General features: G+C 66.4%; 27 protein-coding genes and 1 pseudogene. 12 read left to right on the forward strand and 16 right to left on the reverse strand.

Annotated elements, in window-relative coordinates:
- Positions 1–399: 399 nt before the first annotated feature.
- The 3 genes from ACIQ7M_RS39820 to ACIQ7M_RS39830 form a co-directional block, all read right to left on the reverse strand.
- Positions 400–558 carry a hypothetical protein gene (locus ACIQ7M_RS39820; protein WP_403653720.1) on the reverse strand — a complete coding sequence of 53 codons (159 nt, stop codon included), beginning with the start codon at positions 556–558 and terminating at the stop codon, positions 400–402.
- 340 nt (positions 559–898) lie between these two features.
- Positions 899–1,138: a hypothetical protein gene (locus ACIQ7M_RS39825; protein WP_403653723.1), complete on the reverse strand. Its 240-nt coding sequence runs from the start codon at positions 1,136–1,138 to the stop codon at positions 899–901.
- 784 nt (positions 1,139–1,922) lie between these two features.
- Positions 1,923–2,645, reverse strand: a complete 723-nt coding sequence (locus ACIQ7M_RS39830) for a BTAD domain-containing putative transcriptional regulator (protein ID WP_403653726.1) — start codon at positions 2,643–2,645, stop codon at positions 1,923–1,925.
- A 252-nt stretch (positions 2,646–2,897) separates the two neighbouring features.
- Here ACIQ7M_RS39830 and ACIQ7M_RS39835 point away from each other — a divergent pair, with 252 nt between their 5' ends.
- Together ACIQ7M_RS39835 and ACIQ7M_RS39840 are read left to right on the forward strand one after the other, a co-directional pair.
- Complete coding sequence (locus tag ACIQ7M_RS39835) at positions 2,898–5,255, forward strand: S8 family serine peptidase (RefSeq protein ID WP_403653729.1); 2,358 nt, start codon at positions 2,898–2,900, stop codon at positions 5,253–5,255.
- A gap of 584 nt (positions 5,256–5,839) precedes the next feature.
- Positions 5,840–6,769 carry a peptidoglycan-binding protein gene (locus ACIQ7M_RS39840; RefSeq protein WP_403653732.1) on the forward strand — a complete coding sequence of 310 codons (930 nt, stop codon included), beginning with the start codon at positions 5,840–5,842 and terminating at the stop codon, positions 6,767–6,769.
- Between the two features lie 86 nt (positions 6,770–6,855).
- On the opposite strand, the gene ACIQ7M_RS39845 is transcribed toward ACIQ7M_RS39840, so the two are convergent.
- The 3 genes from ACIQ7M_RS39845 to ACIQ7M_RS39855 form a co-directional block, all read right to left on the reverse strand.
- Entirely contained in the window at positions 6,856–7,548 is a 693-nt protein-coding gene (locus tag ACIQ7M_RS39845) for a transposase (RefSeq protein ID WP_403653735.1), read from the reverse strand.
- A gap of 354 nt (positions 7,549–7,902) precedes the next feature.
- Positions 7,903–8,292, reverse strand: coding sequence for a CPCC family cysteine-rich protein (locus tag ACIQ7M_RS39850; RefSeq protein ID WP_403653738.1), 390 nt, complete (start codon positions 8,290–8,292; stop codon positions 7,903–7,905).
- A gap of 415 nt (positions 8,293–8,707) precedes the next feature.
- Positions 8,708–9,355 carry a hypothetical protein gene (locus tag ACIQ7M_RS39855; protein WP_403653741.1) on the reverse strand — a complete coding sequence of 216 codons (648 nt, stop codon included), beginning with the start codon at positions 9,353–9,355 and terminating at the stop codon, positions 8,708–8,710.
- Positions 9,356–11,210: 1,855 nt separating this feature from the next.
- Here ACIQ7M_RS39855 and ACIQ7M_RS39860 point away from each other — a divergent pair.
- The 5 genes from ACIQ7M_RS39860 (at position 11,211) to ACIQ7M_RS39880 (ending at position 23,057) form a co-directional block, all read left to right on the forward strand.
- Positions 11,211–13,928, forward strand: coding sequence for a LamG domain-containing protein (locus tag ACIQ7M_RS39860; protein WP_403653796.1), 2,718 nt, complete (start codon positions 11,211–11,213; stop codon positions 13,926–13,928).
- Positions 13,929–14,016: 88 nt separating this feature from the next.
- Positions 14,017–20,535: an RHS repeat-associated core domain-containing protein gene (locus ACIQ7M_RS39865; RefSeq protein WP_403653744.1), complete on the forward strand. Its 6,519-nt coding sequence runs from the start codon at positions 14,017–14,019 to the stop codon at positions 20,533–20,535.
- Between the two features lie 56 nt (positions 20,536–20,591).
- The gene (locus ACIQ7M_RS39870) at positions 20,592–21,035 is read left to right on the forward strand and encodes a hypothetical protein (RefSeq protein ID WP_403653747.1); all 444 of its coding nucleotides are present in this window, start codon (positions 20,592–20,594) and stop codon (positions 21,033–21,035) included.
- A 799-nt stretch (positions 21,036–21,834) separates the two neighbouring features.
- Entirely contained in the window at positions 21,835–22,041 is a 207-nt protein-coding gene (locus ACIQ7M_RS39875) for a hypothetical protein (RefSeq protein ID WP_403653750.1), read from the forward strand.
- Positions 22,042–22,100: 59 nt separating this feature from the next.
- Positions 22,101–23,057: a hypothetical protein gene (locus ACIQ7M_RS39880; RefSeq protein ID WP_403653753.1), complete on the forward strand. Its 957-nt coding sequence runs from the start codon at positions 22,101–22,103 to the stop codon at positions 23,055–23,057.
- A 172-nt stretch (positions 23,058–23,229) separates the two neighbouring features.
- On the opposite strand, the pseudogene ACIQ7M_RS39885 reads toward ACIQ7M_RS39880, so the two are convergent.
- From ACIQ7M_RS39885 to ACIQ7M_RS39900, 4 genes and pseudogenes are all read right to left on the reverse strand, one after another.
- Positions 23,230–23,434: pseudogene (locus tag ACIQ7M_RS39885) on the reverse strand (LexA family protein); the annotation flags it as partial.
- A 1,344-nt stretch (positions 23,435–24,778) separates the two neighbouring features.
- Positions 24,779–25,345, reverse strand: coding sequence for a hypothetical protein (locus ACIQ7M_RS39890; protein WP_403653756.1), 567 nt, complete (start codon positions 25,343–25,345; stop codon positions 24,779–24,781).
- 94 nt (positions 25,346–25,439) lie between these two features.
- Positions 25,440–33,206 carry a SpvB/TcaC N-terminal domain-containing protein gene (locus ACIQ7M_RS39895; protein WP_403653759.1) on the reverse strand — a complete coding sequence of 2,589 codons (7,767 nt, stop codon included), beginning with the start codon at positions 33,204–33,206 and terminating at the stop codon, positions 25,440–25,442.
- A 12-nt stretch (positions 33,207–33,218) separates the two neighbouring features.
- Positions 33,219–42,398 carry a neuraminidase-like domain-containing protein gene (locus ACIQ7M_RS39900; protein ID WP_403653762.1) on the reverse strand — a complete coding sequence of 3,060 codons (9,180 nt, stop codon included), beginning with the start codon at positions 42,396–42,398 and terminating at the stop codon, positions 33,219–33,221.
- Positions 42,399–43,710: 1,312 nt separating this feature from the next.
- Between ACIQ7M_RS39900 and ACIQ7M_RS39905 the strand changes: the two genes are divergently transcribed.
- The 4 genes from ACIQ7M_RS39905 (at position 43,711) to tpg (ending at position 48,044) form a co-directional block, all read left to right on the forward strand.
- Positions 43,711–43,866: a hypothetical protein gene (locus tag ACIQ7M_RS39905; protein WP_403653765.1), complete on the forward strand. Its 156-nt coding sequence runs from the start codon at positions 43,711–43,713 to the stop codon at positions 43,864–43,866.
- Between the two features lie 116 nt (positions 43,867–43,982).
- Positions 43,983–44,624, forward strand: coding sequence for a hypothetical protein (locus tag ACIQ7M_RS39910; RefSeq protein ID WP_403653799.1), 642 nt, complete (start codon positions 43,983–43,985; stop codon positions 44,622–44,624).
- 576 nt (positions 44,625–45,200) lie between these two features.
- Positions 45,201–47,471, forward strand: coding sequence for a telomere-associated protein Tap (gene tap / locus ACIQ7M_RS39915; RefSeq protein ID WP_403653768.1), 2,271 nt, complete (start codon positions 45,201–45,203; stop codon positions 47,469–47,471).
- Positions 47,472–47,486: 15 nt separating this feature from the next.
- A complete protein-coding gene (gene tpg, locus ACIQ7M_RS39920; RefSeq protein ID WP_403653771.1) occupies positions 47,487–48,044 on the forward strand; it encodes a telomere-protecting terminal protein Tpg in 558 nt (185 codons plus the stop codon).
- A 107-nt stretch (positions 48,045–48,151) separates the two neighbouring features.
- Here the strand turns inward: tpg and ACIQ7M_RS39925 are convergent, their stop codons facing one another.
- The 6 genes from ACIQ7M_RS39925 to ACIQ7M_RS39950 form a co-directional block, all read right to left on the reverse strand.
- Positions 48,152–48,697, reverse strand: coding sequence for a S1 RNA-binding domain-containing protein (locus ACIQ7M_RS39925; protein WP_403653774.1), 546 nt, complete (start codon positions 48,695–48,697; stop codon positions 48,152–48,154).
- Positions 48,698–48,989: 292 nt separating this feature from the next.
- Entirely contained in the window at positions 48,990–49,931 is a 942-nt protein-coding gene (locus ACIQ7M_RS39930; protein ID WP_403653777.1) for an RNA-binding protein, read from the reverse strand.
- A gap of 167 nt (positions 49,932–50,098) precedes the next feature.
- A complete protein-coding gene (locus ACIQ7M_RS39935) occupies positions 50,099–51,094 on the reverse strand; it encodes a nucleotidyl transferase AbiEii/AbiGii toxin family protein (protein ID WP_403653780.1) in 996 nt (331 codons plus the stop codon).
- Positions 51,091–51,714, reverse strand: a complete 624-nt coding sequence (locus ACIQ7M_RS39940) for a hypothetical protein (protein ID WP_403653783.1) — start codon at positions 51,712–51,714, stop codon at positions 51,091–51,093. Before ACIQ7M_RS39940 ends, ACIQ7M_RS39935 begins: the two co-directional genes overlap by 4 nt.
- A 27-nt stretch (positions 51,715–51,741) precedes the next feature.
- The gene (locus tag ACIQ7M_RS39945; RefSeq protein ID WP_403653786.1) at positions 51,742–54,381 is read right to left on the reverse strand and encodes a Helicase associated domain protein; all 2,640 of its coding nucleotides are present in this window, start codon (positions 54,379–54,381) and stop codon (positions 51,742–51,744) included.
- 20 nt (positions 54,382–54,401) lie between these two features.
- Entirely contained in the window at positions 54,402–54,962 is a 561-nt protein-coding gene (locus tag ACIQ7M_RS39950) for a hypothetical protein (protein ID WP_403653789.1), read from the reverse strand.
- A gap of 128 nt (positions 54,963–55,090) precedes the next feature.
- Between ACIQ7M_RS39950 and ACIQ7M_RS39955 the strand changes: the two genes are divergently transcribed.
- Positions 55,091–55,528: a hypothetical protein gene (locus ACIQ7M_RS39955; protein ID WP_403653793.1), complete on the forward strand. Its 438-nt coding sequence runs from the start codon at positions 55,091–55,093 to the stop codon at positions 55,526–55,528.
- Positions 55,529–55,837: the final 309 nt, after the last annotated feature.

Consider the following 55,837-nt stretch of genomic DNA (forward strand, 5'->3'; position numbering starts at 1 on the left):
AGCTCCCACAAACCGTCCGGCACCATCCGCTCAACAAGCGAAGCAGTCACCACCCCAGACTGCCGCAAGATCACGCCAAACGAAATGGCGTCTTAGGCGTGGTCCATCGCTATCCCCCGAACGATGGGCCACGCCTGCTGGGCGGCGAGGCAGAAGCCTGTTTTTCGGTGATCGCAGCATGTGGCAAGAACCTGCTGGCCGCGTACGCGACACGAGTGCCTCTGGTGAGGGTGTCGCTATCCGCCGGGCAGGTCCGCGCCGACGTTTCGTCGGGTGTCCCAGAGCGCGGATCACCACGATGGGCTCGGCTTTGGAGACCGTGAGCTACGGCCGTTGGGCCGCCGTTCTCGAGCCATGGTGCGGGTGTGCACGGTGGCGATTGCCGATCACATGGCTCGATCAGATGTGCAGGCCACCGTGGAGGGGACCCCAGTCAACGTCGATGTCGAGAAAGCGGGCAAGGTCGAAGAGGCCTGCGGGCTCGACGCCCACGATGGAGCTCGTGGTGCCCGGCGTACCTGCTGAGGAGCGGTAGATGGGCGGCGCTTGCGTCGGCATGGAAGGGCCCATGCGTTCTTCTTGTGGTCCTTGAACGCGGCGAGTGTCCATTGCGCTAACCTCTTTCCTTTCTGTGTCAGCCAATCCCAGCCCCTTCCAGGCCTGCTGTCGGGATGCCTCCTGTAGCAGTCGGACAGTGGGGTTGTAGGCCGTTGTCGGAGGTGCGATCGGCGCGGTCCTGGGCACGGGCTGAAGGTGGGAGGTGCCGCACTCCGAAAGGCTTCACAGAGGATGGCGAAATCCACCTTCATGGCCGGGAGCCCGCGATCTGGATGGTCTAGCGGGAGGCCGGGCGTACTCAGCACGGGGACGCGCTGTGAGCGTGTCGGCTCCCGAGTGGTCAGTAGACGATGTAGGGAGCGTTGAGTCCGCCGAAGGGGTTGTATGGGGAGTTGCCCATCCCTGTCCACACTTTGTTCCAGTCGAACGGCGGCGCGATGATGCTCGCTTCAACGCCAGCGGCAGCATTGGGGATGCTTGCGGCGGCTTCGGTTCGGTCGATGGGCGGTGTCTGCTGCGGCATGTTGGGTGCAGCGGTTGGGCGGGTTCGCGCCTTGGTGCAGGCGGTCGGTTGCTTCATGATCATGCTCCTTTACTTTGTCGTCCTGTGCGGTGAATGAAACAGGCGATGGTCGGCTGGAGCGGCAGGCTGCCGGGTCGGCGTCGCCGTGCCAGCGCCATCTGACGCGGGGTTCGTGTTTCTTCATGTCGTCGGCAGCGGGCATGGGCATTGCTCGTACAGCGGCTTCGCTCTGCCAAGCGAGAGCGTCGCTGGCTCACGGCCCACCACGGTGATTTTCTGGCGCGGCCGCACTGCCCTTGCCGCCGAATGAGTCTCTTGCTCCGGGGGCTGATCTTGTTCGGATGTCTGCTCAGGCTGGCAGGGTTCACGGTTGCGCGACGACAACCGCGGATGGTGCCGGCAGCCGCTTGGGCTGCCGGCACCTCGTTCCTCAGAGGCCGAGCCAGCCCAGAACGTCGCCGACGGCTCCAGATCCAGGAATCGCGTGCGACCAGTCGTCCACGAGCCCGCCGAGCCACGAACCGATACCGTCGGCCTGGACGCCAGCGCCACTGGCAGCACCAGCTGCTCCGACTGCGGAGCGGTAAACAGGCGGCGCTTGGAGGGGCATGGAAAGGCCGGTCGGCCTACGTTCCGCTTCCTGACCGAAACAAGTGTCCACCACACTCATCTCCCTTCTGGTCATCCCGCCGATAGACCATCGCGCGGGAGGCACCTGCATCCTCAAGAACAGCGAGGACTTTGCTGAGGTCATCAGCATTCTCCGGGACCGTTGTGGAGGTATCCCCTGCAGCGTTCGAAGAGCGTCATGGCAACGTCGCTGCAGCATCCTGACCAGGGGTTATGTGGACAGCAAGCCTTGTAGAAGGCTGGTCATTTGCGGTGAGGGGTTCACACGGAGTTCCTGCAAGAGGAAGTCGCAGTAGTGCTGGTAGCACCGTACGGCGCTCGCCACGTTGCCCTCCGCCAGATGAACTTCGATGACGATTCGGTGGGCAGTCTCGCGGATGGGGTCGATGGCAATGGCTGCAATGGCCGCCTGAAGGGCGGGAAGGTATCGCCCCGCTGCCAGCATGCGTTGTGCTACGCCCTCGAGGGCGTAGACGCGCAGTTGGTTCCAGCGTTCTCGGTCCAGCTCGAGCCATTCTTCGGTCCAGCCGGGGAGTAGTTCCCGCGTGAGGTCGTCGATGAGTGCTTCTGTGTCGCTGGGAGGGTCCAGGCCGTCGACGATTTTCCGTGCGTCTACGCCGACCGTATGTAGATCGACACGGACCAGAGGCGACAGCCTCAATCGTTGTCCAATGCAGTCGACAAGGGGAACGTAGCTGGCGCGTCGTCCCTGGCACAGGGCTGAGCGGAGATTGGCGGCGGCCCGGGGGCAGGGGTAGTCGGGCCACATCTGCTGTGCGACGGCGCCCCGATGGATTCCGCCGCTCTGCAACGCCAGGAACGCCAGCAAGCGCTGGACTCCGATAGGCATGTGCACCCTGTGACCAGAGCAGACGAGCCCGAAGTCGCCCAGCAGTTCAAGGGACGGTTCGTTCGCAGTTTCGTTCCGCAACACATTCTTACTGTGCAGGTGGCATGTGCCGGACGCATCCGGGTATAGCCGTCGTTCCGCTCCGCCCGAGGCCCGCGTCCCTGTCCTCACGTTCTCGAAGACGCCTCCCCGATCGTTGTCCGACCTGCGTCAAGAACGTGTGGTTCATGCCTGGACAACGATCGCGGAACGCCTCTTGCACTGCCGGGACAACGGATGCCGCACAGGGCTGGCGGATGCTCGAAGGCAGAGCAGGACGAGCATGTGGGAGTTGGGATGGAAGCCCGGTCCGTACTTCGAGGGGTGGAAGCCCCTCAAGAAGAGCTCCTTGGCAGCCCCGAGGTGTGTGTTGCCATCCTCGACGGGCCGGTGGACCTGTCCCACCCCTGCTTCGAGGGCGCCGACCTGACAAGAATCGACACACTCGTGACCCAAGCGCCGGGCCCTGGGCCGATGTCGCTGCACGGGACCCTCGTCACCAGCTTGGTCTTCGGGCAGCCCGGCAAGGGCATAACCGGCATCGCACCGCACTGCCGGGGGCTGCTGCTACCCGTATTCCGGGACGGAGACGAGGCGCGGGTCCCCCAAATGGATCTGGCCCGGGCCATCGAACGGGCCGTCCAGGAGGGTGCCCAGATCATCAACATCAGCGGCGGCGAGCGCGCACCAGACGGACAGGCTGATGAACTGCTGGGACGTGCCCTGCGGCTCTGCGAGGACCATGGAGTCCTCGTGATCGCGGCCGCCGGAAACGACGGCTGCGACTGCCTGCAAGTGCCCGCCGCGGTGCCCAGCGTGCTCGCCGTCGGTGCAACCGGGACAGACGGCACGCCCTTGCAGATCACCAACTGGGGAGCCGCCTACGCCACACACGGCGTCGTTGCCCCCGGCGAGTCCATCGAAGGCGCCGCACCGGGTGGCGGCCGGACAGCCGTCACCGGCAGCAGCTTCGCCGCACCCCTGGTGACCGGCGTGGCCGCACTCCTAGTCGATGCACAACTGCGAGCCGGGCGCCGTGCCGATCCGAAGACGGTCGGCGACGCCATCCTCACCAGCGCGTCCGAGGCCCTGTGCCAGCCCGCCGACGCGCCCGCATGTCGCCGCTACCTCGGCGGAAACCTGAACGCCGCACGCGCCTACGACTTGATCAGCGCGATAGGAGACACAGCCATGACGAACCTCGACGCAGCGACGCCTGACACGAGCCCGGTACCGCCGGGAACGGCCGAGACTGCAGGAAGCACTGCTGACACAGCGGGTGAAGTCGGCGCTCCGGTCTCACTCGGGGAGACCAAGAGCGCAGGCGATGGCGCGGCTGCACTTGACGCGGCATCTGGCGCGCGGCCACGGGCGGCTGCCGGTCAACCCGCGGCTGTGCGGCCGCCCGGTGAGCACGCCGCCGGTGCCCGGGCTGCCAGCGGAGACGACGTCCTGACAGCCTGCCCGGCCGGCGCAGCTGCCAGCACGCCTGGACCACCGATCGCGCCCGCGGCCGAAACATCCGCCGGAACCTGGCATGGGCAAGGTGCAGCAAGCCCCGGGGTACGCCCCTCGTGCGGTTGCGGCGGGAGCTCCCCCTCGGAATGCCAGTGCGGAACGAACGGCAGCAGCGCCCCACAGCGGCAGCTGATCTACGCCATCGGCACGCTCGGGTACGACTACCAAACCGAAGCAAGAAGAGACAGCTTCACCCAGCAGATGAAGAACCCCGTCTACCGGCAGGGCGACGCAGACATCGAATCGCCGGCCAACCCTCACGACGGACGCCAGCTCGCCGATTACCTCGCGGAGAACCCCTGGGCATCGGACAAGGTCGTCTGGACGTTGAATCTGGAGGAGGGCACGCCTGTCTACGCCCTGGTGGCCGAGACGCCGGTGGCCATGGACTGGAACGAGCGCATCGAGATCGACGTCGACGGCGAGAACCTCACCCGCGACCTCCGGGATCTCCTGAAGAACCTCGCTCACCCGCCGGTATCAGTCATCTACCGGCAATTCCGCGACATACTGCGGGGACAGCTGCTCAGCGAAAACGACCGCAACTATGTCTCCCGCGTCTCCATCCCCGGGTTCCTCACCGGACGAACCACCCGCCTCTTCACCGGGCAGGTCGTTCCCGAAGTCGAGGTCAAAAGCCGCGGCGTGTGCGCCTGGAACGAGGCCCTCCTCGTCGAGTCGATCCTGGAAGCGGTCAGCACAGCAGCCAACACAGCTCAGGAGAGTGCCCTCCCGGACGACGAGGTACGCGATCAGGTCAAGGCGTTCCTCTACAAGGTCTACTACCAGTTCCGCAACCTGGGACAGAGCTCGGCCGACCGTGCCCTGAACTTTGCCGGGACCAACGGCTTCCTGTTCGGGTCCACCATCAAGCAAGGCCTGCTGGCCCCGGGAGTCACCCACCGGGCCAGGCGGGCCGACGGCACCTTCGAGCAGCCGCGCCTGGGCGCCCTGGACACCATCCGCGTGACGAAGAGCCCCTACTGCCGTCCGGGATCGGACTGCCAAGACGTCCAGGTGAGCTTCTTCGACCCGGAAAACGACACGCGCGCCAAATACGTCTACCAGTTCACCATCGACGTCAGTGACGAACTCCCCGTCAGCCTGGCACCCGTCCACCAGTTCCTGGACCGCTAAGGAACCCATCGCACGAGGAGCACACGATGACCCACAAGACGGCGCAGCCAACCAGCACGCTGCCCATCCAATCCCGCCCCATCCAGCGTGACCAGCGATCGGAGGCGGCGACTCGCTCCCATGGGACCGGCGTCGAAGCCGCCAGAACGCGATGCGCTGACATGACCGGCCCTGCCCGGCAGCTTTGCTACCAGACCCTGTACGGCGTTTCCACGTGACGCGGTCGACTCTGCCCGCAGTGGCTGGTCCAGCAAGCCTGGCCCGTGGGCACGCTGAAAAGTCCATACGGCCATAGCGGCTCACCCCCACAGGAGCTCCCATGCGACTCGACCTTCCGGCTCAGACCAAGGCGGTTGATCGCCGCGATCCACAGGAGTCACCCCTCTACCCGGTGAAGAAGGTAGTGGTCGACGGCACCGTCACTGTGATCATGGCGAAGCCCGACCGAGGCTACGGACCCGAACCAGGAGACCCACCGACTCTGGTGAATCTGAGCCCCCGCGGCTGGTGCTGCCGGAGAGGCTCCGCCTGCACCTGGATCGGACGGATCTGACCCAAAGCCGCAACCGTCCTAAAGAGGAACCATGCACCAGAGCGTCTGGGATGCCTTCCTTCCCTTCAGCGCGCCGTTGGAAGGCCGCGTCCAGTTCATGTACCTGGACGTCAAGAGTCTTGTCTCGACCGGCGTCGGCAACCTCCTCGACGCCGACGATCCGCAGCAATTCGGCAGCAACCCCAAGCCGTTGCCAGACATCTACACACTCGACTGGTACGACAAGGGCACCCTGGAACCCGTCTCACGCGGCGAAATCCTCCAGGAGTTCAAGACTGTCAAATTCAGCAACACCTCTCACGCCACGATCGGTGCGAAAGAGGCCATCACACGGCTGCGCATCAGCAACGCGAGCATCGACGACCTGGTGCGAAGCAAGCTGTCGCAGTTCGAGCAATACCTTCTGGGTCGCACCGACTTCGAGGACCTGGAGGAGTGGCCGGCCGACGCGCAACTGGGCCTCTTCAGCATGGCCTGGGCGCTCGGGCCAGCCTTTGCGTTCCCAAAATTCCAGGCAGCAGCGCCACAGCAGGACTGGCTGACCATGGCACGGGAAAGCAAGATGACCGAGACGGGCAACCCGGGCGTGATCCCCAGAAACGTCAGAAACGGCCTGTTGTTCACCCTGGCCAGCTGGAACGCCGATCCGCCCGCAGGCGACCTGACACAACTCGTCTACAACGCAGGGCTGGCTCTTGATGCCAACGTGCGCTCCGGAAGTTTCCCGGTCCCGCTCAACCTGGCCGTCGGCCTTCAGGCAGCCTTGGAAACGCTTGGATTTGACCCGCACGGACTCGACGGAGTCTTCGGCAACAACACCCGCACCGCGCTGACCTCCTTCCAAAGCGAAATGGAGCTCAAGACCACGCCCACCGCCACCGACATAGGCCAGGTTCCCGAGGAGACCATCGATACTCTCGCCAATGAACTGCAAAGCCAGGGATTTCCGCACTATCCCTGATCTCCCGCCTGGCGTGGTCTTCGCCCGACCGGCCGCGTTGATCCATCCGCGGCACGAGCTGCTTCACTCCGTGTGGTGGCTGCTGCTTACCTCGAGATCGGGAGGGATGCGTATGCTTCAGTCGGTCCGCTTTGTGAGCTGCGCGCCTCTGGGATTGGTCCGGGCGGTGACTCGTGGCCGGAAGGAATTAACCTCGACCGGGTTCGCCAATGGGATGATCGACTTAGAGGTTGTCTCACGTGGTGAGTTTCGCGAGTTTCTTGTAGTAGGTGAGAGCTGCGGCGAGGCCCAGGAGGCGAGGAGGCGAGGAAGTGGCTGCCCTTGCGTTCATAGCGAACGGTGAGACGGCGGTAGCCGAACAGCCAGGCGATCGACCTTTCGATCTTCCAGCGGTGTCGGCCGAGCCGCTCGCCGGACTCGATGCCCGGGCGCGCGATGCGCGGGATGAGGCCTCGTGAGTGGAGCCAGGCAAGGTGGTCGGCGGAGTAGTTCGCCTTATCGGCGCGGACCTTGACCGGTCGCCGTCGTCGTGGCCCACGCCGGGAGCGTAGGGCGGGGAGGCCCAGAAGCAGCGGCTTGAACGCCTGGCTGTCATGCACGTTCGCACCAGACGCTGCGACGGCCAGCGGGATGCCCTGCGCTTCGGACAGCACATGCAGCTTGCTGCCCTTCTTGCCGCGATCGACCGGGTTCGGCCCGTGCCTTCGGCCACGGAGTGATCTGCGCCCACCGGCCGGGCGTGTAGCGGACGGTGTGCGCGCCAGGTGTCCCGTCCGCATAGGCAGACACGTTCGCCTCCCACCACCTGCCCAGCGCCTCTACCACGGTAGGAGGCAGCAGGCGCGCGGCCATCTCGCGGTCCACCGCATCCGCGCGAGCCTGGCGGTCCTGTCCGTCACCGTCGTTCACGAGTCGCTCCCCAGCTGACGCCGCCCCGGGCCGGGGGAGGATGCGGCGCTGTCCTTTGGCTCGGGATGCTGTGCTTCGCCCTCACCCGGAACGAGCTCGGCGGCTGCCTGCTCCAGTTCCTGGAGTCGCAGTTCGCCGCCCTCGATCAGGTACGTGTCGGGCAGGGGCCGTGCCGGCAGCCACGGTTCCCGGACCCGCTTTGACGAGCAAGCCACCTGATCGCTTCAGCTGTCGCGGCGCCAGAATCCGGTATCGCGATGGCGCCACCAGTACAGGACCGTGCAGTCCACGGGCCACGGGGCCTCCTGCCTGCTGCGAGGTTCGAAGTGGTCCCGGTCCCGGTCGATGGGCCGCCAATTCTGATCCAGCGGCTCGTCGTCCCGAGGCAGCCGGACCTTGGTCACGAATCGTTCCTCGGAGGCCCCGAACGCCTTGAAGTTTTTCTGTGCCTCGATCAACGACGGCCGATTCGCTCCGCCAGCCCAGTCGGGCCAGCGCAACTGCACGCGATCGTCCTCCCAGAAGCAAACCGAACAGATCTCAAAGGATCCGGGTGGCTCACCCAAAGTCAGATGGCCGCAGCACACGCAGGGGTAGTGGATCACGGCCGTCATCTTCCCCCACCACAGATTGACGCCCGAGCCACGAGCGTGAGCCCGGTCCCGTGGTGTCCTGGTCGGCACCCGCCTCCAGACAAGGGCAGACGCCGTGCAGCAGCACCCGTACGTCCTGCTCCACTCCATCGGCGGCGCACCGTACGCCGGCGGATGCTGTGCACCCCCAGACATCGCGTGACCGATGTGCGGCTGTCCGCCCACGGCGGGCGAGGACCTTGCCCCACCGTCCACCCCCTCGCCAGTGCCTGGATAGTCAAAGCTGTCAGGGCACCCGGGCGTGCCCCCGCGCCGCTTCCGAGAACCTCAGCGACGATCGGGCATGTCCAGAACGTGTTGCCGCATGTCCAGAACGTGTTGCCGGATCGCTGCGGTGCGGCCAGCGGTGGTGGGAGCAGCAGCCCGGCGTGCGACGTCAGTGGTTCTCCCAGTCCGGAGCGAAGAAGCGGGCTCCGCTGACGACGGTGTCTGCGGCCCTCGTTGCTCGCACGGACATGTTGAGTTCTTCCGGTCCCGGACCGCCGTCGCAGTGGACCAGCCATCCCAGGCCGCGCTTCTCGATGTTCCGGATCACCTCTGCGTCGACCTCGGAGAGTGTCCGGCCGATCAGCGGGATGCCGTCCCATCCGACCTGGGGTCCGGTGCGCCCGTGCACGGTCACGGCGGCCAGCGTGGGGAAGCCTTCCGGGTACCAGTAGTGGGCGCTCACCCCGGTTGTGTTGAACCGTTCCTCGCTCAGGTACCACTGCTGGGCCCCGTGGCCTGACCACTGGTGCCAACCCCGGCGGTTGGCCGGCGCTGCACCGTGCAACGCGGCGTGCACCTGGTGCGTGGTCATCCCGAACCGAAGCGGGCCGACCCGCTCCAGCGGTGTCCAGTCCCAGCGGAGCCGGTCCTGCGCCGAAGCCACCGGCCATGCCCCGGGGTTCGTCTCCGCGTCGCGGATGTCGTGCCATTCGATGACCGGCGCCGCCGCGTACGGGTCCTCGGCCAGTTCGGATCCGACCAGCAGGACATCGGTGATCACCGTGTCCCACCGCTCCGCGTACCCGTCGGGCGACAACCCCCAGTCCTACGCGGTACCCATGGACAGGCCCCAGGCCGCGACTTCCCGATCGCCGCTCCAGTTCACCCGGACCGAAACCCCCACCTGCCGGGCAAGCTCGTGGATGTCCGCGCGGGGCCTCGGAGGGAACCCGGGTTCCACCGACGGTGATCTCGGCGGTCACCCTTCGCAGACCCACTGGTACATGGTTCCCGATGGCTGCGCCGTGTGCTGGCCCCAGCCAAGTGCTACCGCTGGCGGGTGGGCGGGCGCTTGGTGAGCATGGCCGTGAGATGTCGGTTCGTATCGTCTGCTGGCTTGATCCTTTTTCGGCTCGTTCAACGAGCCGTTCAAAGGCCTCGGCATCTCGTCCGACGGCAGTTACGTCAGGTGATCATGACGCCGTGAAGGGCTATCGGCTGTGGCTGATTCCTGACGTGTCTGCGGTGCGTGGCTGGGCGCCACATCCCTTTACTCGAAGTTCTTCTGGTGTCCAGCGAGGGGCTACTACTTCGGGCGGCTTCGATGCAGTCCTGGCTTGATCTATTCGGCAGTGTCTCTGGTTGAACACGGGGCGTACTGGCTGTGTCCGTCTTGATGGTGTGTCACGCATCGGAAATCGGTGGACATTTGCGCTGGTCAAAGGGCTATTCTCGACCGGATCTGTGGTCGAGCTCTCCTTGACGGGGGGATGTGAGTCGTCATTAACTCTGGCGTCCTGTGAGCAATCTGTGACGCTGGGGTGGGAACTGTGGTGCTGAGGCAGGGGAGTTGTCGTGCGCACACGCATAAAAGAGGTGTGCGGGGTGTAGTTGGCAGTGCATCTGTGGCCGGGCTGCTGCTGTCCCTGCTGCCGGCGGTGACGGTGGTCGCAGCTGGCGATGCCCGAGCGGCTGCAACCGCGGCGGTGGTGTCGGAGGACTCCGCATCCCAGCAGGCAGCGGCAACTGGCGAGCCGGTCGAGGTCACTGCGGCACGGTCCGAATACACCACCACGGTCGCCAACCCGGACGGCACGTTCACACTGACCCAGTCGACCGAACCGCAGCGGGCTCGAGGCGAGGACGGCGTTTGGCGGGACATCGACGTCACGCTGGAGAAGCGCGCGGACGGGACGATCGGCCCGAAGTCGTCCGTAGTAAATATGTCCTTCTCCGGCGGGGGCAGCGGCGCGGGTCTGCTGCAGCTCGAGCACGAGGGCCAGGAACTCAAGCTCGGCTGGCCCTCCTCGCTGCCTGCCCCGACCTTGGACGGGGCGACGGCGACCTACGCTGATGTGCCGGTCACCGGTGCAGACTTGCAGCTCACCGCGACGGCGGAGGGCTATCGCGAGGTCGTGGTGGTCAATACGGCCGAGGCGGCTTCCAGTCCTGAGCTGGAGAAGATCAAACTCACCGCCACGGGCGACGGTCTGAGCGTGATTCCCGGTGAGGGTGGAGGCGTGCGCGCCGTGGATGCGGACGGCAACGCTGTCTTCCGTGGTCCGGCCGGCCAGATGTGGGATTCCGCCGGAACCGACTCCGCCGGTCCGCACGCTCAGCTTCGCGCGAGCGCAGCCGCACAGCAGCCCCAAACGGAGCTGGAGGGCTCGGATGGCGAGCCTGCCCAGCCTGACGAGGGCGATGCCACCGCGGAGCTCCCCGTGACAGTGGGCGACGGCTCCCTGTCGGTGCGCCCGGACCTGGATCTGCTCCGCGGACAGGACACCGTCTATCCGGTGTTCATCGACCCGCCGGTGGGCCTGGGCCTCTCGGAGTGGACCAAGCTGTCCTCGGACGGCGACAAATTCTGGAAGTTCAGCGAGCCCAAGGGAGTGGGCCGGTGCGGGATCGCGGACGGATACGGCTGCGCGGCGAGCGCCTATACCGACCGCATGTATTTCGAGTTCGGCCCAGGTGCCCTGGCCGGCAAGCACGTGCTGGACGCGACGTTCCGAGCCTATGAGACATGGTCGTTCAACTGCTCCCCGTACTGGGTGGATTTGGAGCGGACGGACAACATCAGCGAAGGCACCAGGTGGCCGGGTCCCAAGTCCCTGGACCAGATGGGCGACAGGTACGTCTCCGCAGGCCGCGGGGACCTGTGTTCCCCGGAGCAGCCCGACTCGTGGATCGAGTTCAACGACAACCCGCAAGAGCCGGACGAGAACCTCACCTCTACCGTGAGGGCCTTCGCGGACGGCAAGTTCCCCCGCCTGACACTCATGCTGCGGGCCAAGGACGAGACCGAGCCGCGGGCGTGGAAGCGTTTCGACAACAACGCGGAGCTGAAGGTCTGGTACGTGCACACGCCCGGCGTCCCGACGTCGGTCGGTGCCATCCCGGGCACAGGGGCGACCGCTGCCTGCAAGACCTCAGCGTCCGACCCGCTGACGGCGACCGTGGACACGCCCACCGTCCAGGCTCGCGTGCAGACCAAGGTCGAACAACACCAGGGCGATGAAGAGGGTTCCCTGCAGGCCGAATTCGTCATGCAGCGATCCAGCACCGACACCCCGTCCGGCAGCTGGTCGCAGGTGTGGACCGATTACAAACCGGACTCCGGGTGGGTTCCCGACGACACGCTGGAGAAGGCCACGACCAGCAAGCGCGCGGACGGGGGACTGTACCGCTTCCATGCCCGCACGCAGTCGCACTGGAGCTATGACGGGAAATCCGGAGACCTGTTCTCGCCCTACTCGTCATGGTGCTATCTGAGGATCGACTCGACGGCCCCGAAGGAACCGTCCATCACATCGGCCGGACCTTATACGGCGTGCCTGACCGATGACTGCGTGCCCAACGGCGGGCCGGGTGTTGCCGGAACGTTCACTTTCAGCCCCAACGCAGCAGACAAGGACGTGAAGGCGTACCGCTGGAGATTCATGACCAGCGATGCCTCCGCGACGAAGACGGTGAACGCGGCGACGACCAATGCCCCGGTGACCCGCACGGACATCAAGCCGAGTCTGTCAGGCTTGCAGACCTTGTCGGTCGAGGCCAGCGACCTGAAACTCGACAAGAGCGGAAATGTGCGCTGGGGTCCGCCCGCCTACTTCTCCATGAAGGTGGATCTGGCACCCGAAGCCAGCGGCCGCTGGCACTTCGGTGAACTCAAGCCCGGTTCCGGCACCATGACAGCCGCCGACACCGCCACCGTCGGCAGCCGGCACAACGCGACCCTGGTCGGCGAGGCGGGAACGGGCGGCTCCACCCGTGCACGCCGCGGAGCGGGGGACTACTCCCTGCGTCTGAACGACGACACCTCCATCCCGGCGGAGCAGACCGGCCATGCGGCGACGGCCACGCCCGCGGTGAACACTCAAGGCTCGTTCACCGTTTCGGCCTGGGTGTACCTCACCGACGCCTCCGTGAACCGGGTGGTCCTCTCGGAGCCGGGATCCAACACCAGTGCCTTCGCCCTGTACTACTCGGCCACTTACAAGAAGTGGGTCTTCAACCGCGCCGACAAGGACAAGTCGAGCCCGGTGTTCATCCGCTCCCTCGCCGACGCCTCCAATCCGCCGCTGAAGGTGTGGACACACCTGACCGGTGTTTTCGCCACCAACAAGGACAGCACCGCAAGTGACGACACGATCCAGTTGTTCGTCAACGGGCAGCCCCAGGGCGATCCCGTGGTCCTTTCCGACGCCGCCGCCTCCTACGAGCCCTGGACCGCGACCGGCGGGCTGCAGTTCGGCCGCTCGGTGTCGGCGGGAACGGGCGCAGAGCACTTCTTCGGCCTCCTTGACGAGGTGGCCGTGTTCCAGGACGCCCGCCAGCCCTCCCAGGTCCGCCAGGAGTTCCGTCTCGAGCAGGATGGTGTGCCGGCCAACGAACTCGTCGCGCACTGGGACGCCACCATCTCGCCCCCTTCCGGAAGCCGGATGATCGAGAGCCCGGAGGATCCGGACAACCCGGCAAGCACCTCGTTTCCCTACCAGCGCGGCGGTCTGACACTGCATGCAGGAGCCACACTGGCCGGCGAGGACGCCACCGCCCTGGTCATGAACGGCACCTCCGGGTACGCCTCCGCCGCTGGTCCGGTGATCGATGAAACCGGCGCATTTACGGTCTCTGCACGCGTGCGGCTGAACAAGGCACTGCTGGAGTCCAAGCCGGACGGCTACCGCGGACTGGTAGCCGCCCAGGCCACCCCGGCAGGCAAGGAATCCTCGTGGGCACTGTGGATCGAGAAGATCACAAGCGGCGTCTACCAATGGAAGTTCGGACGTACCGCGGTCGACTCCACCGGCAAGGTCGTAGCGACGGCACTCGCACCAGCCGAGGAACCCGTCGGTGACAAGGAGTTCGACACGTGGGTCGACGTCACAGGGGTCTTCGACGCCACGGCTGACTTCGCCGGAAAGAGCGACGGCGCCCAGCACTTCGGAGTCGCCAAACTCTACGTCGGACCCTTCGCGCAAGTGGGAGAGGAAGATGCCGGACTCGCCACAGCGCAGCAGGGCAGCGGCACTCTCTCGGCAGGCAGCGGCCAAGCGGCCGGCGCCACGGGCAACTACCTACCGGGCGACCTGGCGAAGCTGCGCGTGTGGACCGGCGCGATGACAGCGGACCAGGTGAACAGTCAGATCGCACAGCCGTCGACGTAGACAGTGCCGGCACCCCTTCACATCTTCTTAGCAGACCTTTGACGACGTGCGGCTGCCTTCCGGGCGGCCGCACGCGAGGAGACATGCCATGAACCAGTTGGCTTCCGGCTTGACCGGGAGAGGTCACACCCAAGCCCGCCCCTGGATCCGACGGATTGCCGTGGCGGCGGGATTCGCCCTGGTCCCCGGATTGCTGAGCCCGGTGGCGTTCGCCGCCGGAACAGACCCCCTGGGCGCGCCCCACCGCAACAAACCCGTCCCGGTCAAGGTCTCCCCGTTCAAGGCCCGCACTGACAGGAAGAGCGCCGCGATCGTGGCGAAGTCGAACGCGGCCGACCGCGCGGCCTCCCAGCGTGCCCGCGCCGATCAACGGCGTACCGTCACATGGCCTAGTGCCGGCACCGCCACGCTGAAGCTGGCCCAAGCAGGTACGGCGCATGCCGATCCCGGAGCCCTTCCGGTGACGCTCAGCGCACCAACGACGGGCAAGGCTAAGAACGCCTCGCCGGCCGTGAACGCCCTCAGCGTGAGAGTCCTGGACCAGACGGCAACCAAAGGGCTCGGAGTCAAAGGTGTAGTCCTAGCCGTGACCGGCCCCGCAACGGGCGGCAAGGCGCGCCTTGGCATCGACTACGGGGCCTTCGCCACCGCCTACGGCGGTGACTGGGCCGGCCGCCTGCAGATACACAGCTACCCTGCGTGCCTGCTGACGGCACCGGACAAGCAGAAGTGCCGCGCCTCTGATCTGCTCACGTCGGACAACGACCGTGCGCACGAGCGCCTTTCGTCCATTCTCGCCTTCACACCTTCGTCCAGCGCACCCCAGACCATGGTGCTTGCTGTAGCAGCCGGCACCCAGTCCGGCGCCGGCGACTATAAGGCCACCCCGCTGGCCGCCTCTTCCACCTGGGATGCCGGCGGCTCCTCGGGAGCCTTCACCTGGTCCTACCCGCTGCGCACACCCCCGGCAGCCGCCGGGCCGACACCCAGCCTGGACATCTCCTACAACTCCGGCAGCGTGGACGGGCGGACCGCCTCGACCAACAACCAGGGCAGCCAGGTCGGCGAAGGCTTCGACCTCACCTCCTCCTACATCGAACGCAAATACGGCTCGTGTGACGACGACGGGCAGAGCGACAAGTTCGACCTGTGCTGGAAGTACGAGAACGCATCCCTGGTCCTCAACGGCAAGGCGACCGAACTCGTCAAGGACGACACCAGCGGCAAGTGGCGCCTGAAGGACGACGACGCCTCCACCGTCACCCACTCCACAGGCGCCGACAACGGCGATGACGGCGACGACATCGCAGGCGGACAGGGAGACGGCAAGGGCGAGTTCTGGACCGTCACCACCGGCGACGGCACCAAGTACGTCTTCGGCCAGAACAAACTCACCGGCGCGGGCACCGACGACCGCACCAACTCCGTATGGACCGTTCCCGTCTTCGGCGACGACACCGGCGAGCCCGGATACAGCAGCGGAACATCATTCTCCGGCCGGGCCAAGAACCAAGCCTGGCGCTGGAACCTCGACTATGTCGAGGACACCCACGCCAACGCCATGACCTACTGGTACACCGCCGAACACAACAACTACGACAAACTCGGCGACGACACCACCGGCACCGACTACACCCGCGGCGGCTACCTCAAGGAAATCCGCTACGGCCAGCGCGCCACCACTCTCTTCTCCGGCTCACCCGCCGCCTCCGACAAGGTCGTCTTCTCCTACGAAGAGCGCTGCGACCCGTCGATCAGCACCTGTGACACGCTTACCAAGGACAACCGCGACAGCTGGCCCGACGTCCCCTTCGATGCCCTCTGCAAGGACGGCGACAAGTGCACCGGCAACGTCGCCCCCACCTTCTTCACCCGCAAACGCCTGACCGGCATCACCACCTACGCCTGGAACGCCGCAGCCACCACACCCGACTTCGAGTCCGTGGACACCTGGGAACTCAAGCAGCACTACCTCGACCCGGGCGACACCGGCGACTCCACTGACCAGTCACTCTGGCTCGACGAGATCAAGCACACCGGCAAGCACGGCACCGAACTCTCCCTCGACCCGGTCAAGTTCACCCACCTCTTCCTGCCCAACCGCGTCGACGGCGCCTCGGACAACATCCTCTCGCTCGACAAGCCACGCCTGCAGACCGTGACCTCCGAGGCCGGAGCACAAACAGCCGTCACCTACGCCGAGGCCGACTGCATCGCAGGGCAGACCATGCCCAAGGTCGACGAGAACACCAAGCGCTGCTACCCCGTCTACTGGTCGCCCAACGGCGGCAAGACGCCAACCCTCGACTGGTTCCAGAAGTACCCGGTCACAGCCGTCAGCACCTCCGACCCCTTCGGCGGCTCGGAGTCGGTCCAGCACACCTACCAGTACTCCGGCGGCGGAGCCTGGCACTACAACGACGACCCGATGACACCGGCCAAGGAACGCACCTGGTCCATCTGGCGCGGCTTCAGCAAGGTCACCCACCTCACCGGTGACAGCGACAGCGACCGCATGAAAACCGTCACCGTCTACATGCGGGGCATGAACGGTGACCGCGTTCTCGGAACGGACGGCAAATCCCCCGACGCCGACGCCCGCAAGAGCGCCGACATCACCGGCGTCAAAGCCGCGAAGATCACCGACGCCGAACCGTACGCAGGCTTCACCCGGGAATCCGTCACCTACAACGGCGCCGACGAAGTCTCCGGCACGATCAACGACCCCTGGTCGCAAAAGACAGCCACCCAGCACAAGTCGTATGCCGACACCGAGGCCTACTACGTCCGCACCCAGGCGAGCCACGCACGCACCAACGTGACCAGTGGCATCGCCCCCCGCGACCGCGTCCGCACCACCATCACGGCCTACGACGACTACGGCATGGCCTCCAAGGTCGAAGACCGCGGCGACGACGACGTCGACGGTGACGAGACGTGCACACGCAATACCTACGCCCGCAACGACGCCGTCGGCATCAACACCCTCATCTCCCGCGTCCGGGTGGTCGCCAAGCCCTGCGCCACACTCAACGCCGACCTCGACCTGCCCACCGACGCGACACGACCCGGCGACGTCATCTCTGACACGGCCACGACGTTCGACTCCAAGACGTACACGAGCACCCAGACCCCGACCAAGGGCGAGGCGCAGTGGACGGGCCGGGCCAAGAGCTACGCCGCCGACGGAACACCGAGCTGGCAGAAGATCGGCACCGTCGACTACGACAGCCTGGGCCGCCCCAAACTGGTCAAGAACGCCAACGACCTGACCGTGTCTTCGACGGTGTACACACCGGCCGCTGCGGGCCCGATGACCGCGAGCGATGTCACCGATGCCGCGACGTACAAGGCCACGTCGGTAATTGACTTCGCCACCGGCTCGGTCCTCAAGGTCACCGACCCCAACAACAAGATCACCGAAAGCCAGTACGACAGCCTCGGACGGGTAACCAAGGTCTGGCTGCCCAACCGCTCCCGCGCGCTGCAGAAGACCCCGAACTACGTCTACGACTACCACGTCACCAACTCGGCGATGTCCTGGGTCTCCACCGCATCCCTCAACGGTGAGGCCTCCGGCTACAACACCACCTATCAGTTCTACGACTCGCTCCTGCGCAGCCGTCAGGTACAGACCACCAGCCCTGCCGGCGGACGTCTCGTCTCCCTGACCCTCTACGACGACCGAGGCCTGGCCATCAGCGCCCAGGGCGACATCTGGGACAACACCTCCGCGCCGTCCAGCCAACCAGTACAGACCGCGGGCGGAGCAGCCCCGGCCCAGAGCGACACCACCTACGACGGCGCCGCACGAGCCGTCAAGACGGTGACGAAGAACTTCAACGTCCCCCGCTGGACCATCGACACGACCTACACCGGCGACACTGTCTCGACCAGTGCGCCCGACGGGGGCCAGGCCACCGCCGTGGTCACCAACGCCCTTGGCCAGACCACCGAGCGCCGCGAATACGCCGGCCCCAAGCGGACCGGCACCGACTACACCACCACCGGATACCTGTACACGCATGCCGGCCAGCAGGAGACCATCACCGGCCCGGACAAGACCACTTGGTCCTACACCTACGACCTCTTCGGCCGTCAGGTCACCGCAAGCGACCCGGACAAGGGCACCAGCGCCACTGAGTACAACAACCTTGACCAGGTCGTCAGCACCACGCCCAACAAGGACGCCAGCAAGAAGCTGCTCTACGCCTACGACGACCTCGGCCGCAAAACGGGTATGTGGCAGACCGATAAGACGGATGCCAACAAGCTCGCGGCCTGGGGTTTCGACGCCGTAGCAAAGGGACAGCCCGACACCGCGACCCGTTACGACGGGGGCGCAACCGGTAAGGCCTACACCCAGAAGGTCACCACCTACGACAGCCTCTACCGGGCCACCGCAAGCCAGCTGATCCTTCCCGCCACCGACCCCCTCGTCACCGCTGGCGTCCCCGCCACGCTCTCCTTCACCACCGGCTACAAAGCAGACGGCACGGTCAGCCAAGCCTCCCAGCCGGCGGTCGCAGGCCTCCCCTCCGAAACCGTCGAGTACAAGTACAACGCCACCGGGCAGCAGACATCCTCTGTCGGCATGACCGGATACCTACAGCAGGCCGGATTTTCGCCCCAAGGCGACCTGACTCAGCTCCAACTGGGCATGGACGGAGCCGACTCCGCCAAGAAGGCCTACCTCAACTGGGAATACCAGCCCGGCACCCGTCGGCTGACACATTCCTTCATCACTGACGACGTCCACGGCTACATGCCGCAAGACACCCGCTACACCCAAGACGACGCCGGCAACGTCACCTCAATCTTCGACGCCTCCACCCAGGGCGGCACCACCAAGCCCGACTACCAGTGCTTCAGCTACGACAGCAACAGCCGCGTGACCGAAGCCTGGACCCCCAAAACCACGGACTGCGCCGCCGCAGGCCGCACCACATCCAACATCGACGGCGCAGCGCCCTACTGGACCTCGTACACCTACACCACCGCCGGCCAGCGCAAGACCGAAACCAAACACACCACCACGGGTGACGCCACCACCACCTATCAGTACGACGCCGCCACCGACACCAAGCCTCACACGCTGGACAACACCTCAGGAGCCACGACCGGCACCTACACCTACGACGCGCAGGGCAACACCACAGCACGCCCCGGCCCCACCGCACAGCAGGCCCTGCTCTGGAACGCCGAAGGCAAACTGACCAAGACCACCGAGAAGACTAAAGAGACCAGCTACCTCTACGACGCGGGCGGCGAACTCCTCATCCGCCGCGCCAAAGCAGACGGCGACACCGTCCTCTACCTCGGCGGCACCGAGGTACGGCTGACCGTCACGGGCACCACCAAGACGCTCACCGGCACGCGCTACTACACCGCCAACGGCCAGACCATTGCCGTCCGCACCGCCAAGTCCGGCACCTCCGGCACAAAGCTCAGCTTCCTCGCCACCGACCCCCACGGCACCGCAAGCCTCGCCCTCGACGCCACCACCTACGCCATCACCAAGCGCTACACCACACCCTTCGGCGCACCCCGCGACCCCAAGGCCACCACATGGCCCGACGACAAGGCCTTCCTCGGAAAGCCCGCCGACGAATCCACAAACCTCACCCACATCGGAGCACGCGAATACGACCCGGCCATCGGCCAGTTCATCAGCGTCGACCCACTCCTCAGCCCCGACCAACACCAATCACTCAACGGCTACAGCTACGCCAACAACGACCCCATCACCAACAGTGACCCCACCGGACTCGTCACCGAACCCACCGAAACTGGCGGCGGTGGAAGCGTCGACGACAGGCAGTGCCCGCCATTCTGCAGTGCAGACGGCCAGCCACACGGACCCAGCGTCGGAAACGGATCCACCAACAGGAAATCTGACGGAAGTCTCGGCGGGGGGAGCGTCTGTCCTTGCGGGACGGCGTCGACCGGAAAGGGCGGTGGCGGTGGCGGTGGCGTGATCGTCTATTACATTGCCTCCACGGTAGACAGCCCGGCACCACAGAAATACCAGTACCAAGCACCGAATGGTGTCTGTGTTTACGCGGTTGCGGGTACCTGCAGTGCGCCAGCGAGTGCCCAACCGGAAAGTGCTGAAATTCCTGATCTTCCATGCCCTGATGGGGATTCTCTGTGCGGAATTAGAAATGCTTATTACAAGACCATGGTGGCATTTGGGCCCTCCATTGGCCTTGTGGGAGCGAAGGCATGGGATGAAGCGCTCACGACAAAGGTGTATCGTGTCGAGGGCGCCAACGAGCGGGTGCGGGTGATAAATGGATATCCCGTCATTCGTAACTCTAAGAAAATGCTCTTCCTGAACTTTGGGAATAAGAAAAGGATGGAAAAATTCCTTGAGGTTAGAAAGTCGGACCCGAGGTACGCGGGCAGCACCGTCAAATCTTTCCGAGTGGACGACTCATTTGTTCAGTGGCTGCGTGACACTGCAGTTCCCGAAAGTATGGCGAAGGACTTTCCTGGCGCGCCACTGAGTGTCGACAGGCGCTATACGGATCAGTTTGGTCTTCGACCTGAGCACATCAGAGAGATGTACAAGCATATAATCCCCGGCAGTGCGGAAGATAACTGAGCGTCGAGGTCCGCTGCAGTGTGGTCTCTGCTCCCCGAATCTATGGAAGCGGCGTAATGCTAGAAATTCTTGTTGGGGGCGAGGGCTCCAGTAGGATGAAATTGGCGGAGGTTTTTGACGTCCTCCGCCGTGCCGAACCTCAAGAAGATAGGGGGCGAGAATTCTGGCTTTCCAGCCTGCCGGATTGGCTAGTCGAAGAATTTTCGCCCGAGTTGTCCGAAGTGGAGAAGAGGGCCTGGCTAGGTCAATGGAGAAAGGCCAGCCTTCAGGAGCGGGCCCGCTTGGTTGATGGGCGAGGCTGGGAGGTTTTGCAGTGGACATACTGGTTTGGCGATGAAAACGATCAATGGGTACTCTCCTCGGTAGAGGCTGATCCTGCGAACGATATGCTGAGGATCTGCCTCGGAGGTGCTGACGAAGAATCCCCAATTGCGGCGGTCAAATGGGTCGTAGAGCGCAGTGGATGCCATGTGATTGCCAGCAGAGAAATTTCCGAATAACCGTCTCTGTTGCGGATTTAGATGCTGTGACCTGACCTGACCCGCGATACGAAATCCCCTTCATCCGCGGCACGGTTATACGGGCAGGCACCCTCCAGACGGCCGCGCCTCGTCTGGCCAGGGAAGCTGCTCCGCGTCCGTACCCGCCCGGCCGGGCGGGTACGGACGCGGAGCAGCTTCCTCCCCACGACGAGCAGCAGATGCTCCCCGTCCTGGACGAACTGCTCCTGGAGCGTGGGCTCGTGGTCCGGCTCGGGCCCGACGCTGTGGAGGATCTTGGCACGGGAAGGCCATGGGATCTGCTGGCCAGCTCTCCGACTCTGGCGAGGTCGCCACGCCGGGCGAGGTAGTCGGCCATGGAGGCATGGTGGATCGCACGGGCATGCTCTCTGGCGCAAGACCGATGTCCGGGGGTAAGCCCGCATGTCGAAGATGCCGTGTGCGACGGGCATCCGGGTTCCTGGTGGCCGTCTGACGTGGGAGACCTCGACCGCCAGCACGCTCTCGCTGGCGCCGATCTGGGGGAACTGCTGGTGAGGGCAGCGGCGGCCGGGGAACTCCAGCGGGCAGCGTGAGAGTTGTCGCTTCCCCTCGTCGCGCGGGGCGGTGACGGCCAGATCGTCGGAGTACTGCTGGGTGTCCCCTCGGGCACGGTCATCTCCGGACTCGCCCGGCTTCCGGTCACAAGGCAGCAAATCCTGATGCCGATGCTGGTGTACGCCAAGCGTAAAGCGGTCGCCGTGGCTGGGATGCCCGCAGTCGCGGGATCGGGGCCGCGCTGATCGCACGGTGCATCCAGGTGTATTGGCAGCTGGACTGCACCCTGTTGTTCGACGAGTTCGACACCACACGCGCTCTGGGGCCCTACTACACGCGGCAGGGCTTCAGTGTTGTGAAGTCCGGGCAGAGCATCGACGTCGGCACCCTGCTCGCCGACATCCCCCTTCATCTCGGTGCCGGGCCGGGACAGACCTTCTTCCACCAGTGGCGGACACACGACACGTAAGAGCCCTGGCCAGTGCAAATCGAGGTGTTGGCGGGGCCCTCGAAGGCGATGATGGCGGCATGGACGATCCATCGCAGGAAACGCCGCCTACCCGCTCCGGGGCTGCCGCTTCGAGCAGCTGTGCCGCAATGGTCGCGGAAGCGCTGCGCTTGGCCGCTCCGCGTGAGCGCACCGTCGACGACCATATGTTCCGTGCGGGGCGCACGTCGTTTCGGCTGCAGCTATTCACGGCGCCGGGACAGCGGGCGGTGGCGGTGGCAACCCAGGCCGAGGATGAGAGCCCGAGCCTGACCAATGAGGCCGAGTCGTGTGCAGCATTGGTGTGGCAGCAGCACTGCCCCGGCCAGGAACTGCCGCCGGTGTGGATCCAGCGACAGTTCCCGGGCGCGTTCGGCGAAGAACCGGACTTCCAGTTGGTCACCTTCGGCGAGAGCGAGCAGCATCAGCTGCACCAGCCGCACTGGTGCACGATCAGCACGGAGCAGATCGTGCACCTGCTCGGCGGACCGGTCGCTGAAGACCGCGGCGAGGGATACGTGCCGCCCGAGCCGGAAGCAGAACGGGAACCGCGGTTCGAGGTGATCGAGCTGCACCGCTTGGCGCAGTCCCACCCGTTCCGCGAAGACTGCATGTCCAACAGCCCGGCCGCTGCATCGTCGCGGAGCTGGACAGACCGTCTCTTGCGGCCGAGCTGCTGCTGGTACCACTCGGGCGACTGGCACCGGGTCAACGACATGGCGCTCACCGCGCTCTCGCGCGCGCGAGACGAGGACGTGAAAGCGGAAGACATGAGGCGATACGCCGATGCCTACGCTGCTGCGGCCGGCGCGAGCAAGTGGGAACGAGCAGCGCTCTATTCCCTGTACTGCCCGCCCGTCGCCATCCAGCCTTCCGGAGACGACTACATCAGCAACGGCTTCATCAACGGCCAGCACCGCGTTCAAGCGATGCGGGACGCCGGAGTGGCCCGGACGGTCGTCCTGCGCCTCGTATGGCCGGACAGTCCAGCTGACTAGAACCCCGGAGTCTTTACCTCAAGCAGCGAGGGCGTCCAACAACGCCTGCACGGCACGCCCGCGGTGGTGCTCGGTGGCGACGCGCCCTGAACAGATCCAGGGCGCGGCGGGGGACCAGTCCGGTGCGGTAGCCGACAGGCAGCGCGGTCAGAGCGATGACTGGTCGGCGGCACGCTTCCTCGGCGAGGATCGGGCCACCGGCGGCGATACGGCCGACGAGCGGTACGTAGGACGCGGCCGGCTTGCCCGCCGTGTCCGTCGGCTGCACCGAGGACTGGTCCGAGCCCCGCACCTCGTACGCGCGGCCGGTGCGGGTCGCGCCGCAGGAAGCCCTTGCGCTCCAGCGCCATGAGCTGGTGTGCGGCCGAGGAGGCGCTCTCTTCCTGCTCACCACCGTCTACGGCCCCGCCGCCGACCCTTCCTGGGCGAAGGGGTTCCGCATTCCCAGCGGGGTGATTCCCCTGCTCCGGAGCAAGTACGAGGGAGGCGACCTGTGGCAGAGCCGAGACAGCGGAGAAGCTGGGAGCGAACCTTTCGACAGGGGCTAACAGCCAGGGCCTCGGCGTAGTCACGTTGCATCCGATTTGTGATCACCCGAGGCCGAGGAGTGCGAGGGGCCATCGGGGATCGCGGGCGTTGCGTCGCAGGCCCGCGACGCAACGTGGGAGCACAACGGTCTCTTTAAAGCGGGTCGCCGCAACTCCTACAGGTGTCTTCACCATCGTCGTACATAACGCCGCAGCAGTACGTGGGGCCGCCGCTGACTTCAAAACAAGCGCTGCACATCTGAGAATCGTCGTCCCAGTCAGTCGCGTTCTCGACGGGATCGTCACACCCTGTACAGACAAGCGCTGTCACCGCGCGTCACCCCAGTAATCGGAAGAGGTAAACGGAGAGCAGTAATTGCTGTCATGTCGCTCGGAGTAGTCGCTCATGTTGGCCGTCGGCTTACCACAGTTCGGACACGTGGGGTGTTCACCCTGACATGTGCGATTGTTGTGCCCATCGAGTCCACATACCCTGCATGCCATGACGGCAGAGTAGATGAACCTCAGCCGTCGGACTCAGGGCTTTGACAAAGACTGGATGACGTCCGGTTTGTGATCATGCGAGGCCGAGAACGCGAGGGGGCGGCAGGCGTTGCGTGTGTTGCAGCGGAGACCGGCGGCCATGTTCTTGACGCCGCCCAGCCGCATGGCGCCAATGGCGAGATTGCGCCAGGTCGCCATCGCACGGGGTGCATTGCCTGTCCGCAGTTGGGAGGCGTCCTCGGCGAAGGCGGTGTCGCGGACGCAGTCCTCGCAACCCGGAGCCGGCGGGGCAGCGGTCGGCGAGCCAGCCGTCTACCGTCCGATCCAGGGGGGTCGCCGTCCACGTGCGAGAGCAGGCGGCGCACCGTTGCCTCGGCTGGCACCAGCCGCCTGGGCAGCATCAGATCGGGCGCACACCGAGCCGTTCCAGCAGGCCCGCCACCTCCCCGGGCCCGACGCTGGGCTGCTCGCGGAGCTGGTCAAGGGCAGGCGGAACCGGCAATGATGCGTCGGCAAGCACGGTCTTCCAGGCAGGTCACGGGGCGTAGAGAACTCCATGACCTTGGAAGTCCGTGCCTGTCCTGCCTCAGGGACGCCCACCGATCAAACGAACCGTCACAAACCGAACCAGGGCTGACTAGGCCGAAGCCTTGGCCGTAGGCCCGTCGCGGCGGAACGTTCGCCGTTGACCTATTTCGATGGGTCGGAACAAGATTTAATAGGCTCGACAGCACGCTGATTCTTCAGCATGGCTGCTTTGGCGTTGTGTTCCTTTGACATCCTCAAAAAGATTCTATCCGTGTTTTCTGACTCCTTGATGAGGTGTCCGTCGGTTCGCACCCACGGCACCCCGTTGCTGTCGACGAAATTGATCATCCCTACAGATGTGCTGGAATTAACTGGTTCTTCGATGGGTGCCGAGTCGGAGGCGTATCCTTCCGTGACGTCCGTCGCAGAGATTGAGATTCCCGAGCAAGGGTCGATCGTGTCAATAATCACTGCGTAGAGGCCGACTTGATTCCAGAATTTCCATTCTGGATCTCCATAGTTGGGTGTCAGGTCCGCTTGCTTGACAACTATATAGACGAGTGCCTCCGTAAGTGGGTCAGCGGAACGATTGACGACGTGCATCAGGCCTTTCTCGTCGGTCCAGTAGTTGACCAGCGAGGCCTGGCTCTTCTCCTCGTTCTCCGAGTCTTCCTTTGACTGAGTCAGCGTTTCACTGGCGTCGACCGTGAGGACTACAAGGCCCGGCACGCGGTCGAGTGCGGGATCAACCGGCTCAAGCGCACGTCGATCCGTCGCGCGCGGGCCGGAACGAGAGTGAAGGACGCTTCTGCCGGGAACCGGGCTACTTCGGAATGTTGAGGATGGACACGAACTCGTCCAGTCCGCCTGTCGCCTGCGCCCGAATTGTCAAGGCGATCGGGACGCGCTCGGCCCCCCGGTATACCGGCACGACGGTGTACTTCACGGACTCACCCGCATCCAGGGCCACTTGGACCTTCCTTTCCCACCCGCTCATGATCGGGCTGTTCGCGTACTTCTCGATGGTGGCGAGGCCGCGAAGATCCTTTCCTGTGCCGCCCAGCAAGCGAGCTATTAGGTGGCCCCGTTCGTGGCCGGCAGCCCCTCCGAGGAAGCCGGCGGGCGTCAGCCAATTGGCGGCCGATGTACCGGTGTTCACCATCTCGGGTGTCAGGTAGGCAGCTGCGCCTGTGCTGCGGCCCAGCTTGTCCAGGCCGCCGTAGCGGATCCAGCCGCGTCCGCCCTTTCCAGCGACCTCGATGATGCTCTCCCGGGCCAGGAGCTTGGCGGCCGCTTTGAGACCGCCGCGGCCGAGCGCCTTGACTGGGGCGATGTCGCCTACAGCCATGGCGAAGTGCACGGTGCCCCAGCCGATCTCGCCATGCTTGAAGTAGGCTGCGGCGTCGCCGAGTTCCCCAAGCACGGGTACGAGCGAGGCCGCAGTGCCTGGGCGGTCCTGGTCGATCCTGGCTTGTTTTTCCGCGGCCGCCTTCTGCTCGGCTGCGTAGAGCGCGTCGCGCTCAGCCGCTGCCATCTCGACCTCGCGCGCCATACGGGTCTCTGGGGTCGAGGCGTTCTTGAGCGCGGTATCGATGTTGGCCATGAACGTCTCGGCTGTGTAGTTCGGTAGCTTGGCCTCGCCGGTCGCCACGGCAGTGAGGAATTTTCGGTTTTCCTCGTTTGTCTGCTCGACGACGCTGCTGGTCTTGGTTTCGGCCTCCTGAGGGCTGACCGGTGGTGGGCAGCTCGCCACAGTGGGATCGCAGGTCTGGTAGCCGTCGCGGTCGACGAAGCAGACCGGATTGTTCCGGCAGTACTGGTAGGGATGTGGCCCGTCGACCAGTCGGGCCGGGTCGCAACTCGTCCAGCGAGTCAGCCAGGGTGCGTAGTAGCGGGCGCCGTGATAGTTGAGGCCATTTTCCTCGTCTCGTTCTTTCCCAGTGTGGCGGTACCGCTTCGGGGTCTCGGCTGCACTGCGGGTGGACTGGAGGGATGTGCTCCCGTAGGGGGTGTACTCCTCATAGGTGATGATCTTGGCTTCGGCATCCAGTTCTACGGTTGCGGAGCCCAAGTGGTTGCCGAGCTGATAGCGCGTCAAGGTCTTCGGGGTGCCGTCGTCTATCGCGTTTCGGGTTTCTATCAAGGCGATGCGCTGCTCGGCGGCCGCGACGTGGAGGGTCTCTCGGAGGAGCCCGGTGTACGGGCCCGCGTGGCGACGGTAGGTCTCGAAATCGCCGAGGTAGACGCGCTCGTCCACGGGGACGCCCATGGCCGTCTCTGTCACCTTGCGCACGCGTCGGCCGGCCGCGTCGTAGACGTAGTACGTTCGGTTTCCGATCGAACCGGGTGCGTTCTCCGACTGGCGTTGTGTCATCCGCAACTGGTCGTGGAAGTCGTATTCCATGAGGGGCAGGTGAGGCATCGACGTCATGTTGCCGTGTGCGTCGTAGGTGTACGGCTCCGTCGTGGTTGCGACTTCACTGTTTGTCAGGCGGTTGTTGAACGAGTTCGCCTCAAGCAGGCTGGGCTCGCGGTAGTTGTACGTGCGCGCCCACGACTGCGCTCCGGGACAGTTGTCGTGGTGCCGCATCGCCTGGAGGTTGCCCACCGCGTCGTACTCGTACGTCTCGCAGTAGCGGCCGGTGGCGCTGCCGTCCATCGGGTGGGGCAGTCGGATGCGCAACGCGTCATCGGGGGAGTGGGGGACCCTCATTCCTTGGGCCAAGTGCTCGCGGCCGGTGGCACAGGTTAGGCGGTAGAGCGGGTCGTACGTGTATTCCGCGTGAGGTTCGACGCACCGGTTGCGGAAGAACAGGGTTTGCTGCGCGTCGTCCCGGATGTATGTGAGGTTGCCGACTGGGTCGTATGTGTAGTTCAGGCTCTGCAGTTTGGTATTGGGGCGTGTGCTGAGCAGGGAGGCCAGGCGGGAGGTGAGGCGGTCGTATGTGGTGTCCGTGATGACACCGTTCCCGTATGCCACGCGGGTACGGCGGCCCTTCGCGTCGTAGTCGATGTTCTCAACTACACGTTCCGTGACGGTCCCGTGCCGTACGTCCATCTGTTCCAGCAGTCCGGCCGCGTTGTAGCAGGGGATGGTGATGCTGCCGTCGGGCGCTGTCATCGTGGTCGGGCGGTTGCGGGCGTCGTACGAGACCTGGTTTGTGAAGGGCTCTGTTTCCAGAAGGGGTACGAGGGCCGTTTCCAGGGCGGCGGGGTCCAGAGTGCTCATCGCCTGCCACGACAGGGGCTCCTTGTATTCCAGGGCCAGATGCCGTGTGGTCCGCAGGACGTTGCCCTTGAAGTCGTGGGCTTCGACAGTGGCAAGGCCCGCCTGGTCGAGGTGCAACCAGAGGCGGCCGGCGAGGTTGTGATCCGTGCCGTTCGGATGTTCTTCGCCGTACACCAGACGCTCGGCCAGTAGTTCTCGATTCGGGTACGCGGAATCGCTTCCGGCGACGTACAGGCGGACTGGGCGGCGCAGTGGATCGTACTCGGTGCGGAAAGCGTGGCCCCGGCTGTCCCAGGCGCGGATGTCGTTGCCGAACACGTTCGGCAGTGTCCAACGACGTCCGGCCTCCATGCTCTCGGTCCGGACGCGGCGTCCGGCCAGGTCGTAGGCGTCCCTGACGGCCAATCGGTCGCGCGCGTCGTAAACGGCCCGCTGGTTGCCCTCTATGTCCAGGATCAGGCGGGTGCGAAGCAGGATGGGCTTGCCATCGGGCTGGAAGCCTGCGTGCGCAAGTGTCAGGAAGGAGCGTCCAAGGCTGTCGAGGTGCAGGACGGCCGGTGTGTCCGTGTGCGCGGCGGCCTTCGTCGCGGCTTCCTGTTCCGGCTTTCCGAGGGCGCTGCCCTCACCGCGGCTTGCGAGCCACGTCTGCCAGGTGGCCGGCTGTGAGGCGAAGTAGCGGGCGGTGTAGATGGCGATGTCAGCGTCGGTGCGTGGATCGCCCGTCTCGTGCGGGACGTCGGTCTGGGTGGCGTGCGGGGCGACGGTGTCGTTGACGTCATACGTGGTCTGCTGCCACGGGGTGAAGACCGTCTTCTCGTAGGTGTGGTTGGGGTGCAGCGTGGCAACGGCGCGTTGGAGCGGATCGTAGAAGAACACCGGGCTCACCCCCGCCCGCACGTCCGCCTCGAAGCGATGGGTGTGGCTGAAGAATGGCTCGTACTTGCGGACTGGGCTGCCTTTGTTGTTGAAGACGGTCCAGCCGCTGGCGACCCAGCGAGGGTATGCGTCTGCCGCCGTCATCTCAGGGAGGCCGTCCGCGGCGACGACGATCGAGCCGTCGGGATTCCGGCGCGGTACGGGCCCGGGTTCGGCCTGGGCCTTCTGCTGGATCTGTCTGCCGAAGCCGTCGCTGTAGGCGAAGGTGTGCTGGATCGGGGTATGTGCGCCGTCTGTGTCCCGGGCGTGGCGCTCGCGGGCCAGCGTGTAGACGACCGCAGGGTCCCGGCCGCCCGTGCGGACGTGCGCGAAGAGGTCGTACACCAGCCTCGTCGTGGCGCTGCCCAGCAGAGCGTGAGGGTCGGTGAGGGGGTCAGATAGATGATCGCGCAGGAGCGTTTCATCAGGGTCGGGATCGAAGCCGTCCAGGGTGTCGCCGACCAGTTGGCCGCGTTTCCCGTACACCGCCGTACCGACCACCAGTCCGAGAGCGTCGAAGGCGACCTCGGCGTGGTTGCCGTTGGCGTCGGTGACGACGCGGGGCTGCAGGACGCGGTAGTCGTAGCCCGGTACATCTGGATCGACGGTACCGGCCGGAGTGCGTTCGCCGACGGTGATCCGATTGCCGAGCGGGTCGCGGGTTTCTTGGACGAGCAGGTCGTACGCGTCGTACGTGACCGTCGTCGTGTGTCCGAACGGGTCGAGATGTCGTAGTGACGGGAAGAAGTGCTCGCGAGCGTAGGCGAGTTCCCGTACCGCGGTGTCGGCCGTCGCGGGTGAGCAGAGGATCCGGCCTGTCGGGATCCACCGGCCGCCGTCGCCGTCGAGGTCGACATAGCCGCCCTGGTCACCGCTGCTGCCCTGAAATATGACCGCGGCCGGCGGCAGAACGGCGCAGTCGGGAGATGTATAGAGGAACGCCGCCAGTCCCGGGGGGAAGGCCAGTTCATAACTCTCACCGGGCAGGGCGAGAGGCTCCAACTGCTTGTGTTGCAGCAGCGAGAGCGGGTCGTCGCCGCCCGCCTTGCCCATGTCGTCCGGGCGGTACAGCGTACGGACATGCTCGACCAGGCGGCGCCGACGCCCGCCCGCGGGCTCGTCCTGGTAATCGACGTCCCCCTCGCAGAGCAGGATCTTGACCTCCGCGTCCGCCGCCGAGTCCTCGACGAAGTCGGCTGCGCAGAACAGACCGGCGGCACCGGTGGCGGAGTAGCCGGTCAGCTCATACGTGCGGGTCCCCGCCGGGCGCGGGGTGCGGTAGACGTGCGGGAGGTCGGTGACAGCGTTCGTGACCTCATGTTCCGCGTACGTGATCAGTGTCTTCGTCTGCTGCTCCTCCACGGCACGACCTGGGTCGCGGCCGTAACCGACGGCGGCCTCCTTCAGGACGTTGCCGTAGCGGTCGGTCTCCAGCGTCAGCGAGTGGGCGACCCTCGGGTCGTCGGGGCTTCGCTCGAAGTGGCATGTCAGCGTCTCGTGGGGGTGAGGCATCAGGACGGCGTGACGGTTACCTTGGCGGCCCTGCAGCAGGCGGACCGTGAAGTTCTGTTCCTCGACGAGATGAGGGGGGCCGGTCGGCTCGGTGTCGGCCGTCCAGGGGCCGTCGCCGCCGAGGGCATACACCTCCTGGCGCAGCATCGATCCTTTCAGGGCCCGGTACGCCTCGCGGACCTCCTCCTGTGCGAGCCCGTCAGGCAGCACAGTGTCGTCCAGCAGGTACCCGTCCTGGTGGTACTCGTGTGCGAAGACGCGTGAGACGCGCTCCTGGTCCAGGTAGATGCCTGTGTGGAACCAGGTGCGCGTCAGCACGGGCGCGCAGTCCGTGGTCCCGTCCTCCTCGCGGGCGCCGCCCGCAGCTGGGGGGCCAGTCTCTGGCGCATCCGGATTGGTGAGGGCGCGGATGTGCTCGGTGTCGATCTGATCGACTCTGCCGAAGCCGCGGAACTCCCGTTCCTCACCGTCGAAGCAGCCGTGGTGGTAGGCGTATTGGCTCACGAACCGGTTCCCGCTGACCGCGTCGTGCGTCTCCACCCGCTCGACGACGTGGACGGGGAACGGGAGCCTGCTCACCCACGGGTGGCCGGCCCGTCGGTCGCGGAGGAAGAATTTGCCCGACGGGGCGTATGAGATGGCGGTCTCGGCCCCGAGGTTGTTGACGATCCGGTTGAGCAGATGGGGTTTGCCCTCGCTCATGAGGTCCACGTACCGCATCGGACGGGCGGCCGCGGCAGGCAGGGGGCTCGACCAGACCAGGGCAGCCGTTCCGTTTCCCCTGACGTCGACGACCGTGACCGAGGACGAGGAATCGGTCACGGGGAACGAGGCAAGTTCCAGGGACGGACTGCTCCAGCCGTTGCCACACTGGTTGAAGTAGAGCCGGGGACCCGTTCCGTGCAGATAGACGAGGTCGGTGGTGCCGGAGCCGTCGATGTCGACGAGCAGCAGCCTCCGGGGGTCGAACCGGTCCGGCTCGTCGAACACGGGCGCCGCGTCCATCACCACCTTGGCACCGAAGCGTCCGCGGCCCAGATTGGGCCAGTAGCAGATCTCACCGGACCCGTTGATCCGGACGACGTCGGACAGCCCGTCTCCGCTCATGTCCGCGAGATGCAGGGACTCGGCGCCGTCGGTGAACAGCGGGCGGGGGCTCTGTTCCTCGTCGAGCGAGGTCGTGCGGCGGTACGGGGGGCCGAAACCGCCCTCGCCCAGGGACGGGTACCAGACCAGCGAGTCCGACTCGGTGATGAGGAGGTCGGCGCGGCCGTCCCCGTCCAGATCGACCAATCGTGCGTCGGAGCCGAGGACCGGCCGGTTGGGATGGTGGACGAAGGGCCGGAACGGTCCCCAGCCCTCTCCGGTGCGCTCGTGCTCGTACGAGCCGGGATACGGACCGTCGAACAGGACGAGGTCGGGCAGGCCGTTACCCTCCAGATCGCAGAAGCGCACCGAGCCGTCGGCAAGCGACACATTGGGCACCGCCGGTACCGTCTCTGGGGGCCCGAAGTCCACGGTCCGCTCACTGGCGGGGCTCAGATTGCGGGCGTAGTACCAGGCACCTCCGTCCTGCTCGCTGAGGATGCCGGGCATGCCCTCTCCGTGCAGGTCCGTCCACCGGTACCGGGTCTCGTCGACGCCGACGGGCAGCTCTTCGAGCAGGTCGCGGTCCACGTCGTGGACGACCGGGTCGACGACGGGCGCCGTGTACCCGAACTCCACCGGCGGCATGCTGCGCTTGAGGTATCCGCCTTCGCGTCGGTCGTAACCGCTGTGGGTGACGGCGCACAGACAGGCGTAGGGGGCGGTGGCCCCGCACGCTCGTGCACCGCTCACCGGGGTTGTGTACGTGAGGTCCGTGGACCGCACGAGCCGGGGGACGGCGGGTTCGCCGTCGAGCGGGAACCGGTGGAACATCAGGATTCTGCGGCACAGACGGTTCGTCCGCACCTCGAATCCTGCCCGGTAGGAGGAGAAGGGGTCATCACGCAGAGCCCAGTCGCCGGTCTCCTCGGGCGTGGGCGCCTTTTCATCGTGCTCGCCGTAGTCGAAGACGACTTCGAAGAGCCACTTCGCGGCGGCGATGCGCGCAGGCACGAGCCGGGGCTGTCGGCTGCCGTTGCTGTCGAGGAGCGGGATCCGGTTCCCGTAGCGGATGCGCTTGAGGTAGCGGTTCGCGCTCCGGCGGCAGTCGACGGCTGGGCCGCGCCCCAACTGGTGCGGAGCGGTGGCGTCGATGCCCTCACCGTCCTCGCATTTGTACGTGTACACGACGGCGTTTCCGCGGTCGTCCCGGGCCTCGCTGATCAGCCAGGAGAAGACCCGCTCGGGATGGCCGGGCTCGGCGATGCGCGAGCTGCGGTCCGCGCCGAAGAGAGTCAGGACGTTGTCGGCGGACAGACTCCGCCAGTGCACGACGCCGTCCCGTACGCGGGTCCACCGTTCGATCCGTGCGAACAGGCCCTCGACCCGTGGCCGGTAGCGGTGGATCACGTACCGGGGATCCGTCGTCGTGTCGCAGTGGCGTGTGCCGTCGGCGGTCAGCTCCGGCACGAGGTCCTCGGCGTCGGAGAGCGCGTAGACGTCGGCGTCCGGGGCGTCTGGGGCGGCCGGCTCGTAGAGGGGCAGGGCGTCTTGGGTCTTGATCTGGATGTGCGGTGTGCTGATCGACCAGCCGAGGCCGTAGGGCCCGTTGCCGCTACCGGAGTCGTAGGTAAGAGACAGGGCGGGACCGAAGCCCGCCCTGCCCGGGCTGACGGATACGGGGACACTGACGGAACCGGTGCCCGTGACGGGATTGGCCGTGAACTTCTCCCCTATGGCCCGTATCGCGCCACCGCCCTTCGGCAATGTCACCTCCGGCACCGGTGGGGGAGTTGCGCCCGGCGGCTTGGTCTCGGGCGGCTGGGCGGATGTCTTCGAGCGTTCCATGACGGCCGTCCACTAGAGGGAGAAGCAGGCCAGCAGCAGAATGTCCTCGGTGGTGTCCTTCGGGAACTGCTCGCCGGCCGCGGCCGCGGGCAGCGTCCAGTCGTCCGAGGTCCCGGAACGGTTCAACGCCACGCTGGTGTCCGACGCGGGCTTCCCGCGGGGAAGAGGGAAGGCCCACACCTGTGTCACCTTGGGGTCGACGCGCGCACCTGTGTCCCGCATGAAGAACGACAGGTCTTCGACCCCCACCGTGGATTCCACCGTCCCGGCCGCCTGGAACCGGGCCCAGTCGGCCGTCCGCTCGTGGCGCATGCTGATCAGCCGGAAGACGCCCTTATTCTTGGCCTTGCCATACTCCAGCAGTGCGTTGAGGCTGTCACGGATCGCCTCGGCGCGGCTGGTGTCGCCTGAGCTCTTAGCCACGATCTGGAGAGTGAGGACAACATCGCTGATCTCCCGGGAAGGGAACCTGCGGAAGTTCTTCGGCAGGCTCAGGTGCAGGGTGCAGTCGGCGCCCATGCCCTCGAAGGGCTGGTACAAGTCGGGGTTGACCTCGAACGTGCCGGAGTCGTTCTGCCCCGTACTCAGGGAGATCGAGTTCGTTCCCAGCAGCGGGTCACTCTCGGGACTCTTGCCCGGTTCCCTGCGTCGCCGGCTGCTTTTGAGGGTGAGCGTGCCGCCTGTCCCCATGAGCGGACCGCGGTTGCACAGGACAGACACCTGCAGGCCTTTGATCCGCCGGTCGTAGTGCTCGGGGTGGTCGACGTCGAACAGCACCTCCGCGAGGTCGAAGGTGGCCTCGCCGTGTTCACGCAGGTCGTACAGGGCCAGCGCGTTGATCTCCCGCAGCGAGAAACGGTGGACGGCCTGGGGTCCCACCACTTCCGAGGCCTGGAACCTGCGGTTGAGCTCTTGCAGACATGTCATCAGGTCATGACCGAAGAGCAGTTCATCCCGCGCCGAGGCAGGCTTGCTCACCCGTGGCAGCGTGGCGAAGTCCGACCACTCCCGCTGCCACCGGTACGCTCCCGTCGCAGCTTCGAAGCTCTCCATGGCCACCTCGCACGAGCGCCGGAACAGTTCGCGCAGATGCTGTCGGCGCCAGTCGTGCAACTCGGCAGAGGTGAACTTGTCCTCCAGGAAGGCCTGGATCTCGGCCGCGTTCTTGAGCGCCTGCTCCTGGGTGTCGAACTCCGCCTTCTGCGAGGCGATACGCAGCGCGGCGGTCGCGATACGCAGGTCCGCCTCCCGAACGGCGTGAGCGGCGCGATTCAGGCCCTCCACCCACTCACGCTCGCGCAGGACGAGGCCTGCCTGCTTCCCGTACACCTGGGCGAGGAACCGGTGCATGCCGGCGGCCGTATTTTTGTTGCCTGCGGCGGCACGGGCCACCGCAGCCAGCGCCTGGCCGCCAAAGTGAATCGCCGCGCCGGCGCCGAAAGGCTTGACCGCACCTTCGAAGTTCGGGATAACCCCCACAGCCGCGGCCAGGGTGTCCAGCGCCGCCGACTCGAAGGTGAGCTTGACGGCCTTGAACGATTCCTGCAGCTCCTGCTTCTCCTCCTCAAGGATCGTTCCGGGCGCCATCGTCGTCCCGCCCACAGACTCGTCGAGCGCCTCAACGGCGGCATGGGCCACCCCCGCGACTGCCGGGCCCCCGGCCACTGCCCCCGCGGCGGTGAGCACCGGACTCACCAGACCAGGAATGACCTGAAGGTCCTCAAACGAGATCTCGTCAGATGCCACCATGTCCAGCTTCCGGCGCGCAACGGTGAAGAACACCTTCGACGGGTCCCGCGGAGGATCCAGCCGAAGCAGTTCCCGGAAGTGGTTCCACTCCTGGAGGTGCTCGTCCCGCTGGGCGTAAGCCTCCAACTGCTCGCTGCTCGCCACGGCGTGCTGCTTCTCCCGCACCGAGAGGATCATGGAGGCCATGGCCTGTTCCTGTACGGCACGGGTGTGAGCCAATGTCTCGCTGTCGTACTGTTCCTCGGCGGCCAACAGTGCGTCGCCAATCGTGATCAGCCGCTGTGCGTCGGCCGTGGCCTCGCGCCAGGCGGCTTGGAACCGCTGCGGGAGCCGGGTCGCGCCGAGTTCGTCGAGCACCTGGTCGATGCTCAGCCCCGATCCGACCGCCTCAGCCAGTACGGCGGGGTCGATCCGTGGCGGGAAGAGCGGCAGCTGTATCTGCTCGCCGTCCAACGTCATGCTGTGGCGCAGCTTGAAGAGTCTGTCTTCCACCTCATCCCACAGCGCGAGCAGCTTGCGGTCTGGCGGAATGCCGAAGTAGCCGATCGCACCGAGTTGCACCAGACCTGCGGCCTGGCTGTTGGTTGCCGCATCGCTCACGGGGCCGGAGGCGGCCGCCAGGGGAGCCAGTTTGCTCTCCGCCGTGAGCAGGACATTGCCGAGCGAGTTCAGGTCAGGGGCCAGCTCGGCGTAACTGCGGGGCGCCATCGAGGCCCGCTGCCGCACGGTCTCGGGCCGTGGCCCGAGCAGGGCCTTGGCGAGCAGGCACGGCTGGAAGGCACGATTGAACGCCTCCGGATTGGGGATCTGGGCGTGGAACTCCCGGCTGATGGCGAGCTGGAGCCTGATCGCCTCGATCACGACCCACTTTTTGTATGCCAGGGGCCGCAGCCGTGCAATGCGATGAGCCTGGAACGGATACTCCCTCATCACTTCGATCTGCGCCTCCACAGCTTCCCGCTCGGGATCGCCAGCTGGGAGGGAAAGCTTGTTCAGCATGTCCTCCAGGCGCACAGGCGCGGCCTCGCGCAACGGCAGGAATCGCCAGGCCTCGTCGGGGTCCGCTGAGCCGCCCAGCGGGTCGAAGAAGGTGCGCTGCATGTCGTACGCGGCGTCCAACTGCTTGTTGTCGGCAAGCCGCTGTCTGATCAAGTCGGGCAGATGGAAGAAGATCTCCCAATTAGTGTTGCCGAAGGGGCTGTCCGACGCGAAGTCCACTCCTTCTTTTGCCGGGCAGGTCGTTCGGCGCGGGTCGGGCGGACAACGGGATGCGAAGATGTCGGAGGGGCTGAGGGTGCGCTGTTGTGTTTCGGGCGTTAGCAGGGCGTGAATGCCCTCGCGGCGCAGCACCGTTTGGAACTCTCCAGCGAGGGGGTGCGAGAAGGGTGTGACGGCCAGGTCCAGAGCCTTGTGCCCGAACTGGAGCATCGGCGGGATGACGAGGGGCAGAGCGGTCTCGACTCCGGGCCGGTCGAGACCTGTCAGAACAGCACTGAGCCCGGTTTCCCCGCCGGCAGCAAGGACAGCGGAACGATAACCGTCGGACATGACGGTGGACTGCAGCTGAGTTCGGGCGTACGCGGCCATCGCCGAGGCCTTCTCCATCCACCACGGATTGGTGGGGGGGCCCGCTCCCAGAAGAGGCGCGCAGGCGGCGGTCTCCAGCAGCCGGGATTTGTTTCCGCTGGTGAGCAGTGAGGCCGGTGGTGGCGGCTGGTACAGCACGATGTACCCCGTCGCCCCCTCCCGTGTCGCACCGAAGTAGGCGCGGTCCCCCAGGTCCATGAACAGCGGCGCCTGGAGCTTGTCCCCGAATCCCTGATTGAGTGTGACCAGAGTGACTGGGTTCTGGGCAGTGAATAGGACGTCACCCGCCGGATGTTCCACCGGGTCGGCTACGGCACTTACCGCTCCTGTCAGCCTGACGCCTTGGTAGCGACCTAGGACGTCGTTTGACGACGTGAACTGCGGATGGTCCCCGGTCTCCGCGCCGGAGGCGAACTCCGCATGGACCTCGCTCGTTGCGCTGTCGAAGACGAAGGCGAACCGCCGTTCCGGGGAGCTGGCGTCGTCCCGGGTACACAGAGCGACGGTAAGGCCCTTCTGGTCCGCATACGCCTTCAGGACGAATGTGTTGGGATCGGGCAGCTTCGGAGCGTCCACGAGCGTCGCAATCCACGAAGATGTGTCACGCCACCAGGTTTCCACCAGCGCGCTCGACTGCTGCTTAGGCGCCCACCCAGCCGGTTCACGGTGGGTCCAAGACAGTTTGACGTCCCAGTATGGGCGAGGCAGCTCCGCCTTGAGCTTCGGATGATTGACATCCACATCGGCGGGCTGTCCTTTGCCCTCCGACTTGCGTACGAACGTCGGCCAGAACAGGTACACTTGGCCCCGCCAGATCACGGGGAGCAGATGGACGCCGGGGGCGACGAGCTCGGCGTCTGCGTCGGTGGTGCGGGGTTCCGTGCGGTCCTGTTCGACACCCTGGATGCCGACGTCGACGGGCTCCCAGTCAGTCCACTCACGATAGTGCTGGCCCACGTTGAGCCGCCGGTAGTAGTACGTGCGTGTGGCACTGGACCGGGTGCGTCCTACGACGTGCAGGACGGAGGTGAACCGGCCCTTCTCCGGCCACTCGAACTCGGTCTGCAGGAAGGTGCCGCACACCTCCAAGGTGGCGACCTCGGACAGTCCGGCGAGGTAGCGGCTGAACGACTGGACGGTTCCTGAGGCGGTGGCGTCCGTCTGTCGCAGAGCCGCCTCCTCTGCCTTGAAGAGGACCGACTTGTTGTCCCGCCACGAGGGGTTGAGCAGCCAGTGGGGATAGAGCAGGGTCTCCTGCTGGGCAGTGAACAGCGGCTTGCTCTGCAGGACCTGCCATTCGTCCAGGTCGAGTTGGGCTGGGTTAACGCCTTTCACGAGATTGAGTTGGCACCTTTGGACGAAGGTATGGACGGCAAATATGGCCTGCCGTATCGGTGAGGTGAGGGCGAATGGGCTGATCCCGGTGTCCACGAGCAGTTTCTCGAAGAGTTTCCCGCTGTCCTGAAGACCGTCGCGGTGGAGTAGATAGGCGACGAGCGCGTCGCGGCTGCTCTCCCGGATCGGGTCGGCGAGCTGTCTTGCGATCTCGGGCAAGCTCGACGGTGAGAACCCGGAGGCGACCCCGCGGATGAGACCGCTCAGCGGCTGCTGGGCGAGCGGTTCGTCCAGCAGTTGTGGGACCTGGCTGGGGGTGTGCCCGAGCCGCGACGCCGTCAGCAGACAATGCCGCAAGGTGGAAAGGGCTCTGAGGGGATGGTTGCGAGCTCCTGCACCGTCCAGCCCGGGAAGCCCGGCCTGGACGGTCTGCGCCACGAGGTCCTCCTCCACGCGCAGCCAGTCGGCGGAGGCCGCAACGGCCTTCGCGGGCCAGTTCGTGCTGTCGGCGTGCAGCGCGAGGACGGCTGTGGCCAGTGCTGCCGGTCGGAGCGTGCTAGCGGACAAGTCAACGAAGAGTGCGGAGTCCTCGACCACATTGAGGACGGCGGAGCGATCCTTCACGGTCAGGACCGCTTTCAGAGCCTGCGTCGATGAACGCTTCCCGCAGGTGACAGCGGCGGCGAACTCGGTTTTGGGTAGCCCGAGGGTCATCCGAAGCCGCTCGATCCGGCCGATGCCGGTAAGGAGCTTCTCGGCGTTGGCTCTGTTCTCGGCCGTCGCAGCCATCGTGTACCGCAGGTTGTGGAGCGTCACGGGTAGCGAAGCAAGCAGCTCAGCCACGGTCACGGGGTTTGATCCGCACACAGGCGCCAGGACCTTTGCGACGAGATCATCACGATACGCGGATCGGGCCCGGCGCCGTGCGGCGAGCTCAGGTTCTTGGAACGCCGAGCCGCCTTGCTTACGGGCCAGTTCTTCGATCTTCTCCCGGGCGTCCCTCTCGTCGGTGGTCGCGTGCGCCTGGTCGAGATCGTGCCACAGCTTCTCGCGAAGCGTGTCGGTCAAGCCGTCCGGTGCTTTGGGCGGGGAGGTCAGGTCCGTGAGCAGGTCGGCTGACAGGCCGGCGCCCAGCATCAGCCGTGCCCACTCCAGGAAACCAGCCAACACCTCAGGGTGCTGCTGCCAGTCCGGCTTGGTGTCCGTGGTCCGGCTGGCAGCGTGAATTAGCGTCAGTACGACGACCTCCCTCGGGGGCACGCTGAGGGAGGTGGCCAGAAGCGTCACCCGGTACAGCATCGAGGCCGTCGCAAGGGTCACGTGGTCGATCTTTAGGAGGACCGCTGCGGCGGCGAGGTCCTCGGGCGTGAACCCGTACGCCGCGGCCAGCACCGCAAGCCCCTGTTCGAGGGGCATGGAGTCCTGGGTCGGCAGGACGATTCCGTCTTTGTTCCGCCGGAAGCCAGGCTGGGACAGAGTGAGACCGGGGTCCACGAACAACCGATCGTAGAGGGAGTGAGGACCGTGCGTCGCGATGTCGGCGACGAGCGACGCGACGGTTGGCCAGTCCAGGTTCAAAGAGGTGCGCAGCGCTGCAAGGGAGGCCAGACGCCGGAGGGTCTCCGGGCTGAATGCGAAGGCGGCCAGATCGTCGTCGTCCGTGACCGCTGCAAGGGCGACGTCGAGGTCGTCGAATCCTATTTCCATGCGGCGGGCCAGCCGAACGAAGCGATGTAGGCGCAGCCACGGCCCTTCGAGGATGTCACCGCCGTCGAGCCTGCGGATCTGAAGTTTGTCGGGGTCACAGGATGCGGGTGGGTCAAGGAACAGGGCTGTTTCGAAACGCGCGCCCAGGCCTTCGACGAAGTCGCGGACGTCTTCAGCCGTCAGTCCACCGGCTTCGAGGAAGGCGGCGGTGCCGGAATCCGGCTCGACGACGTAGCCCGCCGCGCGTAGAGCCTTCAACTGGTCGACGTTGATGAGCAGTCGGGCTGCGATACTGCCGTCGTCCGCATCGGGGACGAGGCCGCCAGCGAAGCGGGTCCGCAGCAGGGCAACAAGTTCCTCGAAGGAGAGACCAAAAGCGGTAAGAATCGCCCGGGCAGTGACAGGTTGGGCGAGCGTGGTGCCTCCGAAGAGTCTTGCCGCACTCACCGCCTGGGCGGGATCCGTCTCTTGGAAGCTGCGCCCGGTGAGGATCTCGAAGTCCCGTCGTAGAAGGCCCAGCGTCTCGGCAGCGATCACGTCATCGGCATCGGATCGGAAAAGTCTCAGGGCGTCGGCCCGGCTGGTGCCCGCCTGTGCGAAGTAGACCCGCGCCGTGGCCAGGGTCCGGTTGTAGGGCAGCGACATCGGATAGTCGGCGCTGGAGAGCAGGTCGTATGCCTTCTGAATGAGATGTTCGGGACCAGCCTCCAGCACCCGATCCGTCGCGCCGGGAGACATCTCGTTGGGGTCGGGGTCTGGTGGCTGGATCAACATGCCATCCGCGTCCGTCTTGAGCGGCAACGCTTGCCCGAACGCCACCTGACTCTCGAGGATTTGGTTGATCAAGTCGATGGTGGGGAGGGTGGTGTTCACGTTCTGGCAGGTGAGCTTGATGTGGGGTAGATCTGGGCGCAGCCCAGGCTCGTTCTTCGCGGCGTTCCCGATCAGCACATCTGCGGGAGTTTTTCCGTCCCCATTGGGCTCGCACCGCTTGTCGAGGTACTGGAGGAGGGCGACGAAATACGCGGCGGGACCCGTGAGCGAGCGGCACTCGTCGCACTCACAGGTCTCGACGCTGCCGAAGAAGTCGGTCCAAGAGCCGGCAGGCGTGACAGATCCTTCGTTTCCGGCGTCGTCCTCATCGTCGCCTGTGCCGGTGCCCGCTGCTTTGCTTCCGTTGCGTGCCCAGAGGGGCTTGGCGTCGTACGCGTCCTGATGGTGGGCGACCATCAAGGTGGCGACGGTGTTCGCCACCACCCGCGCCCGGTCGTACACCCGCCCCAGGGCGAGGTGCGTCTCCTCAGTCCCGGTAGTCGACGAGCCGAAGCTGGCGAGGAACGTCTTCTTGCCGTACTGGGCGATGTCTGCAGCCCCCAGGTACGGCCGGCCCTCCGGAGTGATGCCGGTTGCCAGCAGTTCGGCGGTCCGGGTGCCGATGCTCACCCGGAACAGGCGTTGCAGCCTCAGCAGTCCTTCGACGGCGTCGGCACGGCTTCGACCGTCCACGGTGCCCGGGAACAGCTTGGCGGACTCCCGGGCGACCAGTTCTTCGATGTCGTCGGTGGCGAGCTCGAAATCGGTTCTACGCACTGCCCTCTCAAGGAGTTTCGCCGTATCGGGCGATACGTTCTCCGGCGATTCTGCGGCCCAGTCCCCTGCCAGGCGGGCGACGACGGACGTCGGATGGGAGGCTTCCAGGAGCCAGCGGATCTGAGATTGGATACGCAACCGGGCCTGGGCGTCGTCCTCGGGGTCGAGACGTGACAGGGCGCAGCTAGACGCGATGGCCTTCTCCAGCCGCTCGTCGTCAAGGCCGAGGGTGAGGGTGCGCATTGAGTCGGCCTCTGGGACCGCAGCGCGCAGCGCGGTGACCAACTCCGGATTTTTGTCTGAGAGGTTGGCAAGCTGGATCGCGTACTGGACACGAGGTGTGGACAGGCTGGAGTCCTGATCCGCGAGTTGCCGCCAGAAAGCGTCCGCGGACCCCTGATGGTTGACGCCCAGCAGAGCGATCTCCATCCGCTTTGCCGCATCGGGGATGACGGGACGCAGAGCCTGGTCGAGGGTCTCGGTGTCGGTTCCCGGCAGGTCCAACCGGTAATGAGCCCCCGCTGCCTGAAGGCTCTCTGCCACTCCCTGCGGGTTGTCGACGGCAGGGATCAGCCGGTCCGCAACGGCCTGCTCCAGGGCAGCGCCCAACGCGGTCACAGGACGCGCTACCAGCCCCCGCAGATCAGTGATCCCAAGCAGCCTGACCAGCCCGTAGAAGACATGTGGCGGGAAGTCCTGGCCGAGCGGGAGCGCGGCAAGCCGGTGTGCGGTCACCAGCTGATCGACGAGCACGCGATCCACGCCGATCTCACGGGCCGCGAAGCTGATGGCCTGTGTCTTGTCCTCGTCGAAGTCCCGTAGCGGCAACGTGTCAGTGAGCGGACGAAGGGCCGTCATCAGACGCTCGTACTCCGAGGGGCCGGGGGGTGGTTCGACGCCGTGCACGACGATCCTGAGCACTTCGTCATCGCGGGCCTGGACGCCGAGCCGCTGCTCCATCGGCTCGACGGGGCCCCCTTTCGCGAACTCCTGGCCTTCGTGTGTCGGGAGTCGCACAAGGGTGAAATCGAGTCGGTCGCGATCCTCGAAAGCGAGCTCGAAGACGAGTTCCGCGATGGTGCGTTGCTCCGGTTCCCCCTCTCCGGAAGCGAAGTCGGAAGCGCTGTAGCGGACCTCGAAAGTGCCGGGATCCCCGTTCGCGCCGCTGATTTGTCCACCCAGCCGCTCACGCTGCGCGCCGATATCGCGGTCGAACACGTCCACACGGACTCCGTTGAGGGGAGTACCTTTTTCGTCCTCCACCGTGCCGCGCACGCACCGTTGACGCCGGGCCGGCGATCCGTCGGAGCAAGCCCGCTTTTTGAGTAGAGCTCGCGCAGCGGGAACGACCATCATGCAAACGACGATGGCTAATGCGATAGCGGCCACAAGGTTGAATCCGACTGACTTGATCAAAGATTCCGATGCGCCGGTAAACCCAGCAACTACGGTCATCATGATGAGGGATTCACCTCCGGGTTCGTGTGGGGTTAGGCAGGTAACCACCCCACTTCCGCTCACGGACGGCCTTGGAACACCGGGTCCAGAACTCGGCAGCGGCCTGCCGGTCCTCGCACACGGGGTCTTTTGAATTGCCGACGTCGGTGACCGTGATCTCGGCCCCATCCGCAGCGCTCTCTCGTCCAGCTGACCCCACACGAGGGATGCAGCTTCAGCGCCTATTGAAAGCTGGCCGACGAGCACCCTGGCTCCCGGGCCTTACCTCTTCCTCGGTGGCTTCATCCGCGGGTGCCGAGGCGGCCAAGAAGAGGTGCACAGGGGAGATGTCTTTCTGTCCTTCCGAGCGAGAAGGAAGGGGGGCATGACGTGCTCCTAGACCACACATGACGCCATAACCAATGTTCCCAGCCAGCGCCGCAGGCTGCCACCGGACTCGCGGGATGCTTGTACGCGCCCATGGCGCCGGCGAACAGTGCAGAGGTGGCTTCCTGTTCTCCTCCCTGGGCGGGGGCGGTAGGGCGACGGTTTCCGGCTGGTGGGCGGTGTCGCTCCAACGGGTGATGGTGGATCGGTTCTGCGCGCAGGTGTCAGGGTGTGGCGGGTGTTGGGCGGCGGGGCGTCCGGGCGTTGACTCAATGGGTGTGACATGCGCCACGGTTGTGGTCGTTCCTACCGGCAGGACCGCGCTTCTTGTGCGTCGTCGCTGCTCACGGGTCCTGTCTCGAACAAGAGGACTCATGGGGTACTAACGTTCCGCTTACGTGCGTGATCGGTGAGTAATAATTCTGGAGGCGGCATGAGTCTTACGCCTCCGAAACCGAGAGTGTGGTGCCGGAGGACCTCGATCAACTGGGGCCTTACACAGGCCGGTTGGTCCGCGTCTGGATATGCGCCGTCTGCTCCATGAGGAGCAGACGGCGCTTGCATCGCCTGGAGGTTTCATGGGCACTGGCGACGTCAGCACTGACCTGTCGCCCCAGGACGGCGGCCATGCGGTTTCTACCTCGGGCACCAGGAGTTCTTCCACGACTTCGCGGAGATCCACCTCGGTAGCCGCCGGGTCGCGGAGGAGGTGGTGCACCAGGTGTTCCTCCAGATCCTCGGCGGCTGGGAGGCGCTGCTGCAGCAGGGGGATCTCGAGCAGCAGACCCTCGCCGTCCTGCACCGGGGTGTGACGCGGCGTCTCCAGGAGGACGACCGGCCCCGGCCTTCCTCATCGCCGGCCCGATAGCCCAGAACCTCGAAGCGGTCCGTAACCAGCTGGAGATCAACGGTGCGGCCGGCGGCCTCTACGAGGCGATCCTGGGTCTGCCGACCCGCCAGTTCACCGTCATCGTCCTGCGCCATCTGCTCGGCTATCCGACCAAGAGGATCGCCCGCTACATGGGCCTGGACACCCGCACCGTCGACTACCACGGCCGCAAGGGCAAGGAACGCCTGCGCATCCAGCTGGGCCTGCCCGCTCCCGCGGGGCGCGCTTGCGCGCTCAGAGGCCGTCACCCGAACGAGCCGTGGCAGGGCGTTTGGCCCGCGCTTCGCCGCCGGAGCCGAAGAGACGGAGTTCAGCGCAGCTCCGTGTCCTGCTGCCGGATCCAGGCCCAGGCGCGAGGTCTCAACCGTGAGTTCCCGTTCCAGCGTTCGAGTCATCGTGCTCAGGTTGGCGCTCACGGACTTGCGTACGGCGCTGGTCGAGATCGGGACGCCGTCCAGCCACAGCAGCACACGCAGGACATCGGGATCCTTTGTGTGCTCGCGCCAGCGCAGGAGACTCACCAACTGCCGTTCAGAGCCGGGCGGGTACAACCACACAGGCCTGCGACCTCGGTTCGCCCCACGCTGGGGGCGGGGGAGCAGACCTCGTGCACTGGAACGGAAATCCTCGAGCATCCGCTCGCTTACACAGAACCCGGCTGCCGCTGCGGCCCGCAACAGATCGGCGCTCTCGATACCTGCAGAGTCGACACCCATGGAGAGATCGTAGCCCTGTAAGTACTCCCAGAAGATAGGCCACTAACTTCCCTTCACGCTGAGTACTCCCGTACAGGACCGCTCCAATTTGCAAACCCCCTCAGCCCCCTTGCTACCTGCATATGCACCCTGCCCGCTTCGGAACAAAATCAACCCGCGTACAGAAAGGCAGTATCGTGTCTAAGAAGATCACAGCAGCACTCGTTGGATCCTGCGCCCACGCCCTCGCAAAGAGGTGGGCATCTCGGAACGGAATGCAGGAGTGGGAGGCAGCCGCCCTTGCTTGGGCTGCCGGCGCGGCCGCCTCCGCAGCTGTTGTTATGCGCATGTGACGCAGGCCCTGGGTGACGCTGCGCTCGTCTCGAGAGTCCTGCTCAAGGTGGAGGGGCCTGCCAGGGCGGCATGCCCCTCCACCTTGAGCAGCAGGTGAACGCTTGCTCGTGATTGGCGTAGAGCTTTGACCCAGCAGGGGTCGGGGGCCGCGGGTGCCTCGTTCCTGCAACCTCGAGCCCTGGACGCCGTTCCTACGCAGTTCGTACGGTGAATGTACGCACTCTGTACGGTCATCGGGGTAGGGTGGTGGTATGGAGGTGCTGCATGTCTGAGCTGTTCGATGCGGTGGATGCGCTAGTTGCATCGCGCTCGCCGTTGCCGCCTGCGGTGGAGCGCAAGCGGCTGCGTACCGCGCACGGCCTGACGTTGGATGAGGTTGCTGCGGCGTTGCAGGTGCGGCGGGCGACGGTGTCGGGTTGGGAGTCGTTGACGAAGCCGGTCGAGCCGCGGGGCCGGGAGCGTGAGGCGTATGCGCGGATGTTGCGGCAGCTCGCTGAGCTGTACCCCGCGCCGGAGGAGCCGGCCGCCCCGGCGCCCGCCGCGGTTGTCGGCACTCCCGTCCCGGCAGCGCCCGCGTCCGCTTCGGCGCCGTCTGCCTCGGGGCAGGCGCGTCCTGTGTCCATCGATCCGGCACCGGCGGCTGCGGCCGGGACCGTAGCCGAGCACCCCCAGCCCCCTGTTGCCCCTGCTGCCCAGGCTTCCGAGGTTGCGCCGCGTCTGTCGCGCAGCACCGGGCAGTCGTCGACGTCGCGTCGTGCGCCCGCTCGGAAGGCTGCCCCGGCCGGCACTCCGGCGAAGGGCGGCGATGCGCGGTTTGTGAATGGGCCGCTGGCGGTCATCGACGTCGAGGACGGGCAGGTGCTGGCGTACTGCACCGGTGGCCTGATCCTGGACGTGCCCGCCAAGTCCCTGCCGTCCCTGGTGGACTGGACGCTGAAGGAAGCGAAGCTCGGGCAGCCGAGGCTGTCCGGTCCGGGCAAGGACGGTGACCCGCTGCTCGTCCTCACCGAGGCCGCCCTGGAGCGCTATGGCCTGCCCGTCACCCTCGCCGACGCAGAGCGCCTCGCGGGACGGATCCCGGAGAGCCACAAGGTCGTCAGGCAGCTCGTACGTGCGGAGTGGCAGCTGACGAAGCGGGGGTTCGGGCCCTGGGCGCGGATCTACCGTCCCGCTCAGGGCTCGGACCGTCAGTGCGTGCAGCTGTGCATCCCGTCGTGGCACGCACTGGGCACCCGGCACTGGGGCGAGGTGGGGCAGCTCCCGCCGGCGGAACTCGCCCGTGTCCTAGGCGTGTTCGCGTCCCGGGTGATGACGCCCCGCGGATCGACGGCCGTGACCGGCCTGGAACTGATGACCGCCCTGCACCCACCCACCCGCGCCTCCGACCCGGACGCCGACGGTAAGCGGCACTCCGAGCACAACCCCGGAAGCCTGGGCAGGGAGCCGGTGGACCCGGCGCCGTGCGAGGCCCCCGACGGACACCCCCTTCTCAAGGACGTGCCGCGCTTCCACGTCCGCGGCCCCGGGGAGAAGCTGTTCGAGGAGGCCTACGACTGGGCGCGGCCGATGACCGACGCCGAATGCATGCAGCGGCACCTGGTCGGTATCGACGTCAACATGGCCTTCGCTGCCGGCGCCAACGGCCTGACCGTCGGCCTCGGCGCACCAACGCACGTCACGGCGCCGGTGTTCGACGCGAAGCTGCCCGGATCGTGGCTGGTGGACGTCTCGCACGTCGACCTGTCGAGGGTGAAGGTCGGCAAGGACAAGTGGGCAGACCTGGACGCGAGTCTGCTGCCCAGCCCGTTCACGCCGAAGGGCGAGAGGCCCGAGGGCCCGGCCTGGTACGCGACACCCACCGTCGCCTACGCGCAGGAGCTCGGCTACGACGTCACGCCGGTTGAGGCCTACCTGCGGTACGAGAACGGCCGTTACCTGGACGGCTGGTACCAGCGGCTGCGCGACGCCTACCTCGCCACGATGACCGACCTCGGCGTCCACGCCGACCTCTCCCCGGCCGACTTCCTGACGGCGATGGACGGCTACAGGGACCGTGACCCGGAGCTGGCGATCGTCGTCTCGGCCATCAAGGCGACGGTGAAGGGCGGTCTGGGCAAGCTGCGTGAGCGCCCGCGCGGGGAGGGCTGGCGTCCGGGCGAGCCGTGGCGGGCGCTGTCGCGTCCGACGTGGCGGCCGGACATCCGTGCGGCGGTCATCTCCCGCACCCGGATCAACCTGCACCGCAAGATCGTCAAGCATGCGGCGTTCACCGGTCAGTACCCGGTCGCGGTCCTGTCCGACTGCGTCGTCTACGCGGCCAGCAGCGAAAGTCCGCTGGACTTCCTGCCCTACCGCGACGGCAAGCCACTGCCCGGCGGCTTCAAGCTCGGCATCAACCCCGGTCTGGTCAAGCACGAGGGCACCCAGTCCGTGCTGTGGGGCGAGGAGGTCCGGGAGCGGTTCGACGCACCGGAGCTCAACCTCGCCCGGTACATCAAGGACGGCACCGTCACCGACGCCGACAACGGCGAATAGGGGAGTGGACAGGCGATGAGCATGTTCGGCGACGGCCTGGACGCCGCGGTCCACAAGGCGTTCACCCGCCCGGCACCCAAGACCGCGCCCGCGCAGATGCGCTACCTGGTCAAACATCTGGGCGCCACCAGGGCGGTCGCCCAGATGCTGCGGATCTCCCAGCGCACCGTCGAACGCTACGTGAAGGACCAGATCAAAAGGCCCCGCCCGGACCTTGCCGCACGTCTGGAACGCGAGGTGAAGGCCCGCTGGCAGCCGCAGATCCGGGCCAAGGTCCGCAAGAGGGCGGCGACCACCGGTGGCATCGTCATCGACACCCGCGCCCGCCTCGGCTACACCGCCCCCATCGGATCGACGGACCAGGACCGCATCCGCCACCTGACCGTCGCCCTCCCGCCGCAGTACGCCGCCCGCCTCTTCGACGCCCAGCAGGCCGGCGCCAGCGAACGCGAGCTGCAGGAGATCGCCGCCGAGGCGCTGAGGGAGGTGTACTTCCAGGACGGCGGCCGCCGCGCCGGCAGCCTGGAAGAAGTCCGGTTCACGGACGTCGAGCACCTGGAGTTCGAGCTGTAGCAGCGTCCCGAACAGCGGACTGTGGACGATCACGTAATTCCCCAGGGCTACGGTCACGCAATTCCCCAGAGGCTGTCCGGCTGAGGCGGCCCAGGCGTGCCGCCGTGTCAGTCCGCTGCCGTGTGCTCGGTCGGGAGTGAGAGGCGGATGCGGCGCCGTGCCGGGTCTACTTCGGCGATCCGTGCCGTCAGCTCGTCGCCGACCTGGATGTCGCGGTCGCCGCCCAGCTGTGACAACTCGGAGTTGTGGAGTAGACCGTCCATGCCGTCATCAACGCTCACGAACACTCCGAAGGGGACCAGCCTCGTGACGCGTCCCCGCAGGACGCTGCCGACCTGATCGACCCATGCCAGCCAGGGGTTCGGCTGGAGGGCGATCAGGGACAGGACAGCCTGCCCGCGTATTTTGGCGTCCACGCCCAGGACTGCCGCGGTCACCCGTTGGCCCATCGTCACGACCTCTCCGCAGGAAGAGATCCACTTCCACGAGACCTCCGGTGGAGGAATGAAGCCCACCGAAGGCTCGGGGGCTCCATCAAGATCCACGAAGACGCCGAAGTTCTCGATCGACGTAACCACTCCCGAGCGTTCGTCCCCGCGGCGGAGTGTCGCCAGGAACTGTCTCAACACCGGGGAAGGAAGCGGATGGGTCATGGCCGCGACCCTATGCCACCCCTGGTTCGAGCGGCCCGCGTACCAGTGGACGACGTCCGGCGGTCGCCGTCCCCCTGGGGAATTCCGTGAACGTCAAGGTGGGGGATTTCGTGACGCCAACACCGGTCTGGGTGGGGAATTGCCTGATCGTCGACACGCGCGGGCCCGGACCGGTGGCTGACTACTACAGATGGCGGGTGGGTGCTCTACCTGGCGGGGATGAGCGGTGCATCTGCGGGCGGTCAGCGTGGCTGATGTGCGGTTTTCGTTGGGCTGGCCTTCACCGGTCGGGTCACCAGCGTGCACGCAGCACGCCGTCGCCGTCGGGCAGGGCGGCGTGGAGGAGTGGGTGGCGTTCGTCGACGTAGAGGGACAGGGCGCGGGCCGCCCGCGCACCGGCCACCAGGGCGGTGAGCTCCTGGAGGTCGGTCTCGTCGGCGATCACGTTTTTGATCGTTCCGTCCTGCGCCTGCCAGACGAACTCCACGTGCCATTTGGACGGTAGTACGGTCAGGACCGCGTCGACGTCGGGCTGCAGGTCGGGCCAGACGGTCAGCAGGGCTCGCGGACCGAGACCGGCGCGGACCGTGTTGAGGTTTTCCGTGGTGAGGCGGTGCCAGCGTGTGGCGTTGGCCATGCGGGTCTCCTCCAGGAGCAGTCCCTGTCGTGCCGACAGTTCGGTGCGCACGGATGCCCAGAAGTCTTCGTCGGCAACCTCTGTCACCTCTGTTTCCGCGGCGTAGGGGGAGGCCGTCAGCGGTTCCGGGAAGAGGCCGAGTGCGCGTGTACGGGCCACGGCGTCCGTGCAGGGCCGGTCGCTGCCTACGTACACGTACTGGTCCCAGCCGACGTGCACGGTGAACGCGTCTCCCGCCTCCAGCCGGCACCAGGCGCCCTGCTCGCGGAGCATGACGCGGACCAGTTCCAGGGCCACCGCCAGGGAGACCTCAGCCCCGTCGTGGTAGCCGGCGAGGTCGGCTGGGAAGAGTCCGTCGAGTCCATGCCCCTCGACCGCGGGCCGGGCGCCGAAGTGGACGTGTCCGGTGACGAAGGGCTCACGGATCTCCAGCCGGTTGACGCCCGCAGCTTTGGCGAAGGCGGCGATCGCGGCCAGGTACGCGGCCTCGACGGGCCCGTGGTCGCTGACCGTGTCCTCGGTGCCCCGGTAGCTGCCGTGCTCGTCACGGTCGGCAGGATCGTACTTAGTGATCCGGTGAACGAAAGCCGGCGGCACGCTACTCCTAGGCGGGGTTGAAGGTAGCGCCAGCGTAGACCCCGCCCCGAACTCGCAGTTCATCCCCCTCGAACCTCACAACCGGCGCGGAACAGCCAGTCTTCAGGTACCGCCCCACCCTCGATGTCGTGCCCAGGCCGCGTCGGGCGCACGCGAGCCCGTGATCGTCAGCCTTGGTCGGTAGCCCCCTTGAATGTCTTCGTCACGGCCCGTACCAGCCGGTCCGCGTACTCCCGCTCGGCTTCCCTGAAATGGGGGTACTCGGTGACGAAGTGGTTCCACTCCACGTACCCGACTGCCTCCGTCACGTCCTCGAGCAGGATCTTTTCGCGCTGCGGATGTGGCCATTCGCCCGACAGTCGGAACACCTCGTGCAGCAGCTCGTAGCGGAGCGAATGGTGCTCGGCCAGCAGCACGGCGTCGTACAGGTCCTTGCCCTGCGCGTGCATGTCGTTGATCAGCCACATCAGCTTCCAGGCCAGGGACAGTTCAGGCGTGGCCGCCTGCACGACCGTGCCGCCCGGCAGCTCTGCCGTCTTGGGCGCTTCGGGCAGCTGCTCGTTGAATACGAAGTCGAGCTGGACATGGCCGCCCGGCAGCCCGGGCGAGACCCACGGCAGCACCATGCGGCAGCCCGGTACCCGGTCGTAGGTCCAGATGTCCTCGACCACCGCGCCCCGCGCCGAGATTCCCACCTCGCCTCCGCGCTCTTCGGCCAGCGTCTGAGCCGCCGCGGCGATCCCGCGCAGCATCCGGTCCGTACGGCCGTCGTCGATCCGCCAGGTGTGAGGGACGACGACGAAGTCCAGGTCACCGGGCTCGCGGGCCGCGTCCGGGAACCACACCGACATCAGCACGCTGCCCCGCAGCACCAGTGCGTCCACCCACTGCGACGCGGCGATCGCGTCCAGCACCAGATGCAGGGCCCGACGCCGGGCCGCCCGCCACGTCTCGCCGCGCGCCGGATCTCCGAACCGCGGGTCACTCGCGCGGTAGGCGTTCTGGTGGTGCTTCAGCGACGGGTCGAAGACGGGCCGCTGCACCACGTCGTCCCCCGGCACCCACTGCAGCGTCTTCGGCAGGTCCTCGGCCATGCGGGTGGCCTCGTCCAGCGGTTCCCGAGGCAGCTCGGTGCTCCGCCAGTCCCACGCCGTTCCACTCATGTCCGTACCCCCACAGGCTCCGCGATCCAACCGTCGTCCACAGACAGGTCACTGTCATAGAGCACGAACTCCCGCTCCACGCCCAGCACCACGAACCCGCCCAGCTCCGTCAGCAACCGCTCCAGCGCCCGCCCCGCGCCGACGGCGCCCACCTCGCGGCACCGCTGCGTCACAAACCGCTCGTGCCGTGCGCCGGCCCGCACCCGCAAGGCGTTCCACGACAGATGGGCGCTGTGCGGCACCACCCGGGCAGCGAGCGCGGTCAGGTCCGTGTTCGCGTCGAGCAGCAGCTTCACATGGTGCTCGAAGTACCGTTCGTCGTCCCCGCCTAGCCGAGCCGGTACCTCCGCGGCCCACGGCGTGGACTCGGTCTTCACCCGTACCGGCTCGAAGCCGTCCGCACGAAGCCCCGCCACGACGTCCCGCACTCGTTCAGCCTGCTCAACGTACGACGAGCAACCCGACAGCGTGAGCATGGGCTGATCACGCATCCGGCCGCGCGCCAGCACGATATGCGTCAGCTTCAGACCACCCGAGGCCGCCCACCGCCGCAGCCGCACCCACTCGTCGGGGCCGGCACAGCGGACCGTCACATGCGATTCGTACAAGGAAGCGGACACCCGCGGATCCTGCCAGACCACGGCCGCTCACGCCCATTCGAGCCCCAGCTCCCGCAGTGCGTCCAACTGTTCAAGGGTGAGTTTGTCGCGCCTCGACTTGGTGTTGGAGACCCACACACCCAGCTTCACGGTCACCAGTTCCGTCTCACCGTCGACCGCGATCGTTTCGCTGTGGCCGCGGGGCACAGGCCGGTCCGCACCTTCCCGCGCCACCCACTGGGTGAGGGCCGCAAGTCCGCGCTGGAAGGCCTGCTGTGCCTTGCTCGTGCTCTTCGAAGGCGTGGCCGCCAGGGCGGGAGAGAGTGCCTCAAGAGGCTTGACGCCGAGCTGGGACAGCCGCTCCTGCTGCTCGGTGGAAAGCTGCGCCCAGGTGACCGGTTGTTTCTGCCGCTGAAGCCACTTGCCGAGGTCGTCGCCGTCCATCAGCACTCCGGGGGCGATGTCGGGCAGGTGGCCGTCGGCGTCGACGAGGTCGGCGAGAACGCGGTAGTGGCGTTGCCAGTCGAGTGGCCACGGGCAGTTCCAGTCCTCATCGATCGCCGCTAGCTGCGCCGCGCGCACGGCGGCCCGCTCCGGGTCCTTGCCCAGGCCGTCTTTCCTGCGGAGGTTGGCCAGCTGTTGTCCGATGGGCACCATCGCCTCGCCCTCGCCCCAGACGGCGTCCTGCCGCGGCGCGAGATGCCCCGTCGCTCGCCGGTAGGACCGGAGCGCGGCCAGCTTGGTCTCCCACGCCTCTTCGCCCGGCTCCCAGAGAATCCCGGCCTCCGGGGCGTCCAGCAGCGTCTTGCGCCGCTCCTCCAGCTCCCCGGCCCGCAACGCCTTCCGCTGCTGGTGCACCCACCGCCCAAGGGGAAAGTCCTTGGTGACGCCTACCTCGACTTCCACGTCGTAGGGGACGGCGTGGACGCCGGTGATCTGGTTCTGGGTCCGCCATCGGAGGAGGGCTTGGTAGCCCTCCAGCCACACCAGGGATTCCGGCCGGTACACCCGGGTCCGCAGGAACGCCGCGATGGTCGCCGGGTCGCGCGGGCTGGAGAAGTGCAGCAGCGTCGACTCGGCGGCGGCGTCGGTATCGCTGTCGTCGTGCTCCTGGTCGTCGCCCTCGCTCTCGCCGCTGGCCCCGACGATCCGCCCGTCCTCATCGCGCCGGACATGCACCTTGCGCTTCCCACTGCTGAGGGCACGGGAGGCGAGCTGCTCAACGAGTCGTTCATCATGACTGCGGAGTCCTTGGAGGACCGCTACAAGAGGGCGGAACGAGGCGCTGGCGACCATGTCGGTGGGGTCCTCGCCGGGCTCCAGGAACACCGGCACGATGATCCGCGCGATCTTCGTGGAGCCGTCCTTGTTGAGCCGGAGCGCGCGGCCGATGTTCTGCACGATCTCCACCTGGGAGCCGCGGGTGTCTGCGAAGCACACGGCCTCCACGCCCCGTTCGCCGGTGATGTCGACGCCTTCCCCGAGGACCCGAACGGAGGCGAGGAACGCGCGGTGGACCCGGCGGCCGGCTGCGTCGATGCCGTTGGCGAACTGGCGCAGGACCTCACGCCGTTCGGCTACGAGGTGGTCGCCGCACAGCCATGCCGCCCATACCCGGTCTGGGGGTACGTGGCGGCTGGCCTCCAGCTCGTAGAACTCCGCATCGATCGAGGACTTCGGTAGCCAGTCGGCGGCGGCCAGGTCGTCGCCTGTGGCGTCGTTGACGTACAGCTCGGCAGCGGTCTCGGGCAGCTTCTCCGCGAAGACCGTCGCTTCCTCCACTTTCTGGTGGAAGGTCATGATCGTACGGAGGTTGTACGCCGTGGCGTGCTCCAAAAGTGCGGTCTGCAGCAGCGCTAGGCGCCGGCCCCGCCGGGCTTCTTCGGACTCGCCGAGGACGGGGGAGGGGTCGCGGATCTCCAGGACGTCGATCTCGAACCCGGCGAGGATCTCGCGCTCGATCGCCTCCGAGAGTCCGAGCTCTGCGAGCCACGCGCCGTACGTGCCCTCCGGGTCGTCGGCCATGCTCGCGATCTCCAACTCCTCGCCGTCCGCGCCCTTCTGCGGTCTGGGCGCGGCGAGGATGCGCGGGGTGGCGGTCAGGTAGAGCCGGAAGTCTGCTGGGATCCGCTGGTTGTCGTGGATCGCTGCCCACGGCCGACCGAGGTCACCGGCGGTGCCGTGCGCCTCGTCCACGATCGCGAGATTGAAGTCCACCATCTGCTGGCCGTAGAGCCGCTCCCCGCCGACCAGGGCGGCTTCCAGTGGTCCGCGGACCTTCCGCCGGCCCTCGGGTGCGTCGATGTCTTCGCGGTCTACGAGGGAGGCGTACGTGGCGAATACGACGACTGGTCCGGACCCGGCCCACAGGGCGAGTTGGATCGGGTTGGTAGTGGTGCGCACCCCCAGTTCCTTCAGGACCGGGTCGTTCTCCAGCGAGCACACCGCGACCATCGGCGCCCGGTGGCCTACCTGCCGCCACGCCTGGGCGGTCTGCACGAGCAGGTCCAGGGTGGGCACGGTCACGAGGATCCGGCCGTCCGCGAACGACTCCAGCGCGCACGCGGCGGCCGTGATCGTCTTGCCCGATCCGGTCGCGGACACGATCGTGCCCCGCGCCCCCTCAGGGGGCACAGCTGATCTTGCAGGAAAGCCGACCCATTTCCGGAAACTCGACTTCTGAGCCATCTGATGTTCTCGGAGCTGGATCAAAAGAGCTCTCCGGGTTCGGGAAGGGATTGTTCGACGAAGGTGATCCGGTATCCGCCACGCTGGTAGAGGCCGCCGTCCCGTCCGTGGACGGTCCAGGCCTTCTCGGTCGCGCCCTCGGGTGTTGCCGCCATCAGATGGAGTGTGAGGACCGGTACGTGCGCGGTCGATCCGGCGGCGGGCCGGGCATAGATCCGGTCCCGGTGCCGTGTGATCTCCACAGCGCCGGCCCCCGACCGTTCGGCCTCCGCCACGTCCTTCACCAGCCGTTGCAGCCGCTGCAGTTCGTAGCGGCTGCCCCGCGCATCGCGAGCGAGCTCGTACACGGTCATCCCCTCCTTGTTCATGAGGCCGACGATCCGCTCCCACTGGTGCCGCCGCCACTCTGTGATGAGCAGCTCGCTCAGATGGTGAGGCTCGAGAGGGGACAGCTGCGCGCTGCCGAGACGCTCCTGAGCCAGACGCGCCTGTGCGGCTACCACACTGGGATCGAGGCCGGCCGCTTTCGAGACCACCCCCAGCTTGATGATTTCGTGGGGAAGGTACTCGTAGATCAACACGGCTGCCCTCCTCCTTCCGCAGCGCGGTTCTGAAGCGTCATGGGGGATTCCTCGTTTCTGCCAACTCTACATGCTGCATCAAATCGAGAAGCTTCCGGAGAACCCCAGAAGAAAGCTATGATTCGATCATGACCGACATGACCGATGAGTGGTACGTCCTCATCGAAGAGGACACCCGAGAGACCGAACGCGCCGACGACGTGGAACTGAAACTGCACCGATGGATGCTGGTAGGCACTCACCACATCAACGGCGACCAGGAGCAAGCCACCGCCGTAGCCGAAGACGCAGCCCTGCACTACCTGCCGGGAGTCCTTGCCCGGCACGCCCAGCCCGGAGACGAGCCGGCCCGGCATGCCTTCCTCGCCCCGGACGGGGCCTGGGTGGTGCTCCTCAAGCAGAGGAATCGTGAGTGTCATATACGGGTGTCAGTAGCCCGGTTGATGCACTCACAAGAGGAGAAGCAAGCCCCACCGAAAACGCTGAAAGAGATGCTCCGCAGTGCTGTGCAGGCCCCGGCGCCCTCCCCGAAACCGTGGATGCCCACCGGGAAACCCTCACAGTGAAGGAGCGGAACACCCCCACCACCGAGGCTCCAGAAGCTGACGGCCGATCACCCCGGATCGCCTCTTGCTGCCAGCTCGAGCCGCGCGGAGCGCGGCTCACCGCCTCACGCGCAGCGTGAGGCCAGCGGTCAGAGCGCAGCAGAGGACCGCCCAGCCCGGACGCAGGCCGGGCCAGGCTGCACAGCAGCCCCACCCCCGAAGCGCAGCGCAGGGGGTGCCAACCCGACTGCGCAGCAGTCGGGTTGAGCGGAGAGCGCAGCGAACCGCCAGCGCTCCCGCGGAGCGGGAGCGCAACCCCCGCGCGCAGCG

The organism is Streptomyces sp. NPDC096324 (assembly GCF_044763015.1).
Classification (GTDB): domain Bacteria; phylum Actinomycetota; class Actinomycetes; order Streptomycetales; family Streptomycetaceae; genus Streptomyces.

What these genes read in the sequence shown, in the direction of transcription:
- ACIQ7M_RS39895 (WP_403653759.1), bottom strand. Translation starts at nt 33,206, where the DNA reads ATGGAACGCTCGAAGACATCCGCCCAGCCGCCCGAGACCAAGCCGCCG.
- ACIQ7M_RS39935 (WP_403653780.1), bottom strand. Translation starts at nt 51,094, where the DNA reads ATGAGTGGAACGGCGTGGGACTGGCGGAGCACCGAGCTGCCTCGGGAA.
- ACIQ7M_RS39835 (WP_403653729.1), top strand. Translation starts at nt 2,898, where the DNA reads ATGGAAGCCCGGTCCGTACTTCGAGGGGTGGAAGCCCCTCAAGAAGAG.
- ACIQ7M_RS39865 (WP_403653744.1), top strand. Translation starts at nt 14,017, where the DNA reads ATGAACCAGTTGGCTTCCGGCTTGACCGGGAGAGGTCACACCCAAGCC.
- tpg (WP_403653771.1), top strand. Translation starts at nt 47,487, where the DNA reads ATGAGCATGTTCGGCGACGGCCTGGACGCCGCGGTCCACAAGGCGTTC.
- ACIQ7M_RS39860 (WP_403653796.1), top strand. Translation starts at nt 11,211, where the DNA reads ATGTATTTCGAGTTCGGCCCAGGTGCCCTGGCCGGCAAGCACGTGCTG.
- ACIQ7M_RS39840 (WP_403653732.1), top strand. Translation starts at nt 5,840, where the DNA reads ATGCACCAGAGCGTCTGGGATGCCTTCCTTCCCTTCAGCGCGCCGTTG.
- ACIQ7M_RS39825 (WP_403653723.1), bottom strand. Translation starts at nt 1,138, where the DNA reads ATGAAGCAACCGACCGCCTGCACCAAGGCGCGAACCCGCCCAACCGCT.
- ACIQ7M_RS39955 (WP_403653793.1), top strand. Translation starts at nt 55,091, where the DNA reads ATGACCGACATGACCGATGAGTGGTACGTCCTCATCGAAGAGGACACC.
- ACIQ7M_RS39880 (WP_403653753.1), top strand. Translation starts at nt 22,101, where the DNA reads ATGGACGATCCATCGCAGGAAACGCCGCCTACCCGCTCCGGGGCTGCC.
- ACIQ7M_RS39870 (WP_403653747.1), top strand. Translation starts at nt 20,592, where the DNA reads ATGCTAGAAATTCTTGTTGGGGGCGAGGGCTCCAGTAGGATGAAATTG.
- ACIQ7M_RS39820 (WP_403653720.1), bottom strand. Translation starts at nt 558, where the DNA reads ATGCCGACGCAAGCGCCGCCCATCTACCGCTCCTCAGCAGGTACGCCG.
- ACIQ7M_RS39845 (WP_403653735.1), bottom strand. Translation starts at nt 7,548, where the DNA reads ATGCGGACGGGACACCTGGCGCGCACACCGTCCGCTACACGCCCGGCC.
- ACIQ7M_RS39945 (WP_403653786.1), bottom strand. Translation starts at nt 54,381, where the DNA reads ATGGCTCAGAAGTCGAGTTTCCGGAAATGGGTCGGCTTTCCTGCAAGA.
- tap (WP_403653768.1), top strand. Translation starts at nt 45,201, where the DNA reads ATGTCTGAGCTGTTCGATGCGGTGGATGCGCTAGTTGCATCGCGCTCG.
- ACIQ7M_RS39925 (WP_403653774.1), bottom strand. Translation starts at nt 48,697, where the DNA reads ATGACCCATCCGCTTCCTTCCCCGGTGTTGAGACAGTTCCTGGCGACA.
- ACIQ7M_RS39850 (WP_403653738.1), bottom strand. Translation starts at nt 8,292, where the DNA reads ATGACGGCCGTGATCCACTACCCCTGCGTGTGCTGCGGCCATCTGACT.